This is a genomic window from Streptomyces sp. NPDC024687 (assembly GCF_055559055.1).
Map to the genome: position 1 here is coordinate 1 of NZ_JBVHLJ010000003.1, position 57,671 is coordinate 57,671.

Below are 57,671 nucleotides of genomic sequence, written 5' to 3' on the forward strand. Positions count from 1 at the left end.
ATGAAGAGCTGGTCCTCAAGACGCACCGGGCCCTCGGGGAACCGCAGGTCATGGGCGAGCAGGAAGTCACGGCGGAACATCTTGTGCGGGGTCAGGCTCTCCATGAGCGGCGCGTCCTCGACCGTGCAGCGCTCCACGGTGCGTTTGAAGACGTTGCTGGGGCCCGCCATGGTGCCCACGACCTTGCCCAGAACGATGTCCGAGCCGTTGCGGGAACCCAGTCGGTACAGGTGTTCCAGAGCCGCCGGCGTCAGCTCGTCGTCCTGGTCGACGAACTGGACGTACTCACCGCGGGCTTCCCGGACACCGACGTTGCGGGGCTTGCCGGGCCAGCCGGAGTTCTCCTGATGAATCACGCGAACGTGCGCGTGCTGCGCCGCCAGTTGATCGAGACGTTGCGCGGAGTCGTCGGTCGAACCGTCGTCGACGTAGATGACCTCGTACGCGTCCTCCCCCAGAGTCTGACGTAAGAGGGAGGGCGCACACATTTCGATGTAACGGCCCGCGTTGTAGACCGGCACCACGATGCTTACCTTGAGCATGAACGTTCCCCCCAACGCGGACCAGGCGGCTCGTTGTTCTTTGGGCGTTCCCCGAAGTCGCTTCCTTTTCAATACGGAGCCAAGGCCGCGTATCGGGTCGTGATCAATGAGTACCGCAGCTTCCGGGCGGGTGCCTGTTCCACTGGCCCGTCCGGGGTAAGGCTTCGGCGTAGCGGCCGGCCGGGGGCCGCCCACGGCCCGGCGCGCCTCAGGAGGGCCAGGAACAGCGGATCACTGCCACCTGTACGGTTCCGCCTCTCGCTGTTTTACTTGCGGAATGCGCTGGCGATACGGCAGTTCATGGTGTGTCGCCAACATCGTTTTCGGGTTGGTCCTCGTGGGTCTGGGCGCCTGGCGCATCGGGCCGGCGCACCACCGCGAGCACCAGCAACGGGTCGCGGCGGCGTGTATCGCCGAGCGTGGTGTCGAGCAGTGCCTGCCGGTGCGGACCGCCGCCATCACCAGAACAGTCAGGCTGAAGCAGACGTTCGGCGGGGTCATGCTGGACGTGTATCTCGACGGGGCTTCCAAGTCGGCGTTCGAGATCTCGCCGCACTGGAGCGAGCGGGACAGCTCGACAGTGGTCGTCGCCGACTTGCAGGGCGAGGTGTGGGCCTGGCAGGAGAGTGAGCACCATCGGTGGGAAGAACTGTACGAACCATGGCCGTGGTGGACACTCATCTATCTCTCAGTGATCCTGATCGGCGGCTGGTTCGTACTGAACTTCGCGAGCGAGCTGCTCATCGAGGGGCACAGCCGGTACAGAGAACTGGCCGAGAGGTTGGTCGCCCTGTATGGGGGAGTGAGCTTTGCGGGGACGGTGATCCTCGCCGGGTTCTCCTTCTCCTGGATCTTCGGGCTGGGCTCCATCGCCGTCGTGGCGCTGGCCGTCGGAGTCAACGGCGCGGACCTCTGGCACCATTGGCGAAGCGCCTGGCTCCGTGCCCGCCGCGTGCCGCGTTGACCGTACCCACACCCGCGTCCGTGCAGGACGGCAGCCACGTCAGCTTGGCGGCGTCACAGGCGCTCGAAGATCGTCCCAAGGACTCGGCCCGTGAAGCTGATCGGGCGCTCCAGCCCATTGAACCTTCGCGGTCGGAGCACTAGAAGCCCCGCAGCACCGCGGCCTTCGTCATCGCGAACTCCTCGTCCGTGAGCACCCCGTCGCGGTGCAGCTCACCCAACTCACGCAGTCTGCGCAGCAGTACGTCGTGATGGTCGGCCTGGGCGGCGGCCGCGGTGAGCCGGTGGCGGTGGGCGCCCGCGTCGCCGTACGCGAGGTCCCAGCGGGTGGACGGGTGCGGCAGCCGGGCGATGACCGCCGTCGCGACGAGAGCCGTGAGCAGGTCGCGGCGGGTGCTGCCCCACAGGTCGAGGGCGTACGGGTCCTTGTCCGGCGGCAGTTTCGAGAACGACGTCCCGCGGGTCACGAACCGCAGGAAACCGTCCTCGAAACCGGAGTTGGGCAGCCACTCGACCTGGACGACGTCACCCACATCGATGATCCGCGGTCCGGTCGCCCGCTTCACCCGGTCGGAGGTGTCGGACCAGTCGATACGGATCTGGGTGCCGTCGAAGGACACCGTGCCGTCGGAGGAGCGCACCGAGACCGGGACCGGCGGGCCGGACAGCAGATACGCCTTCGTCGGCTCGTTCGGGACCTCGTCGAGGAGGAGGGCGCGGCGGATCTCCTCGGCCACGTACTCGGCGACCCCGGCACGGTCGACGTCCACGGTCAGGCGGTACGGATCGGCCGGATCCGGCAGGCGGCCGCCGGTCGCGTGCAGCAGCGGATCCGCGCCCTCGCGCAGCCGCATCCGCAGCCGGCCGCGCTTGCGCTCCGGCTCGAACGCCACGCCCGCGATGGCCTCCAGGGGCACGGCGACCTCGCCGTACGTCTGCCGGAACAGCGGCACGGAACGGTGGAGTCCCGGTGTGATCCTGACCGTTGTGCCGTCGAAGACCCAGGTCCCGTCACGCTGGATGATCTCGGCCATGGGGAAATTCTCGCAGCCGGGTCAACACGGCGGGCCCCGCTTCACCCGCGCTGACCAGACCTGCCAAGCGGGGGCGGTGTGCTGTAGGGCACAATTCGCTGTCATCACGGGGGAGTTGTCCGGGGTTCTCCGTGGGGTGCGGGGCGCGAGGGTTTGCGGGTTGTGCGGTCGGTCGGCCATGGGGTCATCCGGGGCCGGAGAGCAAGCGTTGTGGGAAGGCAGGCGTCGGTCGTGGCGGTGCAGGAAGCGAGACAAGGCGCGACCGGGGGTGTGCCCGCGGGGGCGCACGAGGGCGGGTGCGCCTGTGGGGACTGTCCGCACGGGGCGCGGGCCGGGCATCGGCGGGCGGTGGCGGCATTCCTCCTGAAGCGCGACGAGTTCGCCGCCGGGCAGGGTCTGCCGGCGGCCGTGGCGCACTCCGCGTCGGCCTCCCGCCAGTGGGTCTCGGAGGAACTGACCCAGTCCGCGGAGGCCGTGGCCGAGCGGGGGCGGGCGGAGGGTGTCGTCTGGCTCGCGCGGCTGTGGCGTCGTACCGCGTACGCGGTGTGGGCCGCTGTCGTGGTGCTCCTCCTCGTCCAGGCGCTGACGGCCATCGGCGCGGGGTGGACCACGGCGCGTACGGCCGGGCTGGTGGCGGCGCTGGTGGTCGCGGGTTCGCTGACCGCGGCGTCCTGGTTCCACCGGTCCCGGGGCGGGGTGCTCGCACCGGTCATCGGTGAGGACAACCGGCTGTCCACCTCTCGGGCCGTCGCGGTCGCGTGGGTGCTGTTCGTCGCCTACGCGGTGCTCGTGCTGGTGGGCCGGCTGGCCGCGGCCTCCGACGCCCGTGAGCGGGACAGACTGATCTCCGGGCTCGAACTGGCCCGGGGCGCGGGGGTCGTCACCGTGCTGGCCGTGGTGTGCGGGATCGCCGTGCTGGTGCGGCGGGTGGTCGGGTTGCGGGTGCTCGGGCAGCGGCTGCAGAAGGTGCGGGCGGACCGGCCGCGCGCCGCCGACCTGCTGACCGACGACTCCGGGCGGGGCGCCTTCGCCGACATCCAGTACGTCGTGATCGGCGGGGTCGCCCTGCTGTTCGCGGCGGTACGGCTGGCCCGGCGGCCGGACCAGTTGCCGGACCTGCCATGGGGGCTGGCGGTGGTGGTGCTGGTGTCCGCGGCGACGTATGTCGCCGGGAAGTACGCGGAGGGCGGGCGGCCGGTGATCCTTTCCGTGGTGCGGTCGCGGGAGGCGGGTGACCTGGACGGGCCCGTCCGTACCGGGGACGACATCGAGATCCGGGGTGCGGGATTCGTGCCGCCGGGGGCGCAGGGGGCTGATCGGCTGTCCCGGATGGTGGTGCGGATCGGCCCGGTGAACGTGCATGTGCCGTTGGTGCCGGTGGCCGGGGGATTCAGCAACCCCACGGACGAGGTACTGACCGTGCCGGTGCCGGCCGATGTGGAGCCGGGCCGGGTCGAGGTGCAGGTGGTGACGGCGGCGGGCGTGGAGACCAATCGGTACGCGATCGATGTGACCGACTGAGGGGAGTCGTGTCGGCAGGGGCGTGGGAAAACCCGCCATCCATTGAGTGGCGCCGCCCCTTCGTGCGTATGGTCTGGTGAGGGTCTCGGCACGCTGGTGAGAGGCGGCTCGAAGCGATGACTCACAGTTTCCGTACGGACACGCACGCCCCCTACTACGACGATCAACGGTCCTGGCGGGACAGCATCGGCCAGTACGCCCTGCTGCCGTTGCGGCTCTTCCTCGGTGTCACGTTCATCTACGCCGGCCTGGACAAACTGACCGACAGTGCCTTCATGAAGGGCTCCGGCTCGGGTTCCGTCGGCGACATGATGCGCAGCGTCCGGGACTCCTCGGCCATCCCCGCACTGGTCGACCTGTCCCTGAAGAACCCCGTCGGTTTCGGCTACGCCATCGCCTTCGGTGAACTCGCCGTCGGTATCGGCACCCTGCTCGGCATCCTCGCCCGCCTCGCCGCACTCGGCGGTGCGCTGATCTCGCTCAGCCTGTGGCTGACCGTGAGCTGGGCCTCCGACCCCTACTACTACGGCAACGACCTCGCCTACCTGATGGCCTGGCTGCCTCTCGTCCTCGCCGGCGCCTCCGTGTTCTCCGTGGACGCAGCCTGGCAGGGCCGACGGCGGCGGCGATTGGGTGGTTATCGGTAGCTCCGGCCGGTGGAGCTGATCAGTGATCGGTGGTCAGTGGGTGACGGGCGGCTGGGGTGTCTGGTCGGCCTCCGGTGCGGTGGTCGTACGGCGGTTGTCGCGGCGGTTGGTGTGGTGGTTGCGCACGGCCCGGGTCAGCAGGCCCACCACGCCCGCGAGGCAGAGGCCGCCGACGACCATGGGGATCACCGCGAACCACGGGGTGTCCCACGCGCCGCCCGCGTCACCGGCGTAGGTGATGCCCGCGACGGTCAGGAAGAGGCCGGCGACCAGTTTTCCCGGCTGGAACTCATGACGCAGCACGGCTCACCTCCGCCTGGCCGATGCCCACCCGTAGGTCCATGTCGAGGGTGGCGGTGTTCTTCGCGCCCGAAACCGGTTTCAGGGTGATCTCCTTGCGCTTGCCCGGTGCCACGTCCACGTCCGCCTGGTCGTCGCCCGGCAACTGGATGTCGCCCACTCCCACGTCGATGACCGCTTTCACCGTCACGTCCGGCGGCACGATCACCACCAGTCGCCCGACTCCGACGTCGGCCTGGGTCGTCACCGTCCGGCCCTTGGTGAAATCGACGCGGGACAGGTCCAAGGTGCCTACTCCGGTGCCGAGTTCGTACTGCGCGCGGATGTTCTGTGTCGTTGCCGGTGTCCAGTTCGTGCGGACCCAGTGCGTGGTGATGTCCTTCGGCAGCACGGCCGAGGTGGCGAGCAGGCCCGCTGTGACGATCGCCAGGAAGACCGAGCCCGCTCCGGTGCGGCCCAGGAAGGAGCTGGTCGCCATGCCCAGGCCCAGGACGATCAGCGCGCAGGACAGGCCGGTCTGCAGGCTGGTGCCCAGCGCGTGGTCCTCCCAGGTCGCCCCGGTGCCGAGGCCACCCGCCAGCAGGGCGAGCAGGAAGACCCAGCCGCCGATCCAACGGGGACCGCGGGGCTTCGGCGGGCGGATCCGGGCCGCGTCGATGTCCTCGCGCCGGCTCCAGGAGACGCCCCGGCCGATGTTGACGGCCGCCGCGATGTCACGGTCGCGGGAGTCGCTCGGGCCCCACAGATAGCCCGTGCCACCGTCGTGGGTGCCGTCCTTGACTATGGGGTCGCGCCACCAGGACGGGTAACCGGCCGGCACCGGTGGGGCCTGGGCCTCCGGCGGGGCGTCGGCGACGGCCTGGGCGGCGAGCGGGTCGGGGTCCGGGGTGCCGCGGTTGCGCGACCAGTACCCCGCACCCGCGAGGAGCAGGGAGAGCACCACGGCGAAGGCCAGCACGCTGGTGTTGCTCAGCATGGTGAGGAACACCCCGCAGCCGACCAGGGCGAAGAGCACGCCGGTCAGGGCCTGACCGTCCACCCGGCCGGTGAGCAGCTTGCGCACCTCGTTCTCCTCCTCGTCCTCGTACGGGACGAAGAGCCAGGCGAAGCCGTAGAAGATGAGACCTATGCCGCCGGTCGCCGACAGCACGGCGAGCGTGATCCGGAAGATCACCGGGTCCATGTCGTACTGCCGGCCCAGTCCTGCGCACACGCCGGCGAGCAGCTTGTGCCGTCGGTCCCGCCGGAAGCGCGGGGGCGCCGGGGGCGCGTCCTCGACGGGGGCCGTGTCCTGGGGGGTGACGGTGGGCGGGGCCGGTGTGCCTCCTTCTCTTCGCGTGCCCGCCCGCCCGTGCGCGCCCGAAGCCCGGCCGGTGTCGGCGGCCGTGCCCGCGCCGGGACCGGTGCCCGGGTCCGGGCCTCCGCCGGATCCGGCGCCCGCGGCGTGCTGGTGATCTGTCATGTGTCCATGGTGACGGGCGCCGGGGCGGGGCGGGAGTCGGAACGACCCTGGCCGGACCCTGATATCGGCCCTGAGAGGGGGGAGGGAGGTGTTCGGAAGACGCGCCGTTCGAAGATCAGGGGAGTCTCGGGGGACAACCCTGATGCCCCCGCACTGCGGCCGTGTGACCATCGATGGCATGCCGGAAGCCGCAGCAGCGCCCCTCGTCGAACCGCGGCCGCCGCGCAAGCTCTACCGCAGCAGTGACGGACGCTGGCTGGGTGGTGTGGCGCGGGGGCTCGCCGGGCACCTCGGGCTGCCCGTGATCTGGGTGCGGCTCGTCTTCGTCGGCCTGTTCATGGCGGACGGGCTCGGCGCGTTGCTGTATGCCGCGTTCTGGTTCTTCGTGCCGCTCGGCATCGGCGGGGTCGGCGGCCAGAAGCCCCCGTCCCTGGTCACCACCGAGACCTCGCCGGACGGCCGCCGCAGACTGGTCGCCCGCCGCCCGGACAAGGGCCAGATCGTGGCCCTGCTGCTCATGGTCGTCGTGGCCATGGTCTTCGTCGGCAATGTCAAGGTGGGCAATGGCGCCAAGGCCTACCTCTGGCCGGCCGTTCTGGTCGGCGCGGGCGTCGCCCTCGTCTGGCGCCAGGCGGACAACGCCCGCCGGGCCCGTTGGATGGAGGTGGGCCGCCGCCGGCGCACCCTGACGCTGCTGCGTGCCGCGGGCGGAGTCCTCCTCGTCACCGCGGGCGTCTCCGGGGTCTTCGTCCTCCAGGGCTCCACCGCCCACCTCGGCTCCGTCCTCCAGGCGGCCCTCGCTGTCCTCGTCGGGATAACGCTCCTCGCGGGGCCGTATCTCGTCCGCATGACCCAGGACCTCTCCGAGGAGCGCCTGATGCGCATCCGTGCCCAGGAGCGCGCGGAGGTCGCGGCCCACGTCCACGACTCGGTGCTGCACACCCTGACCCTGATCCAGCGCAACGCGGAGAACGCGAGCGAGGTGCGCCGCCTGGCCCGCGCCCAGGAGCGCGACCTGCGCACCTGGCTCTACAAACCCGAGGGCACCGGCAAGGACGAGGCCGACGAACCCACGGATCTCGGCGACGCTGTGCGGCGCAACGCGGCCGAGGTCGAGGACAAGCACGGCGTCCCCATAGAGGTCGTGGTCGTCGGCGACTGCCCGCTCGACGAGAGAACCGGCGCACAGATGCAGGCCGCGCGTGAGGCGATGGTCAACGCCGCCAAGTACGGTGGCGAGGGTGGCGCCGTACAGGTCTACGCCGAAGTCGAGGGCAGGACGGTCTTCGTGTCCGTCCGGGACCGCGGCCCCGGCTTCGACCTCGACTCGATACCCGCCGACCGGATGGGTGTCAGAGAATCGATCATCGGCCGCATGGAGCGCCATGGCGGCACGGCCCGGCTGCGCGCGGTGCCGGGCGGCGGCACGGAGGTCGAGCTGGAGATGGAGAGGGCGGAGAAGACGTCATGAGCGACGAGGCGAATGGCACGACTGAGGTCACCGGGGGCGCGGCCGAGCGCCGGGTGCGCGTGGTCCTCGTCGACGACCACCGCATGTTCCGTACGGGCGTCCAGGCCGAGATCGGCCGGACCGAGGAGACCGGCGTCGAGGTCGTCGGGGAGGCCGCCGACGTCGACCAGGCCGTCACCGTCATCACCGCGACCCGGCCCGAGGTCGTTCTCCTCGACGTCCATCTCCCGGGCGGCGGAGGAGTCGAAGTGCTGCGCCGGTGCGCCCCGTTGATGGCCGACGCCGAGCAGCCCGTCCGCTTCCTCGCCCTGTCCGTCTCGGACGCGGCCGAGGACGTGATCGGAGTGATCCGGGGCGGTGCGCGCGGCTATGTGACGAAGACGATCACCGGCACGGACCTCGTCAACTCCGTCTTCCGCGTCCAGGAGGGCGACGCCGTCTTCTCGCCGCGCCTGGCCGGCTTCGTCCTGGACGCCTTCGCCTCCACCGACGCCCCGCCGGTCGACGAGGACCTCGACCGCCTCACCCAGCGCGAGCGGGAGGTGCTGAGGCTCATCGCGCGCGGCTACGCCTATAAGGAGATCGCCAAGCAGCTGTTCATCTCGGTGAAGACGGTCGAGTCCCATGTCTCCGCGGTCCTGCGCAAGCTCCAGCTCTCCAACCGCCACGAGCTGACCCGGTGGGCCACGGCGCGGCGGCTGGTCTGACGCTCACACCACGCGCGTGGCGCCCGCGAACGGCATCTGGTCGATGGGCGCCACCCGCACCGGTGCCGACGGGTTCGGAGCGTGGATCATCTGCCCGTTGCCGACGTACATGCCGACGTGGCTGATGCCCGAGTAGAAGAACACCAGGTCTCCGGGGAGGAGTTCGGAGCGGGAGACGCGCCGGCCGGCGTCGATCTGGGCGTAGGTCGTGCGGGGCAGGGAGATGCCCGCCGAGCGGTAGGCGGCCTGGATGAGCCCCGAGCAGTCGAAGGCGTCCGGTCCGGTGGCACCCCAGACATAGGGGCTGCCGAGCCTGGCGTAGGCGTAGGAAACGGCCGCTGCGGCGCGGGAGTTGGGGGCCGCCGTAGTGGCCGCGCCGGGGGACGCCAGTTCCTCGCGTGCCCCCGTGGTGGCCCGGGAGGCGCGATCCCCGTCGGCGCCGAGCACCGCCCGTTCCTCGGCCGGCAGCTGGGACATCAGGCGGCGGGCCGCCCCCAGTTTGCCGGTGATCGTCTTCTTGTGGCGCTTCAGCTCCGCCTGGCGCGACTTCAGCGAGGCCAGCTCGATGTGCGCGGCCCCGCGCAGCTGCTCGATCTCCCGCAGCTGCCGTCGTACGTTCGCCACGGAGGCGGCTTGGCGGTTACCGGCTCGTTCCGCGAACTCGGCGCTGTCCAGGTACCGGTCGGGGTCGTCGGTGAGCGCGAGCTGCATCGCGGGGTCGAGGCCGCCGCCGCGGTACTGCGCCGCGGCCATCGAACCCAGCGCGTCCCGCTCCTCGTTGAGCTGTTCCGTCCTGCGGGCCGCCTGGTCCCGCAGGCTGTCCAGCCGGGTCTCGGCCGCCTTGGCCTTCTCCTTCGCGCCGTTGTACTTCTCGGTGGCCGACTCGGCCTCCTGGTACAGCTGGTCCACCTTCGCCTGGACCTGCGCCGGTGTGAGCTGCGGCTCGGCGTGTCCGATCCCGTCGAAGCCCGTCGCGGTCGCCGCCCCCGCGAGGGCGATGGTCGCTGCCGTACGGACCGTATGGCCGCCGGCCGAGCGGCTGCGGGGCTTGCGGTGCGCTGCCACGTGGACTGCACGTCCTTTCCTGCGATCGCCCGCCCCGGGGCTCCGGGACGTACGAACGCCAGGGATGAGCGGCCGTACGACCCGCCCGGGGCGGTGTGCGCGTCCGGCGACGGCCCGCACAGGGGGAGCAGGCCGCCGCCGGACCTTCTCGGCGGTGGTGGCCGACTGCCGCCCCTGGCCCGGGCGGCGGTGGGGAGTCGGTCACCTGAGGGAGGACGTTAAACCTGAGCGTGTCCGGGAGGTAACGCGTTGTGCGGAACTGCCGCCAGGGGACCGCCGGGTGACCGAAGGTGACCGTGATGCCGGGGTGGCGCCGTCCACTTCGCGCGGTGCGCTGACCGAACCAGGGATTCCGGGGCGCACGGAAGGCGTGGAGTGCTAAGGGCCGCATATATGCGAGATCCGCTCACAGGGCCCGGTGCGCGTGCCCCTCGGGCCCCGGAATAGGCTCCGGCCTCATGGACGTACTCATCCATCTCTTCGTCGGCCTGCACATCATCGGCATCGCCGCGCTGCTCGGCGGCTTCCTCACCCAGATGAAGGCGATGGGCCAGGGCGCCGCCCGGTTCGTCCCCGCGATGCTGCACGGCGCCGCGACGATGCTGGTCACCGGGATGATCCTGGTCGGCCTCAACCAGGCCGACGACCAGCACGTCAACAACATCAAGATCGGCGTGAAGCTGGCCCTGCTGATCGTGATCCTCGGCCTCGTCTATGTGAAACGGGACGACGAGAAGGTGGGCAAGTGCCTGTTCGGCCTGGTCGGCGCGCTGACCATGGCCAACATCTTCATCGCGGTGCTGTGGACCTGACCGCGGTACGGGCGGAGCCGACCGCCCCGCCGCGACGGCCTCAGGCGGGGCGCACCACGCTGTGGATCCCCGACTCGCCGTCGTAGTAGATCGACTCCTCGCGGACGTACGCGCCCGGCTTGGGGGCGTGGATCATCATGCCGTTGCCGATGTAGAGGCCGACGTGGCTGATGTCGCCGTAGAAGAAGACCAGGTCACCGGGTTGGGCGTCGGCCAGGGAGACCGTGGTGCCGGCGCCGACCTGGTCGTAGGTGACGCGGGGGAGGTCGACGCCGGCGGCCTTCCAGGCGGCCTGGGTGAGCCCTGAGCAGTCGTAGGAGTCGGGGCCGGTGGCGCCCCAGACGTACGGCTTGCCGATCTGCGCGCGGGCGAAGGCGAGGGCCTTGGCGGCCCTGGTGGCGTACGAGGAGTCGGCCGCCGTCGACGTGTTCTCCTGCGGGCCGGTGGCCTTCTGCGCGGTCTCCTGGGCGGCCTTCTCCGCCGCCTGCTGCCGCGCCAGCTCCGCCGCCTTGCGGGCCGCCTCCTGCTGCTCGCGCTTCTCGATCGCCGCGAGACGCGCCTTCTCCTGGGCGGTCAGCTCCGACAGCAGCTCGCGCGCGTCGGCAAGCTTCTTCTGGACGGTCGCCTTGGCGGTCCGCAGGTTGCTCTGCGTGTCGGTGAGCGCTTGAAGGCTCTGGGAGGCCTCCTGGCGCTTCTTCATCGTCGCGGACTGTTCGGAGACGTAGTCGTCGACCGCGCCCTTCTGGCGACTCGTCAGGCGGCCCATCAGCTGCGTCTGGTCGAAGTAGTCCTGCGGGGTGTCGGCGAGCAGGAACGTCGCCGTGTCGGGCGCGGCGGCACCGGTGCGGTACTGGGCCGCGGCGAAGGAACCGAGTTCCTCCCGTGCCTCGTTGAGCTTCTGGGTGCGCTGGGCGACGTCGTCCAGGAGCGTCTCGACCTGCTTGCGCTGCTTGGCCGTCTTCTCCTTGGCCGCGTTGTAGGTGTCGGTCGCCGACTCGGCCTGGCGGTAGAGGTCGTCGACCTTCTTCTCGACCTCTTCGAGACTCGGCTTGTCATCGGCCGGCGCGGCGTTCGCCGACTGGGACAGCAGGGCCACGGAGGTGAGGGCGGCCGTAGCGAAGGCCGGGGTCCGTATGCCTGCTGCGCGCGTACCGACGGGACGCGACTTGCGGTGCGACGCCAAGGGAGGCGACTCCTTCCGTGCTCCGCCTACCGGGTTGGCGATGGGGGTCCCCCCAGGCCGTTCAGGCACTGGGGGAGGGTTCGGGCGGGAAGGGTTGCCCTACGGCGCTCCCGTGGGCGGGAGTCGGCCGATTCACCCCGGGTTCGGTGGGTCCCCGGCTTCGGGCGCGCGGCGGCGCCTGCGGACTCGGCGGAGGCCGTGCGGCCCGGCGACGTTCGCCGGAGGGGGTCGTACGGCCTGCCCGGAACGGTAGCCAACGGGTGTGGCCCATGTGAAGGTTGCTGGCCGATATGCCCGATACATTTTCGTGACCTTCGTCGCGGGCGTCGCTCCATGGCGGGGATTCGGGACGATCTGTCGTGGTGAGGGTGTGTTCGCCGTGTGTCCGCCGTCCTGGCGCTCTGGGCGCGGCACGTCGGTCCGGGCCCCGTCACGGACCGTGACGGCAGGGTGGATGTTCTCAGGGCGGCGGCGGGCTGTCAGTGGGGCACCCTAGACTCGGAGAGCGATGAGCAGCCTCTTTGACGACAGCTTCCTGGCGGACCTCCAGGCCCCTCGCGGGCATGCGGAGGAGCCCCCGCCGCCGCCCGAGGACGACCACGTGCCGGAACCCGTTCCGGACGACCTGTTCGGTGGGAAGTTCGACGTGCCCCCGGACCGGGACGCCTACTACCGCGACGGCGCCTCGCGCCCGGTGGTGGACCCGGCCGCGCTCCTGGAGGGGCTGAACGAGAACCAGCGCGCGGCCGTCGTGCACTCCGGCACCCCGCTGCTCATCGTGGCCGGCGCCGGTTCCGGAAAGACCCGGGTGCTCACCCACCGCATCGCCCACCTCCTCGGTGAGCGCAATGTCCACCCGGGTCAGATCCTCGCGATCACCTTCACCAACAAGGCCGCGGGCGAGATGAAGGAGCGCGTCGAGCAGCTCGTGGGCCCGCGCGCGAACGCGATGTGGGTGATGACCTTCCACAGCGCGTGCGTACGGATCCTGCGGAGGGAGTCGAAGAAGCTCGGGTTCACCTCGTCCTTCTCGATCTACGACGCCGCCGACTCCAAGCGGCTGATGGCTCTGGTCTGCCGCGATCTGGACCTCGACCCCAAGCGCTACCCCCCGAAGTCCTTCAGCGCCAAGATCAGCAACCTGAAGAACGAGCTGATCGACGAGGAGGACTTCGCCGCCCAGGCCACCGACGGCTTCGAGAAGACCCTCGCCCAGGCCTACGCCATGTACCAGTCGCGCCTCCGCGAGGCGAACGCCCTCGACTTCGACGACCTGATCATGACGACGGTCAACCTGCTCCGGGCGTTCCCCGACGTCTCCGAGCACTACCGCCGCCGCTTCCGGCATGTCCTCGTCGACGAGTACCAGGACACCAACCACGCGCAGTACGCGCTGGTCAGGGAGCTGGTCGGGACCTCCGAGCACCCGGTGGACGTGCCGCCGAGCGAGCACGACCTGCCGCCCGCCGAGCTCTGTGTCGTCGGTGACGCCGACCAGTCGATCTACGCCTTCCGCGGCGCGACCATCCGCAACATCCTCCAGTTCGAGGAGGACTACCCGGAGGCGACGACGATCCTCCTGGAGCAGAACTACCGCTCCACGCAGACGATCCTCACCGCCGCCAACGCCGTCATCGAGCGCAACGAGTCCCGCCGCCCCAAGAACCTGTGGACCAACGCGGGCGCGGGCGCGCGCATCACCGGCTATGTCGCCGACACCGAGCACGACGAGGCGCAGTTCGTCGCCGACGAGATAGACCGCCTCACGGACGCGGGTGACGCGAAGGCCGGCGATGTCGCCGTCTTCTACCGCACCAACGCGCAGTCCCGTGTCTTCGAAGAGGTCTTCATCCGCGTCGGCCTGCCGTACAAGGTCGTCGGCGGCGTCCGCTTCTACGAGCGCAAGGAGGTCCGGGACGTCCTGGCCTACCTGCGCGTCCTCGCCAACCCGGAGGACTCCGTGCCGCTGCGCCGGATTCTCAACGTCCCCAAGCGCGGCATCGGCGACCGGGCCGAGGCGATGATCGACGCCCTGTCCCAGCGCGAGAAGATCAGCTTCCCGCAGGCGCTCAAGCGCGTCGACGAGGCGTACGGCATGGCCGCGCGCTCCACCAACGCCGTGAAGCGGTTCAACGTGCTGATGGAGGAGCTCCGCACGATCGTCGAGTCCGGCGCGGGACCGGCGACCGTCCTGGAAGCCGTCCTCGAACGCACCGGCTATCTCGCCGAGTTGCAGGCCTCCACCGACCCGCAGGACGAGACCCGCATCGAGAACCTCCAGGAACTCGCCGCCGTGGCCCTGGAGTTCGAGCAGGAGTCCGGCGAGGGCGAGGAGACCGGCTCGCTCTCCAACTTCCTGGAGCGGGTCGCGCTCGTCGCCGACTCCGACCAGATCCCCGACGAGGACGAGGACGGCTCCGGCGTCATCACCCTGATGACCCTGCACACCGCCAAGGGCCTGGAGTTCCCGGTCGTCTTCCTCACCGGCATGGAGGACGGCGTCTTCCCGCACATGCGCGCCCTCGGGCAGACGAAGGAGCTGGAGGAGGAGCGGCGCCTGGCCTACGTCGGCATCACGCGTGCGCGTGAGCGGCTGTATCTGACCCGGTCCTCCCTGCGCAGCGCGTGGGGGCAGCCGTCGTACAACCCGCCCTCCCGCTTCCTGGAGGAGATCCCGGCGCAGCACGTGGACTGGAAGCGCACGGGGGCGGCCGGCGCTCCCGCGGGGCCGGTCTCGGGGGTCGCCGCCTCGCTGTCGTCGTCCCGTTCCCGCTCCTCGGCGTCGGGCGCGTCCGGCTTCGCGACGCGCAGGACCTCGGAGAAGCCGGTGGTGTCCCTGGCCGTCGGCGACCGTGTCACCCACGACCAGTTCGGTCTGGGCACGGTCGTCGGGGTGAAGGGCACGGGCGCGAACGCCGAGGCCACGGTCGACTTCGGAGAGGCCAAGCCGAAGCGGCTGCTGCTGCGGTACGCGCCGGTGGAGAAGCTGTAGCTCCGGAAAGGGCCGGAAGGCCGGAAGGGGGGCTGGACCCGAGGAATTACGTCGGGTCCAGTCCGTGGCTGCGCAGCCACGGCAGCGGGTCTATGGCCGAACCGGCCGCCGGGTGCACCTCGAAGTGCAGGTGGGGTCCGGTCGAGTTGCCGGAGTTGCCGGAGTAGGCGATCGGGTCGCCGGCCTTGACCGTCGTACCGGAGGCGACGCGGTAGCTGGAGAGGTGGCAGTACCACGTCTCGGTGCCGTCCTTCGCCGTCACGACCATCATGTTGCCGTACGCGCTGTTCCACTGTGTGCGGACGGTGCCGTCGGTCGCGGCCATCACCGTCGTGCCGTACGACACCGGGAAGTCGATGCCGGTGTGGACGGACATCCAGTTGACGCCGGACTGGCCGAAGTAGGCGCTCAGACCCCGCTGCGCGACCGGAAGCGCGAACTTCGGGCGCAGCCGCTCCTTGCGGGCCGCCTCCTCCGCCGCCTTCCTCTTCTCGGCCAACTGCTGAGTCTTGAGGTCGATGCGTTCCTGTGTGCGGCTGGCCCGGTCGGCGAAGTCGTCGGCACCGGCCCTGAGGCTCTCGAGCTGGGTGTCCAGCTTGTTGTTCGCGATGGCCGGCTTGACGGCGCTCGTGTCCGCGAGGGTCGTCGAGGTGTCCTTGTCGTCGCCGGTCAGTGTGCCGACCGAGGCGGCGGCGATCCCGGCGACCCCCATGACACACGCCGAGGGGACGGCGATCGTCAGCAGCGCGGAGCGCCTGGCGGGCATACGGCGGCGGGAGCGGCCCGCGTTGCGCGCGGCGACGCGGGAGCCGGGCGCGGGCGCCGCGGCTCGGGGGGCCTCTTCCTGGTCGTCCAGGAGCGGGGCGTCGGCGTCGAGGACGGCGGGCATCTCGCCGGTGTCGGTGGCGGCCGAGGTCTCTGTGGCGGCGTTCGACTCGCCGTCGTGCGAGGTGTGTTCGGCGTAGGCGTCGCCGTAAGGATTCGCCTCGCCGTACGCGTGGGTCTCGTCGTACCCGGCCTGCTCGAAGGTGGCCGTCGGCTGCGGGTCGGCCGCCGTGCCCTCGGAGTTCCACTGCGTGGCGTCGTACGCCCCGGTGTCGAAGGTCTGCGTGCCCCATTCCCAGTGCTGGGTCTGGTCGGCCTGGCTCGCGGACCCGTCGGGCTGGTGCCAGGAACTGGCGTCCCACTGTCCGCTGTGATCGACGCTGCCGGCCTGCGGCGGGATCGCGGCGAGCTGCTGCTGGTCGGCGCCCCACTGCGTGGCGTCGTACGCGCCGGTGTCGTAGGCGGCGTGGTGCTGGGCCGCGTACATGTCGTAGTTCAGGGTCTGGTGACCGCCGGTGTTCCACGTCGAGGAGTCGTACGAACCGGTGGTGTCCTCCGGCATGTTGCCGAAGAGCGGGTCGGTCTCGAAGGTGCCGGTGGCGTGGACGCCGGTCGTGCCCGGGGCGTCGAAACCAGTGGCGTCATAGCCGCCGTACGTGGTGAGGTCGCCGTACTGGGCCTCCTGGGTGCCGTACGACGAGTCGGCGTCGGAGGCCGGAGCCGGGGTGGTCATGGTCCCCGACGGGTGACGGTCGTTCACCAACTTCTCTTTCGCCTCGACAACAGGGGCTGCCAGAGCAGTGCGGTGACTGTACCCGGCGGTATGCGGGCGCGACAATCTTCAACTGGTTTTGGACGCGCAGGAAACGGGCATTCGGACGTGTTTCGGGGGACCGCGGGCGGGAGTTTGGCTCTGTGTTCGAAGAATGTTCGATGCTGGTCCGCGGTCAGGCGGCTGTCGGAGCGCTGTCGGAGGCCTGTGGGACGCGCTGTCGACGGTCTGGACGGGGAGCTGTCGGCGGCGTGGGTGAAGAGCGGTGGGCGGCTTGTGCCCGGTGGTCGATACGACCGTTACGCCACGGTCAGTCCGCCCGTGCGGCCCGCCGTCTCCTCCCCGGCTCGCGCGGTGTCGAGCACCTGCCGTATGCCGTTCGCGACGGCGGGGTGCACGGGCAGGGCGAGATGTCCGATCCCGCTCACCCGGACGTTCTCCACCATCAGGTCCTCGTGGTCGATGCAGGCGGTCTCCAGCGGATCCATCAGGTGGTCGAGGTCGCTCCAGAAGCTGACGAAGTGCGTACGGCAGCCCGGGGCCGGCTCAGTGAGCTCCTCGAGCAACTCCGAGCCGGGGCGCATCTGGCGCACGATGGGGTGCGCGTTCGCCAGTGGCACCACCCGGGTGCCGGAGTGCGGGGTGCCGAGCGTCACCAGCGTGCGGACCCGGGTGTCGCCGCCGAGACGCTGCACGTAGTACCGCGCGATCAGGCCGCCGAGGCTGTGTCCGACGACGTCGACCCGCTCGCTGCCCGTGCGCTCGCAGATCCCCTCTATGTGCCGGCCGAGGAGCTCCGCCGCGGCGCGGATGTCGCAGGTCAGCGGGGAGTAGTTGAGCGACTCGATCTGCTGCCTGCCGTGCTGGGCGAGGCTGCGGCGCAGGAGCACGAAGACCGAACGGTTGTCGATGAAGCCGTGCAGCAGGACGACCGGGGGCTTGGCCTCCGTCGGGAGCTGTGCGGCGCCGTCCTCCGGGAGCCGGGGCAGGGGGGAACGGCGCTCCTGGACGATGCCGGACGGATAGAGGAGGAGATGTCCCGCGAGGATCGCGATCTCGAGCGTGGTCGCCTTCAGGAGGGCCAGGGAGAGTCCCGCCAGCCTGCCGGGAAGCAGACGCTGGCAGAGCGGGAGAAAGGGCAGCAGCGCCTTGGTGACCTTCATGGCCGACCTCCTGTCGGCACACGGGAGGACAGCTCCGCCCCCCGTGTGCGCTCGTGGGGAGTCGCGGCGAAGGTTGCCCACGCCGACGTGGCGCGAAGGGGTCGCGGAGGGTGGGTACGGCGGTCGGCGCTCGGTTCCGGGGCCACCGGGCGGGCCGGCGGAGCTGACAGAACCGGTGGTGCGGGCGACGCCGACGATGCCGGTGCGTTTTCCGGTCGTATCGGTGGTGCCGGTGCTGCTGGTGGTGCGCCGGTGACGTGACGAGCCGCCCTGTCGGTGTGGCGACGAGGCTCCCCGCTGTCGTGCCTTACCTGTCCTACGTGCCCTTCGTGCCGTCGCCGGCGCGCCGCGCCCCCGTGGCGCGCGGCCTGCGGCGCGGCGGTGCGGCGACCTCGTTGCGGCTCCCGAACGTGTCCCACCATATGATTTCCCCCTCGGTGCCCACTGGAAACAGCATGGTGCGAGATGGCGGCGATAACGTTCGTTCACATTCCCGGTCTCTGCGGTACTAGTCGGTAGGAATGGACGCAGTCGCTTCATGGAGGCAGTGATGGGTGTGACAGCCGGTCCGATCCGCGTAGTGGTGGCCAAGCCGGGCCTCGACGGCCATGATCGCGGAGCCAAGGTGATCGCGAGGGCGCTGCGCGACGCGGGCATGGAGGTCATCTACACCGGCCTCCATCAGACTCCCGAGCAGATCGTCGACACCGCCATCCAGGAGGACGCCGACGCGATCGGTCTCTCCATCCTCTCCGGCGCCCACAACACGTTGTTCGCCGCGGTGATCGACCTGCTCAGGGAGCGGGATGCCGAGGACATCCTGGTGTTCGGCGGCGGGATCATCCCGGACGGGGACATCCCTGAGCTGAAGGAGAAGGGGGTCGCGGAGATCTTCACGCCAGGGGCGACGACCCAGTCGATCGTGGACTGGGTGCGGGCGAATGTGCGGCAGCCGACGGGGGCGTAGGCGGGCGCGGCCGGTTGGACGTGGGTTGCGGGCCGGTGGGGGCGGGTCGCGCAGTTCCCCGCGCCCCTGAGCGGGTGCCGTCACGCGTGCCCGGCCATACCCCGTCTGGGCGCGGGGGTGTGACGGCGGCGGCTCTGCGGCGGGGCGTGGCCGGCTGCGAGAATCTGCAGCCGCGACGAACCCCCCGCCGCGACGAACCTGCAGCCGGGACGAACCTGCAGCCCCGACGAACCCGCAGCCGGGACGAACCCGCAGCCGCGACAAACCTGCAGCCCCGACGAACCCCCCGCCGCGACCAACCCGCAGCCGCCCGGAGGGCAGGACGTGGCGGCCGGCACCGGTTACGACGAACTTGCACCGCCGGACGGCATGACCTGGCCCCGGCCCCCGTTGCCCGCCTGCGCACCTACGCGCCCCCCCAACTCCTCCGTCATCGCCGCCCGCAACCGCAAGGTCGTCACCAGCCGCTGGAATGCTTCCGCCCAGTAGCCCCCCGCCCCGGGACTCGCGTCCTCCCCCTCGTCCGGCACCGCCATCAGTCCCTCCAGGCGCCCCGCCTCGGCCGGATCGAGACACCGCTCCGCCAGCCCCATCACCCCGCTGAAACTCCACGGGTAACTCCCCGCGTCCCGAGCGATGTTGAGCGCGTCGACCACCGCTCGCCCGAGCGGCCCGGCCCACGGCACCCCGCACACTCCCAGCAGCTGAAACGCCTCGGACAACCCGTGCGTCGCGATGAACCCGGCGACCCACTCGGCCCGTTCGGTGGAGTCCAACGTCGCCAGCAGCTTGGCCCGCTCCGCCAGTGACACCGCCCCCGGCCCCCCGGCCTCCGGCGCCGCGGGGGCTCCGAGCAGCGCCCGCGCCCACCCGGCGTCCCGCTGCCGTACGGCGGCCCGGCACCACGCCGCGTGCAGTTCGTTCCGCCAGTCGTCCGCCACCGGCAGCGCCACGATCTCCTCGGGCGTCCGCCCACCGAGCCGCCCCGGCCACACCCCCAGCGGTGCCGCTTCCACCAACTGCCCGAACCACCACGACCGTTCCCCCCGCCCCGAGGGCGCCTTCGCCACGACGCCGTCGCGCTCCATGCCCGGGTCGCACTCGTGCGGCGCCTCGACGACGATCACCGGCGTGTCCTGGGTGTGGTCGACGGCCACGCACGCCCCGGCCCGGATTGCCATCCGCGCCGCCAGCGCCGAACCCGGCAGCGCGGACAGCAACTCCGCGGCCGTGGCCCGTACGTTGCGGCTCCGGTCGGCCAGCGCCTGCTCCAGGAACGGCTCGTCGTCCGGCCCCAGGCCCGTCCGCAGCGAGTCGAGGAACATCAGCCGGTCCTCGGCCCGCTCGGTCGCCCAGGTCGCCGCGAGCAGCTCGCGCGCGGCGGCGGGCTCCCGGGTTCGTATCGCCCCGAGAAGGGCCACCCGCTCGGCGAACAGGGCTTCCTCCCAGAGCCGTTGGATCCCGGTGGTGTCCTGCGGCGGTGGCAGCGCCGCACCGCCGCCGGGTGTCGCCCGCAGCGCGAATCGCCAGTCCGGGTTCAGCCGGGCGAGCCAGGTGGCCCGCGAACCCGCGAACGCCAGCGCAGCCGGCCGCAGGTCCGTACGCCCCCGGGCCGCGTCCAACAACGCGGGCAGCAGCTCCGCAGGCGCCGCGTAGCCGCGGGCGTTCGCCGCCGAGAGCCACTGCGGGAGCAGCTCCATCAGATCCGGTGCGGTACCCCTGCGACCGCCGCCGCCCGTGCCCGGCCGGTCGGCGAGCAGCATCGCGAGCCGACGGGCCGCCGCCGCGGGCAGCGGAGGGCGCGGATCCGTGGGCGCAGGCTGCGGCCGCTGTGCCGCGCGTGCGGGCCTGAGCCCGGCCCGCCGCCGTACGGTCTCCACGGCCGCCGCGTCCAGCAAGGCCACCGGCGCCTCGGGACCGGGCGGGATGCCGGGCGGTGTGCGGCGCGCGGTGCCGAGCAGGGCCGAGGTGACGAGCTCCTCCCAGGCATCCGACGCGGAGGGCTTGGCCGTCGCCGAGGTCCTGTCCATGCGGTTCCTTTCCGTCCGGTCGGCTGCTGGGTCGGTTCCGTTCAGCACAGTCGCACCGCCTCGCCCGCGCCCTCGGGCCACGCCGTCAGCGGGGTGAAGCCGCAGTGGCCGCATTCACCGAAGACCTTCACCGGGGCCCCGCCCGAGAGCGCGACCAGGCGCCACAGGCCCGGACGGGAACGGGCGGAGGCGGTGAGCGGCAGAGCCGAGTCGGCCTCGGCGTCGGCCAGTTGCCAGGAGTCCCCGTCCGGGGCCGGTATCACCCGGTCCAGGGTCACGGGGACGGAGTCGAGCCACGGGTCGTCCCGCAGCGCCGCGCCGTAGTGGGCGGCCGCCTGCTCGGTCGTCACTCCGGGTGGGCGGGTCGCCGAGGGTGCGGGCGGCGCGAACTGCTCGCCGAGCGCCGCCCGCAGCTGGCCGGTACCGGGGTAGGCGGACACCTCCGCCTCCAGCTCCAGCCCCACCGGCAGCGCCAGTTCGGGAGCGCGGCCGGCCGCGCCGTAGGAAAGGAGCAGGGCCGTGCGGCCCGAGTCCGTGCCGTGCAGCCAGATCCGGCGGGTCGTCAGACGGGCGTCCGCCGTGTCGTACTGGGCGAGCACCAGCCAGCGGTCCCGGATCCCGGGGCCGTCCGCCGAGGCGGGCAGGCCGATCCGGGAACGGACCGTCGACGCCAGACCGTCCGGCAGCCGCTCACGGCGCAGCCAGCCCTGGTCGAGAAGGTGGATGAGAGCGCACTCCTCCAGCAGCCGCACCGGCCACCCCGGACCGGACGACGGGATCGACCCCAACTCCCGCACCCGGCCGGCGAGTCCCGGCGCCTGGGCGTCGACCATGCGCGCGGCCGTCTCCTCCCACATGCCGTATCCCGCCTGCTCCGACCCCGCCAGACCACCCCGCAGCAGGTCCGCCAGCCGCTGCTCCAGCTCCGTCGCCCCCGCCGTGATCCGCACGGCCCGGCGCTCCGCCCTGCGCCGCGCCGCCTCCGGATCACCGGCCCTGGCGTCCGGACCGGCGGCGTCCGCCGTCCGCTTCTCCTGCGCCCGCTGCCTTCTCCCCGCTATCCACTGCTCCGCCCAGTCCGGCGCCCGGCCCGGCGGCACCGCTCCCTCCCCGCCCGCCCAGAGCAGCAGCAGCCCGAGCGCGTGTTTGCACGGGAATTTGCGGCTCGGGCAGCTGCACTTGTACGCCGGACCGGCGGCGTCCGCGATGTCGATGACCGTCTGATACGGCTTGCTGCCACTGCCTTTGCACAGCCCCCACACCGTCCCCTCGTCGGAACTCCCCGCCTCGGACCATGGCCCGGCCGCGCCGAGTTTGCTTCCCGCTTTGCGTGAGGCGGCGTCAGGAGCCAGTGCCAGCACCTGATCCGCCGTCCAGCGCACCCCCTGCTGAGTCATGTCATCGAAGGTAGATCCCCCCACTGACAATCGGCCCCGGGCCGACGGCCGCTCCGACCCCCGTGAGTGCGTTTCCGCAGGTCGGATCGCATTGTCAGTGGCGTGGTGCACGGTTGGTGACAGATCCGAACCGGCCGAGCTGGAGGGGGCCTCAGCCATGTCTGTGTCTGTTGAACCGACGAACGTGGAACCGAAGCAGGGATCACCGGCCGAGGCGTTGCGGCCGCATGCCGAGGATGCCTTCGCCGGTGAACTCGCCGCGCTGGCCGCGCAGGACGACCGCCCGCGCCCGGTCCGCTGGAAGCTGTCGCCGTGGGCGGTGGCGACGTACCTGCTCGGCGGCACCCTGCCGGACGGCACGGTGATCACTCCGAAGTACGTGGGTCCGCGGCGCCTGGTCGAGGTCGCCGTCACCACCCTCGCCACCGACCGCGCCCTGCTCCTGCTCGGCGTGCCCGGCACCGCCAAGACCTGGGTCTCCGAACATCTCGCCGCTGCGGTCAGCGGTGACTCGACCCTGCTCGTGCAGGGCACGGCGGGCACCCCGGAGGAGGCGATCCGCTACGGCTGGAACTACGCACAGCTGCTCGCCAACGGCCCGAGCCGTGCCGCGCTCGTGCCCAGTCCCGTGATGCGGGCCATGGCGGAGGGGATGACGGCCCGGGTCGAGGAGCTGACCCGTATCCCTGCCGACGTGCAGGACTCGCTGATCACGATCCTGTCGGAGAAGACGCTGCCGATACCGGAGCTGGGCTCGGAGGTGCAGGCGGTCCGCGGCTTCAACCTCATCGCCACGGCCAACGACCGCGACCGCGGGGTCAACGACCTCTCCAGCGCCCTGCGCCGCCGCTTCAACACCGTGGTGCTGCCGCTGCCGGAGAGCGTCGAGGCCGAGGTCGACATCGTCTCGCGCCGCGTCGACCAGATCGGCCGCTCCCTGGACCTGCCGGCCGCGCCGGACGGCATCGCCGAGATCCGCCGGGTCGTGACGGTCTTCCGCGAGCTGCGCGACGGGATGACGTCCGACGGCCGTACGAAGCTCAAGTCACCCAGCGGCACGCTGTCGACCGCCGAGGCCATCTCGGTCGTCACCAACGGCCTCGCCCTCGCCGCCCACTTCGGCGACGGCGTCCTGCGGGCCGGAGACGTCGCCGCGGGCATCCTCGGCGCCGTCGTCCGCGATCCGGCTGCCGACCGGGTCATCTGGCAGGAGTACCTGGAGGCGGTCGTCCGCGAGCGGGACGGCTGGAAGGACTTCTACCGGGCGTGCCGGGAGGTCAGTGCGTGAGCGATGGTCCGGGGTTCGTGCGGACGGGCACCGGGGTGGCGGAGACAGGGGACGGTCGTGACGGGCGGTCGTGACGGGTGTGGAGCGGGGCGGCGGCAACGGGACCGGGCGGGGCGGAGAGGACGACTCCGAGTGGCCATGGAGGGGAGGGGTTCGGTGTGACGGGTGTGGGTGAGGGCGAGAGCGGGGCGGCGAGCGGCTCCGCAGGGGCTGGGGACGGGGGTCCGGTCGACGTGGGCGTTCATGACGGTGAGGGGGTGGCCGACATCGGCGTTCGGGGGAGCCGGAGGTCCGGCGCCGGGCCGTTGCTGCTCGGGGTGCGGCATCACGGGCCCGGGTCGGCGCGGGCGGTGCGGGCGGCGCTGGACGCGGCCCTGCCCCGGATCGTGCTGATCGAGGGGCCGCCCGAGGCCGACGCGTTGATTCCGCTGGCCGCCGAGGAGGACATGCGACCGCCGGTGGCACTGCTCGCCCATGCCGTGGACGAGCCCGGCCGTTCGGCGTTCTGGCCGCTGGCCGAGTTCTCCCCGGAGTGGGTGGCGATCCGCTGGGCGCTGGAGCACGAGGTCCCGGCCCGTTTCATCGACCTGCCGGCCACGCACACCTTGGCGTGGGGGCGGGACGTGGCGAACGAAGGACCGACGGACCGACCGGACGAGCCCGCCGCCGAGGGACCGGACCCGAGTGGGCCCGCGACGCGGCCCGCTCCGGCCGACGAGAACGCCGCCCCGGGGGAAGCGGAGCCCTCTTCCACCGGTGGAAACCCACCTTCGGACGACCAGCCCGACGTTCACGACGCCGTCCGTGTCGACCCGCTCGGGGTGCTCGCCGAGGCCGCCGGATACGACGATCCCGAGCGGTGGTGGGAGGACGTCGTCGAGCACCGGGGAGTGGGGCAGGGTGACGTGTTCGAGCCGTTCACCGTGCTGGAAGAGGCGATGGAGGTGCTGCGGGAGACGTACGGGACCGGTGGATACGACCGGGACCTCGTGCGGGAGGCGTACATGCGGCTCCAGCTGCGGGCCGCCCAGCGGGAGTTCGGGGACGACGTGGCCGTGGTGTGCGGGGCCTGGCATGTGCCGGCGTTGCGGCGGAAGAGCACGGTCGCCGGCGACAAGGCGCTGCTGAAGGGGCTCCCCAAGGTCAAGGCGGACATGACATGGGTGCCGTGGACACACCGCAGGCTCTCGCGGCGCAGCGGCTACGGCGCCGGGATCGACTCGCCCGGCTGGTACGGGCACCTGTTCGGCGCACCGGACCGGCCCGTCGAGCGGTGGCTGACCAAGGTGGCGGGGCTGCTGCGCGACGAGGACCGGGTCGTGTCCTCGGCGCACGTCATCGAGGCCGTACGGCTGGCCGAGACGCTCGCGGCGATGCGCGGCCGGCCCCTGCCCGGCCTGAGCGAGACGACCGACGCGGTGCGGGCGGTGATGTGCGAGGGCTCGGACGTTCCGTTGGCGCTGGTGCACGACCGGCTGGTGGTCGGGGATGTCCTGGGGGAGGTGCCGCAGGCGGCGCCCGCGGTGCCGTTGCAGCGGGATCTCGACCGGATCCAGCGGCGGCTGCGGCTCAAACCGGAGGCGCTGGAGCGGGAGTTGGAGCTGGACCTGCGCAAGGAGAACGACGCCGGGCGCAGCACGCTGCTGCACCGGCTGCGGCTTCTGGGCGTGGCGTGGGGTGAGCCGGCGGCCTCGCGGGGGAGCACGGGCACGTTCCGCGAGACATGGCGACTGCGGTGGGAGCCGGAGCTGTCGGTGCGGGTCGCCGAGGCGGGGGTGTGGGGCACGACCGTGCTCTCCGCCGCAACGGCGAAGGCGGAGGCGGACGCCGTCTCCGCGCCGGGACTCGCCGACGTCACCGCCCTCGCCGAGCACTGTCTGCTGGCCGAACTCCCCGACGCCCTGCCCACGGTGATGCAGATCCTCGCCGACCGCGCCGCGCTGGACGCGGACGTCGGCCACCTCGCCCAGGCCCTGCCGGCCCTCGTCCGTTCCCTGCGCTACGGCGATGTGCGCGGCACCGACACCGGCGCCCTGACGGAGGTCGCCGCAGGCCTTGCCGAGCGGGTCTTCGTCGGCCTGCCCCCGGCCTGTGCCGCGCTCGACGCGGAGGCGGCGGAGGAGATGCGGCGTCATGTGGACGCGGTGCACGGAGCGGTGGGGCTACTGGGTGAGGTGGCGGCTCCCGAGGACGCGACCTCGGGTTCGGAACCGGGCGGCAGGGGGGACGCGCCGGTTCCGGCTCGCCACGGTCTCCGTGGCCGTTGGCAGGCCGTGCTCAAGGTGTTGTCCCTGCGGGACACCGTGCCCGGTGTCATACGCGGGCGGGCGGTCCGACTGCTGCTGGACGACGGGGAGTTGGCGCAGGACGAGGCGGCTCGGCTCATGGGGCTCGTGCTCTCGCCGGGGACGGAGCCGGGGGACGCGGCCGCGTGGATCGAGGGTTTCGTCGGGGGCGGGTCCGGCGGCGGGATGCTTCTCGTGCACGACGAGCGGCTCCTCGGACTCGTCGACGCATGGCTGACCGGGGTGTCGGCGGAGGCGTTCACCGATGTGCTGCCGCTGCTGCGGCGCACGTTCTCGGCGTACGAGCCGGGAGTGCGGCGGACCTTGGGCGAACTGGTCCGGCGGGGCCCGGGACAGCGGGGCAGTGCGGCCGGAGCCGGTTCCGGGATACCGGGTTTCGGGGCCGACCTCGACAGCGACCGGGCCGACGCCGTGCTGCCGGTGGTGCGGCTGCTGCTCGGCCTGGACGACGACCGCGACGGCGACCACGACGACGGCTTGGCGCACAACGACGACAACGACCTTGCGGGGGTGGCGGGATGATGACCGAGGTATTGCGGACACCGAGGGGCGGGGCAGGCAGGGCAGGCAGGGCAGCAGCCGCCGCCGCTGTCGGGGACGGGCGCGAAGTACCACCCGGCTACAGGACCGGGTCCCGGGCGAAGCACGGCTCGGTGACCAGCGTGGCCGTGGTCCCGCTCTGGGACCGGTTCCGGACGGGAGAGCGGGCATGACGACCGATCCGAACGACATGACGGCAGCGGCGACGCCGACGACACCGGCGGCACAGGTGGCACCGGCGACACAGGCGGCACGGTCATCGGCCGGCACGGCAGTCCTCTCTGCCTCCTCCGCCAACCCCGCCGACGAGCGGCTTCGGCGTTGGCGGCTTGTGCTGGGTGGGGAGGCGGCCGACGGCACCGGGTGCGCGCTCAGCGGGCAGGATGCCGCGATGGACGGAGCGTTGGCCGCGCTCTACGGCCGGGGAGACGGGAAGGGACAGGCGGGGAGGGAGCGTTCGGCGGGGCTCGGGGCCTCGGCACCGTCTGTGGCGCGATGGCTGGGGGACATCCGGACGTACTTCCCGTCCTCCGTCGTCCAGGTCATGCAGCGGGACGCCATCGACCGGCTCGGGCTGTCCACCCTGCTTCTCGAACCGGAGATGCTGGAGGCGGTCGAGGCCGACGTACACCTGGTCGGCACGCTGCTCTCGCTCAACAAGGCGATGCCGGAGACGACGAAGGAGACGGCCCGGGCCGTCGTGCGGAAGGTCGTCGAGGATCTGGAGAAGCGGCTCGCCACCCGCACCCGCGCCACGCTCACCGGCGCCCTCGACCGCAGCGCCCGGATCAACCGGCCGCGCCACCACGACATCGACTGGAACCGCACGATCTCGGCCAACCTCAAGCACTACCTCCCGGAGTACCGGACGATCGTGCCCGAGCGGCTCATCGGCTACGGCCGGGCCTCCCGGTCGGTGAAGAAGGAGGTCGTCCTCTGCATCGACCAGTCGGGCTCGATGGCGGCGTCCGTCGTCTACGCGTCCGTGTTCGGGGCGGTGCTGGCGTCCATGCGGTCGATCGACACACGGCTCGTCGTCTTCGACACGGCGGTCGTCGACCTCACCGACCAGCTCGACGACCCGGTGGACGTACTCTTCGGCACGCAGCTCGGTGGCGGCACGGACATCAACCGGGCGCTGGCGTACTGCCAGTCGCAGATCACCCGGCCCGCGGAGACGGTGATGGTGCTGATCAGCGACCTCTACGAGGGGGGCATACGCAACGAGATGCTCAAGCGGGTCGCGGCGATGAAGGCGTCCGGGGTCCAGTTCGTGACGCTGCTCGCGCTGTCGGACGAGGGGGCGCCGGCCTACGACCGGGAGCACGCTGCCGCGCTTGCCGCGCTGGGCGCACCGGCCTTCGCCTGCACGCCCGACCTGTTCCCCGAGGTGATGGCGGCGGCCATCGAGAAGCGGCCGCTTCCGATACCGGACCCGGTGTGAACCCGGGCTCCCCGTTGGCGATTTGTCGACCCGGTGACCTGCGGCTTCGCCCAGCAAAACGGACATGACTACGCATCGGTAACAGGGGGCTTGCGCGACCTCGGGCACCCCGTGCAAGGATCGCTTTCTCCAGAGTCTTCACCCTTCCCCTCCGTTTCCCTTTCGCCTCCGTTCCTGTTTGCCGCCGTTCTATTTCACTTCATTCCTTTTCGCTTCGCTTCGTTCCGCCGCACGGAAGGACCTGCCCCCTCGTGACCTGGTCAGCAGCCTTTCCCGGTGCCACCATGCGCGTGCTGCGCGCGGTGGTGGGACGGCGAGCGCTGCAAGTGGGGCTGCTGGTGGGCGGGTTGTTCGTGCTCGGCTTCCTCTGCGGGGAGCAGGCGCAGGCGGCGGACGGCATCGGGGCGTTGCCGGGCAGGACGGTCGGTCAGCTGGTGAAGCCCCCGGCGGAGCCGAAGTCCACGCACACGGCCATGCTCACGACCACCTCCACGACCACGGATACGGCAAAAGGTGGCGCCCCCCAGCCGGTTGCCGCCAAGCCCGGCGCTGATGTCCTCACCCACCCGGCCGACGACAAGGTGCTCCGCCCGGTGACCGAGGGCGTCGTCGGGGCCGTGGTCAACGGTGTCGTCCAGCCGGTCGGGGATCTGGTCGGGACGGTGACCACGGGGCTGACCGAGACGGTCGGGATACCGGCGCAGCCCACGCTGCCGGGGTGGCCGACGATGCCGTCGCCTCCGGAGTCCCCGTCGTGGCCGACCCTGCCAACTGCGCCGACCGTGCCGGGTGTTCCCGCGGTGCCGGGCCTGCCCGCAGTCCCGGGCCAGACCTTGCCCGCGCCCGCGCCGGTCACCTCGGCGCCGCAGCCCCCGTCGGGCGATCACGCGGCGGGGGAGCCGGCCGGTGACGAGGAATCGGCGGACGCCGGTGCCGTGTACGGGCCGCGGTTCGCCGGTCACGGCACCGTGACCGAGTCCGTCGCGCACCCCTCCGCCCACCGCACCACCTCCACCCCTACCTCCGCCTCCGCCGCCCACGCGCCCGCGCACCAGGCGCCCTCCGACAACCGGGGCGGATTCCTGGGCGGCAAGTCGGCGGTGGACAGCGGCTCGTCGCGACACGCCGACGCGCATGCCGTCACCCCCGACCACCGGGCGCCGCTGCGGCTCGTGGCCGGTGCCGCCGCGAGCGTCGACGCGGCCGGGACCCGGGACAGGCACCGGGACATCCCCGTCTTCCCCGGCTAGGACAGACCTTCCCCCGCCGACCTGCCGCGCGGGGGAGGAACAGGTCTGCCCCAGCCGTTCGGACACCCCCAGATCTCCTCAGATCTCCGGACGGATCCCCCTGGAGCCCTATGGCTCCGGATGTCCCCATGCCTCTCCATGCCTCCCAAGATCCAGGGATCTGACGCACTCATGAACAAGAACATCCGACGTTCCCTCGTCATAGCCGCCGGTGTCACCGGTACCTGGGCACTCGGTTCCGCCGTGGCCAGTGCGGACGAGCTCCCGGCCACCGCCCTCTCCGCGACGGACACCGCGTCCGACACGATCACCACGGTCACCGACACGCTCGACGGCACGGTCACCGACGCCACCACCACTGCGCGAAAGACGGCAACCGGCACCACCGACCAGGCCGGCCGTCCCGCAGACACGACGGCCACCGTGGCCCCGAAGGTGTCCCAGGCCGCCAGCGCGAAGGTGTCCAAGGTGAAGGGCGCCGCGGCCATCCAGGGCGCGAAGGCGGCCCGGGCCGCGCAGGCCGAGGCGAAGGCGAACGCCGCGCAGGCAGCAGCCGCCAAGGCCGCCAAGGCCGCCAACGTCCCCGACGCAGCCGTATCCGCCGCGCGCCGCACACCCACCACCCCCCAGCACGGCATCGACTACCTCTTCGGCCCCCTCTCCGCATTCGCCCCCGAGACCCGGATCGCCGACGTCTCCGCCGTCCCCGGCACGGTCACGCCCGTCGTCGCGCCCGCGGTCGATCAGACGGGCGCCGCGATCGTGCCGCCCGTCGGCACTGCCGCCGTGGAGGGTGTCCTGCCGGTCGCCCAAGAGGTCGTGCCCGTCGTCGGGCGGACCGTGGACGGGGTGCCCCCGGCCGTCACCGGTGCGGTGGCCGGCGTGACGCCGGTCGCCGGAGGCGCCGTGAACGCCGCGACCACGCTGGCGTACGACGTCGTCGGGGACGTCTCCCCGGTCGTGGGCGGCACGGTCGCCGGAGTCGGGGGGATCCAGGACGGCGTGTCCGGGTACGCCGCCGGCACGGTCACCGGCGTACGCCCGGTCGCCGACGCCGTCGTCGCCGACGTGCCGCCGTACGCCACCGGTCTCGTCGGGCAGGTCGCCCAGGACACCACCGACGCCGTGCTGCCGCCGGTCGTGAACACCGCCGTGCACGGCGTCGTGCCGGTCGCCGGGCAGGCCGTCGCGGACGCGGGCACCCTGGCGTACGGCGTCACGCAGGACGTCCGGCCCTTCGCGACCGACGTCACCGGCGACGTCCCGTCGCTCGCGTACGGCGTGGCGGGCCACTCCACCGACCTGGCATACGGCGTCGCGGGCGAGGTCCCGGTCTTCGCGCACGGTGTCGCGGGGGCCGTTCAGCCTGTCGTCGGCACGGTCACCCGGACGGTCGAGCCGGTGGTCGGCAGTGCGACGGCGTTGGCGTACGGCGTCGCGGGTCAGGTCCCGGTCTTCGCGCACGGTGTCTCGGGGGCCGTTCAGCCTGTCGTCGGCACGGTCACCCGGACGGCCGAACCCGTCGCCGACAGCGCCACGACGTTGGCGTACGGCGTCACGGGCGAGGTCCCGGTCTTCGCGCACGGTGTCTCGGGGGCCGTTCAGCCCGTCGTTGGCACCGTCACCCGGACGGTCGAGCCGGTCGCCGGCAGTGCCACGGTGCTGGCCCACGGCGTGACGGGGGACCTCACTCCGTTCGCGTACGGCGTCGTCGGCGAGGTCGCCCCCGTGGCCGGGCAGGTCGGTCCCTTTGCCGCCGATCTGAACGGGACCGTCCAGGACACCGCGGGACCGCTCGCCGGGCACGCCGTCACCGGTGTTCAGGGCGTGGCCGAGTCCCTCACCCCGGGTTACGCGCAGGACCTCCGTCACCGCGCCTGACCACCCCCCACCGACTCCGTGAGGCGACGGGCCCCGGACGGCCGAAAGCCGTCGGTCTGTCCTGCCGGAACCTCACGGACCGGGCGGAGAGGTCCCCATTGGGGTGGGGATCCACCGCCCACGCTCCTTGAAAGGTTGAAAAGGGGCTGCACAGAGGGCCTCACCGGGACAACCCCATCCCGGTGAGGCCCTTCCCATGCCCAGCCGGAAGGCTCCCCCCGACCTCACGCACGGCACGCCGTGCCAGTGAGCGCGGCATCATGTGACAGGTATCACCGCTCAGGTGTGACCCTCGATTTAGGGGCCTCCCGCAAGCAGCGATAACCTGCGAGACGGACATGCCGCGCGCTCGGACACCGTGTGCGCCTCCCTTGTGACAGACACGGTCGGACGTCACGTTGCCCTCGCGGCACGCCCACGCAGACAACGAACCGCGAGATCACTGATAGGGACGGAAGCGCGTGGACCTGTTCGAGTACCAGGCGAGGGACCTCTTCGCCAAGCACGATGTACCGGTGCTGGCCGGTGAAGTCATCGACACGCCTGAGGCGGCCCGCGCAGCCACCGAGCGCCTCGGTGGCAAGTCCGTCGTCAAGGCCCAGGTGAAGGTCGGCGGCCGTGGAAAGGCCGGCGGCGTGAAGCTGGCCGCGACCGCAGACGAGGCGGTCGAGCACGCGACCAACATCCTCGGCATGGACATCAAGGGCCACACGGTCCACAAGGTGATGATCGCCGAGACGGCCCCGGAGATCGTGGAGGAGTACTACGTCTCCTTCCTCCTGGACCGCGCCAACCGCACCTTCCTCTCCATCGCGTCCGTCGAGGGCGGCATGGAGATCGAGGAGGTGGCGGAGACCCGCCCCGAGGCCGTCGCCAAGACGCCGATCGACGCCAACGTGGGTGTGACCCCCGAGGTCGCCCGCCAGATCGTCGAGGCCGCGAAGTTCCCGGCCGAGGTCGCCGACAAGGTCGCGAACGTCCTGGTCACCCTGTGGAAGACCTTCATCGAGGAGGACGCTCTCCTCGTCGAGGTCAACCCGCTGGCCAAGGTCGCCTCCGGTGACGTCATCGCCCTGGACGGCAAGGTCTCCCTCGACGAGAACGCCGAGTTCCGTCAGCCGGGACACGAGGCCCTCCAGGACAAGGACGCGGCCAACCCGCTCGAGGCCGCCGCCAAGGAGAAGAACCTCAACTACGTCAAGCTCGACGGCGAGGTCGGCATCATCGGCAACGGCGCGGGTCTCGTCATGAGCACCCTGGACGTCGTCGCGTACGCCGGTGAGGCCCACGGCGGCGTCAAGCCCGCCAACTTCCTCGACATCGGCGGTGGCGCCTCCGCGGCCGTCATGGCGAACGGCCTGGAGATCATCCTGGGCGACCCCGACGTCAAGTCGGTCTTCGTCAACGTCTTCGGCGGCATCACCGCGTGCGACGAGGTCGCCAACGGCATCGTGCAGGCGCTGCAGCTGCTCGCGGACAAGGGCGAGGACGTCACCAAGCCCCTCGTCGTCCGCCTCGACGGCAACAACGCCGAGCTGGGTCGCAAGATCCTCTCCGACGCCAACCACCCGCTGGTGCAGCGCGTGGACACCATGGACGGCGCGGCCGACAAGGCCGCCGAGCTCGCGGCTGCGAAGTAAGGAAGAGGGACAGATACAGCCATGGCTATCTTCCTCAACAAGGACAGCAAGGTCATCGTCCAGGGCATGACCGGTGCCACGGGCATGAAGCACACCAAGCTCATGCTGGCCGACGGCACGAACATCGTCGGTGGCGTGAACCCCCGTAAGGCGGGCACGTCCGTCGACATCGACGGCAACGAGATCCCGGTCTTCGGCACGGTCGCCGAGGCGATCGAGAAGACGGGCGCGAACGTGTCCGTCCTCTTCGTACCGCCGGCCTTCGCGAAGGCCGCCGTCGTCGAGGCCATCGACGCCGAGATCCCGCTCGCGGTCGTCATCACCGAGGGCATCGCGGTCCACGACTCCGCCGCGTTCTACGCGTACGCGGTCTCGCAGGGCAACAAGACCCGGATCATCGGCCCGAACTGCCCCGGTCTCATCACCCCGGGCCAGTCGAACGCCGGCATCATCCCGGGCGACATCACCAAGCCGGGCCGCATCGGCCTGGTCTCGAAGTCCGGCACGCTGACGTACCAGATGATGTACGAGCTGCGTGACATCGGCTTCTCCTCCGCCGTCGGCATCGGTGGCGACCCGATCATCGGTACGACGCACATCGACGCGCTCGCCGCGTTCGAGGCCGACCCCGACACCGACCTGATCGTGATGATCGGTGAGATCGGTGGCGACGCCGAGGAGCGGGCCGCGGCCTTCATCAAGGAGAACGTGACCAAGCCGGTCGTCGGCTACGTCGCGGGCTTCACCGCGCCCGAGGGCAAGACCATGGGCCACGCCGGCGCCATCGTCTCCGGTTCCTCCGGCACGGCCGCCGCGAAGAAGGAGGCCCTCGAGGCCGCCGGCGTCAAGGTCGGCAAGACGCCGACCGAGACGGCGAAGCTGGCGCGGGAGATCCTCGCCGGCTGAACGGTGACCAGCTGACCGTCGATGGGCTCGCTCCGTGGGTTGGGGCGGGCCCATCGACGCGTTACGGGGTGCCGCGCCGGGTCGTCGGGCGGGTGCAGGTGCGTTGTGGCTGGTCGCGCCCCGCGGCGGAGCCGCTGATGTCACAGCCCCGCGCCCCTTGAGCGCGTCCCGCTGGACGCCCCTTCAGGGGCGCGGGGAACTGCGCGACCAGCCCCCACCGGCCGCAGTCAACGACTGACCGGTACCAGCCTCTCCGGACCGCTCGCCGTCTCCTCCCGCAGCTTCTTCCGGAGTTCCACCTCCTCCTCCGACAACGCGCCCTGCCCCACTCTCCCCGGCACCCCCTGAACCTCCGCCCCCGGCGGCACCGGTGGCTCGTAGTGCGTCGGAGCCGTCCGCAGCGTGAGTGCCGTCGTGCCGATCAGGGCCACCGTGAACGCGATCGCCGCCCGGGTCCACAAGCGCGCCCGGCGCTCACTCCCGGCCCGCACCGCGGGCGGCTGCGCGGCACGCAACCCCTGCGTGGAGGCCAGGGAGACCAGGCGCTCGTGCAGATCGGACGGGTCGGCCAGGTCGGGCAGGTGTGCGGCGATCGCCGACCGCGCGTTCATCAGCCGGTACGCGGTCGCCGGGGTGCTCGCCTCCGTCTCCGCCGCCGTCTCCGGAAGGTCGAGGCCCACGCCGTCGTACAACAGGAGCGTGCGCCGCTGCGACGGCGGGAGCTTCAGGAGTACGGCCATCAGCGCGCGGTCGGCCGGGTCGGGGACGGGGTCTTCGGGGCCGCGGTGGCGGGGGCGGAAACGGTGCCAGGGAGAGAGGGCGTACTCGTACGCCATGACCCGTGCCCAGCCCGCCGGATCCCGGTCCACCGCCACCTCGGGCCAGCGCTGCCAGACGAGTTGGAAGGCCCCTTCGACCGACTCGCGGGCGAGTTCGCGGCGGCCGGTGAGCAGATAGGTCTGCCGGACGAGCGCGGGCGCGCAGAACCCGTAGAGCGCGTCGAAGGCCTGAGCCGGTGTCAGGGGAGTGGCGGCGAGCTCCTCGCTCTGCTTCACGGGGCACCCCTTCGTACGAAAAAGTACATAGTCGTATATTGAGCGACACATCGGAGGTTCGGCTGTTACGACGAGAAAGCGCGTGTCGTTGGGACCATGGCGGGCGTGATCCAGATGACCGTTCGCCGCAGCTCGTTGTCGCCCCTGCTCATCCGGTTGCGCGACCGGACGCCCGGCCTGGCCGCCAGCCTGCTGGGCGGTGCGGTGGCCGCCGGGCTGGGGCTCGGCACGTTCGCCGTGCTCGTGATCGCGCTGTGGATCAGCTCGCCGTACCCCGACAGCGGGCCCGGGGGCGCGCTGCACGTGGCCGCGGCCCTGTGGCTGCTCGCGCACGGGACCGAGCTGATCCGGACGGACACGCTCTCCGGTGTTCCGGCGCCCGTCGGGGTGACCCCGATGCTGCTGCCGGCGCTGCCGTTGTGGCTGGTGCACCGGGCGGCGCGGGACCTGGCCACCGGGGACGAGGCGCCGCCGCAGGCGTCCGCGCGGACGGCGTGGGCGGGGGTCGTGCTCGGGTACCTCGCCGTCGGCGCGGCCGTCGCCCTGTACGCGTCCGGCGGGGCGCTGCGGCCCTCCTGGACGTGGACCTGCGTGTGCCTGCCGGCCGTCGCCATGGGCGCGGCCGGGTCAGGGGTGTGGACGGCGTACGGCCGTCCCGCCGAGGCGCTGGACGGGGTACTGGTGCTGCTGCCCGCGGGGGTGCGGCGGCTCGTCCTCGGGGCGGAGGCGCGGGCCCGGCTCTTCGCGGCGGCACGAGCCGCGGGGGCCGGGGTCTGCGTGCTCGCCGGGGGCGGGACGGTGTTGCTGGCGGTGTCGCTGGTGGCGCACGGCGGCGCGATGCGGGGGTCGTTCCTCCAGGTGACGGAGGGCTGGTCGGGACGGTTCGCCGTAGTGCTGCTGTGTCTGGCGCTGGTGCCGAACGCGGCGGTGTGGGCGGTGAGTTACGCCGCCGGACCCGGGTTCGTGCTGGGCGCGGGGCATGCCGTGGGCCCGCTGTCCTCGGACCCCGCGCCGATGCTGCCGCCGTTTCCGTTGCTGGCGGCGGTACCGGAGGCGGGGGCCGGGGGGCCGGCGCACTGGGCGGCGGGGGCGGTGCCGGTGGTGGCCGGGGTCGTGGTGGGGTGGTTCGTGGGGCGGGCCGCGGACGCGGGATGGTCGCGCGGGCGGACGGCGGGCGCGGTGGTGTGGGCCGCGGTGCTGTGCGCGGGGGCGGTCGCCGCGCTGACCGCGCCGGCCGGCGGACCGCTCGGGGTGGGGGTGCTGGCCCGGTTCGGGCCGGTGTGGTGGCAGGTCGGCGCGGCGGTGACGGGGTGGATCACGGTGGCGGGGCTGCCGGTGGCGCTGGCGGTACGGGCTTGGCGGGGCTTCTCGGCGGGCGGGCCGCGCCCATGGGTGCCGTCGGTGCGGGTCCCGCTCTCGCGAGGCAAGGCGACGGACGGGGCCGGAGCCACTTCCGGGACCGTTCCGGGGGCCGTTTCCGGGACCGCTGCCGGGACCCGCACCGACGGCACCACTTCCGGCACCACTTCCGGCACCGCTCCCAAGACCGCTCCCGTGACCGGCCCGGCGGAGGAAAGCGGCCCGCAGGACGCCCCCGGCGACCAGGACGACACCTACGTCCCCCACGACCGGGACCGGGACGACTCCTACGAGCCCTACGACTTCCTGCCCGCCGAACCCCGGACGGAGTCGGTGCCGTCGTCGACGCCCTGGTACGACGAGGCTTCACGGGAGTCCCGCTGGGCGCTCCTGAAGGAGGCGGCCACGCCGCCGGAGGGCTCCCCCGAGAAGTCCCCGCCCACCGACTGACCGACCTCAGCCGTTCGTGCTGAGCACGCCCCGCAGTTGCTTCGGGAGCAGATCCGAGCAGGACTGCTGGGCCTGGTTGGTCAGGGAGTCGTTCATGCAGGTGTAGTAGTCGTCGTAGACCAGCCTCGCGGTGAAGCTCGCCGCCACGAAAACCAGGGCCAGGGAGGCCGTGACCAGGCCGCTGATCGCCGCGGAGGTCTGGGGGCGGGCGGACCGGGGCGGGGCGGGGGTGTCGGGGTCCGGGGTGCGGGGCTTGGCGCGCACCGCGCTGATGCCCCAGTACAGGGCCAGCGCGCCCAGCAGCAGGCTCACGTACGGCCAGCCGAAGAGGACGAAGAAGACGGCCCACATGCCGCACAGCAGGGAGTAGCGGGCGCGGCGCTGGGAGGGGTCCGTCGGGTCCCAGCGCGGCCCCGGACCCGCGCTGCCCTGTCCTCCCGGACCGCCACCGGGACCCGCGCCCGGGCGGTCACCGAAGCCGCCGTCGGAGCGGCCCGGCTGGCGGTCGCTCCACTGGCTGCCCCACGGGGTGCGGCCGCCGTCCTCACCCTCGCCACCGTCCGAGTCCTCGGGGCGGCGGCGCGGCTGCCACGGGCGGTCCGGAGTGCCCTCCGGCGGCGCGGCGAAGGGGTTGTCGTCCTCGGCCGTACCGCCCCGCCCCTCGCCGTTCTCCTTGCCGGAGGAAGGGGCGTCCGGCGGCGAGGCGGGCTGCTCCCGCAGCAGCAGGCCGCTGCGCGCCCCTCCCTGCAACGACTGCTGGGGGAGCGTGAGGAGTCGCAGGCTGCGGTCCGACATCAAGTGAGCGTCTTCCCCTTGAAGGATGTGACTTGCCATGGATTGCGTGGACGGATGGTTCGGCGGGCCCGTCGGCGCGGGCCTCACCCCGTGAACGCACCGCACACCACCCGCGTTCCCGGACCGTCCCTCCCAGACGCTACCTTCCGGCCACGCCCCCGTCCCGTGGGGGCCTTCCGATGTGCCGGTATCGTTGCTGGCGTTCGGCCGCTTCCTAGACTTCCCCGTATCCCGGGGCTCGAAGCATTCGTACGACCGTACAAACGCTCCCCCGAGAAAGGGCCCCGCCGTGGCCGCCAAGCCCGTGGCCGAGCAGGCCAGGCCGGTCCAGCGCCTGGTCGTGCTGGTCTCCGGATCCGGTACGAACCTCCAAGCGCTGCTGGACGCCATCGCGACGAGCGGGGCGGCGGCCTACGGTGCCGAGATCGTGGCCGTCGGGGCGGACCGCGAGAACATCGAGGGGCTCGCGCGGGCCGAGCGGGCCGGGATTCCCACCTTCGTCCGCAAGGTCAAGGACTTCGGGACCCGTGAGGAGTGGGACGCCGCCCTCGCCGAGGCCGTCTCCGCGTACGAACCCGACCTCGTGGTGTCCGCCGGGTTCATGAAGATCGTGGGGAAGGAGTTCCTCGCGCGCTTCGGCGGCCGGTTCGTGAACACCCACCCCGCGCTGCTGCCCAGTTTTCCGGGGGCCCACGGAGTGCGCGACGCGCTCGCGTACGGAGCCAGGGTCACCGGCTGCACCGTCCACTTCGTCGACGACGGCGTCGACACCGGACCGATCATCGCCCAGGGCGTGGTGGAGATCCGGGACGAGGACGACGAGAGCGCTCTGCACGAGCGCATCAAGGAAGTCGAGCGAAGGCTGCTCGTCGAGGTCGTGGGGCGGCTCGCCCGCAACGGCTATCGCATTGAGGGACGAAAGGTAGTTATCCAGTGACCGCCGAGAGCATCGAGAGCGGCAAGCGGGCCATCCGTCGCGCGCTCGTCAGCGTCTACGACAAGACCGGCCTCGAAGAGCTGGCCCGCGGACTGCACGAGGCCGGTGTCGAGCTCGTCTCCACCGGGTCCACCGCGGGCCGTATCGCCGCCGCCGGCGTCCCCGTCACCAAGGTCGAGGAGCTCACCGGCTTCCCCGAGTGCCTGGACGGCCGGGTCAAGACCCTGCACCCGCGCGTGCACGCCGGCATCCTCGCCGACCTGCGGCTGGACAGCCACCGCGAGCAGCTCGCGGAGCTGGGCGTCGAGCCGTTCGACCTCGTCGTCGTGAACCTCTACCCGTTCCGCGAGACCGTCGCCTCCGGTGCCACCCCCGACGAGTGCGTCGAGCAGATCGACATCGGCGGCCCGTCCATGGTGCGCGCCGCCGCGAAGAACCACCCGTCGGTCGCCGTCGTCACCAGCCCCGAGCGGTACGCGGACATCCTGACCGCGGTCAAGGACGGCGGCTTCGACCTCACCACCCGCAAGCGCCTCGCCGCCGAGGCCTTCCGGCACACCGCCGAGTACGACATCGCGGTGGCGAGCTGGTTCGCCAGTTCCTACGCCCCCGCCGACGAGTCGCTCTTCCCCGACTTCCTCGGCGCCACCCTGGAGCGCCGCAGCACCCTGCGCTACGGCGAGAACCCGCACCAGCCCGCCGCGCTCTACGTCGACGGCACGGGTGTCGGTCTCGCCGAGGCCGAGCAGCTGCACGGCAAGGAGATGTCGTACAACAACTACACGGACACGGACGCCGCCCGCCGTGCCGCGTACGACCACACCGAGCCGGCCGTCGCGATCATCAAGCACGCCAACCCCTGCGGCATCGCGGTCGGCGCGGACGTCGCCGAGGCGCACCGCAAGGCACACGCGTGTGACCCGCTGTCGGCCTTCGGCGGGGTCATCGCCGTCAACCGGCCGGTGAGCAAGGAGATGGCGGAGCAGGTCGCCGAGATCTTCACCGAGGTCATCGTCGCGCCCGACTACGAGGACGGCGCCCTCGAAGCCCTCGCCAAGAAGAAGAACATCCGGGTCCTGAAGGCCCCGGCCGCGCCCGCTCACCCCGCCGAGGTCAAGCCCATCGACGGCGGCGCGCTCCTCCAGGTCACCGACCGCCTCCAGGCCGAGGGCGACGACCCGGCGAACTGGACGCTGGCGACCGGCGAGGCCCTGAGCGCGGACGAGCTCGGCGAGCTCGCCTTCGCCTGGCGGGCCTGCCGCGCCGTCAAGTCCAACGCCATCCTGCTCGCCAAGGACGGCGCCTCGGTGGGCGTCGGCATGGGACAGGTCAACCGGGTCGACTCCGCGAAGCTCGCCGTCGAGCGGGCCGGAGCCGAGCGCGCGCAGGGCTCGTACGCGGCCTCGGACGCGTTCTTCCCCTTCCCGGACGGCCTGGAGGTCCTCCTGGAGGCCGGTGTGAAGGCGGTCGTCCAGCCGGGCGGCTCGGTCCGTGACGAACTCGTCGTCGAGGCCGCCAAGAAGGCCGGCGTCACGATGTACTTCACGGGGACACGGCACTTCTTCCACTGACGGAACACCGCACAGGGCGGCGCCGCGGTCGACATCTATGTCGAACTGCGCAGCGCCGCCCACGTGTTGGGTCCCACCTGCCCGTCCACCTCGAGCCCCTTCGCGCTCTGGAACTGCTTGACCGCGGACCGGGTGTCCTTGCCGAACTCGCCGTCCACGCCCGAACCGCCCACGCTGTAGCCGCGCTTGGTGAGCATGCACTGCACCTGCACGACCCGCTGGCCCTTGTCGCCGTAGTCGGTGAGTTCGGTGCCGGAGTAGTAGGTGCAGCCGGAGATCCAGGCGGGGGTGGCCGGGGGTGCGGCGGTCCTGGTCACCGTGGCGGTGGGGGTGGGAGCGGTGCTGGTCCCATCGCCCGTGCCGCCGCTGTTCCGGGTGGCCGTCGCGGACGGAGTGCTGTCCGGTGCGCTGCTGCTCTCCTCGGGGGCGGCCGTCTGCGGCTCGCTCTTGTCCTTCTTCTTCCCGTCGTCCTTGCCGGAGGGTGAGGCGGAGGCGCTGGACGGGGGAGGGGCCGAGGCGACCGCGGCGGTGCTGCTTCGGGCGGCCGTCGGGGCGGCGGCGGCCGGGGAGTCGAGCCCCGGGCGGGTCAGCAGGAAGGCGCTGACGGCCACCGCCCCCACGGCGACGCCCGCGACGCCGACCAGATAGGACCTCCTGCGCTTCGGCCCGGCGGGGCCCGGAGCCGGAACCGGCGAGACAACGGGCTCCAGGGGCGTACGGAAGTGGGGGGACTGCCGGACGGGCATGCCCTCCAGCACCGCGCACCCCTGCTGCCGTTCGCGGAGCCGGGCGGCCAGGGGGTCGTGCCAGTCGGACGCGCGGCCGTGTCCGGCGGCTGTGGCCGCGTCGATCAGCTGCCGCGGGGCGGGGCGCCCGGCGGGGTCCTTGGCCAGGCAGGCGGACAGCAGCGCCGCCAACGACGGGTCCGTCTGCGCCAGTTCGGCCATGATCTCGGTGTCGGGTGCCTCGAAGGCGACCCGGTGCATGACGTCCACGCCGGTTCCGTCGCCGAAGGGGGCGTGCCCGGTGGCGGCGTAGACCAGGGTGCAGCCGAGGGAGAAGACGTCGGAGGCGGCGTCGCAGCGGCCCTCGCGCAGATACTCGGGCGCCATGTACGCGGGCGTGCCGACCCGGTTGCCGGTCGTGGTGATCGCGCTGCTGTCGGCCGCGCGGGAGATGCCGAAGTCGATGACGTGCGCGCCCCGGGGGGACAGGATCACGTTGGACGGCTTCAGGTCCCGGTGCACGATCCCCGCGGCGGTCAGCGCCGACAGGGCCTCCCCGAGTTCCGCCACCAGCCGCCACACCACGGCCGGCGCCGGCAGCCCGCACTCGCGGACGGCCTCGGCGAGACTGAGGCCGGGCAGGTACTCGGTGGCCATCCACAGCAGCGCGTCGTCGAACCCGGTGCCGAGCAGGTGCGGCGCACGCGGGGTACGCACCCGCCCGTGCACGGCGGCCTCCCGCTCGAACCGCCGCCGGAAGTCCGGGCCTTCGGCGTACTCGGGCCGGATCACCTTCACGGCGGCGAGCCCCGGGGCGTCGTCGGCACGCCGGGCCAGATAGACCCGGCCCATGCCGCCGCTGCCGAGCAGCCCGAGCGGGACGTAGGGTCCGATACGTCCGGGATCGGCGGGCAGCAGCGGGACCGCGCCCGCCTGCCGCAACGCGGTGTCACCGGCCGCCGGTATGTCTGTCACGGGCTCCCGACCTGCCTCTTCTTGCACAACGTGCTCACATGGCACGCCAGTTGACGGGGAGAGGCTATCGTCCGGCGCCGGGGAGCGTCCGGCATACGGAGGGAACGCCCCGGGGCCGTGTCACGACGTGACACGGCCCCGGGGAGAAGTATGGGGAGAACGGGGGAGAGCTCAGTTCGTGCGGATGACGATGGACGAGCAGATTTTGTCGGCGAAGGTCTGACGCTTGGCGTCCCAGGCCGGCCACAGCCAGCCGAGGTAGCACGCGAGGCTGTCCACGAAGTGCGCGAGGCGGCGGACGAAGGCCATGCCGACACCGAGGGGCTGGCCGTCGCTCTCCCGCACCAGACGGATGCCGAGCGCCTTCTTGCCGAGCGTCTGGCCGGTACGGCCCTCCATGATCAGCATCCAGATGGCGAGGCCGATGACGATGAGGTAACCGATGATCGCCAGGGCCGGGATCTTGTTGGCCGCGCCGACCCCGGCGAGGATGTACGGAACCGCGAAGACCAGCATGTCGACGAGGGTGCCCAGGAAGCGCTGGCCCCAGTTGGCGTACGGGGGCTGCGCGCCGTACCCCGGCTGCTGCGGGTAGCCGTAGGCGGAGGCGGGGACCTGCGGTGCCTGCGGGTAGCCGTAGCCGGGCTGCTGCGGATAGCCCTGCTGCTGCGGGTATCCCTGCTGCGGCGGCACACCCTGGGGGGCCTGCTGCGGGTAGCCGTAGCCCGGCTGCTGCGGGGGCTGCTGCTGGGGGTAGCCGTAACCGGGCTGCTGCGGCGGCTGCTGCTGGGGGTTCTGCGGGTCCTGCGGCTTTTCATAAGGGTTGCTGGGCGAGCCGAAACTCATGGTGATCCTCCGTTGGCCTGCTGGGGACGATGCGGACTGCGCGGAGGAACGTCACGGTCTGAGCGGTTTGCCCCCCGAACATCAACCGCGATACTGCGCCAGACATCGTTCTAGGCAGGTGTGTTGTTGTCCACCCTCATTCGATATGTGTTGTGCAAGTGCAACCTCGTCGATCTTGGGAGGGGCCGTGGCGGAACCCGGATTGGAACCGGGGCCGGGTCATCCGGGAGGATGGGGTCATGACCGCCCAGATTCTCGATGGCAAGGCCACCGCAGCCGCGATCAAGTCCGATCTGACCGCCCGCGTGGCGGCGCTGAAGGAGAAGGGCGTCACGCCCGGCCTCGGCACGATCCTCGTCGGGAGCGACCCCGGCAGCCAGAAGTACGTCGCGGGCAAGCACCGCGACTGCGCGCAGGTCGGTATCGCCTCCATCCAGCGTGAACTGCCCGAGACGGCCACGCAGGAGGAGATCGAGGCAGTCGTCCGCGAGCTCAACGACGACCCGGCGTGCACCGGTTACATCGTCCAGCTGCCGCTGCCCAAGGGCATCGACGAGAACCGCATCCTGGAGCTCATGGACCCGGACAAGGACGCGGACGGGCTGCACCCGATGAACCTCGGCCGCCTCGTCCTCAACGAGCCGGCGCCGCTGCCCTGCACCCCGAACGGCGTGCTGACGTTGCTGCGTCAGTACGGCGTCGAGATCAAGGGTGCGGAGGTGGTGGTCGTCGGCCGTGGCGTGACGATCGGCCGCTCGATGCCGCTGCTGCTCACCCGGCGCAGCGAGAACGCCACGGTGACCCAGTGCCACACCGGCACCCGTGACCTGTCCTCGCACCTCAAGCGCGCGGACATCATCGTCGCCGCCGCCGGTTCCGCCCACCTGATCCGTCCCGAGGACGTGAAGCCGGGCGTCGCCGTCCTCGACGTCGGTGTCTCCCGCAACGCCGAGGGCAGGATCGTCGGCGACGTCCACCCCGGCGTCGCCGAGGTCGCCGGCTTCATCTCCCCGAACCCCGGCGGAGTCGGCCCGATGACCCGCGCCCAGCTGCTCGTCAACGTGGTCGAGGCGGCGGAGCGCAGTGTCGCCTGAGGCACCCGGCCCCGAGAAGCGGGGAGCGACGACGGGGGCGACCGCGGCGCGAGGCTCTCAGGAGGTGGGCGTGGGATCGGCCGCGTCGGGCGAGTCGCGCGGGGCGGACGCCGGGAAGGCCGCGTCGGGAGAGATCCGTAGGTCGGTCGCTTCCTCGGGCGGGGCCGGCGCTGCTCGAAAGTCCGACGGTGTCGACGTCGCGTCGGACACGGTGCCGGATTCCGAAGCGCAGGACGAGATCGTCGTACGGGATCCGATCAGTGCGCCCGACGCCGACGGGCGGCCGCGGCGGGTGACGCGGCGGTTTCCGCTGTTCACCAGGGACACCGCGACGCCCGAGGGCGGTGGCCGCGCCGCGCCACGGGACGCTCCGGCGCCCGCCCGGCAGTGGCCGGTGCTCGCCGTGCTGGCCGTGGTGGGGCTCGGGCTGCTGCTGACCGCCCTCGACCGGTTCCGCTTGGGCACCCTGCTCGTCGGTGTCGCCCTGCTGGCCGGCGCCGTGCTGCGCTGGCTGCTGCCGGACGTCGGCATGCTCGCCGTCCGCTCCCGCTTCACCGACATCGCCACCTACGGCGTGCTCGGCGCGGCGATCGTCCTGCTGGCCATGATGGTGCAGCCGAACCCGTGGCTGGAGATCCCCTTCCTCAAGGACACCCTGCACTTCACGGTCAGCAGCAGCTGATCCGGCGCGGACACGGGACGGCGGTCCGCCCCCACCCCCGATGAGGGACGGGCCGTCGTCACGGTCAAGACTCCCGCGCCCCGAACACCCTGTTCAAGCGCTGTCGGTTCGCTGTGGCACAGCGGTGACGGTTCCGGCACGGTGCGCGTGACATGCCACAGCCGCCCCCCGGCAAGGAACCGATCAGCCCCCTGACGTCGTCAATTGCCTGGAAGCAGGTGAGAACGCCGCGGAGGTGGGCGATGAGTGGCTGGCAGGCGCTGCCCGACGATCTGCCGCCGGAGGTGCGGCACTTCGTGGAGCAGCTCAGGCAGCTCAAGGACGGCACGGGGCTCAGCCTCGTCGCGCTCGGCGCCCGCACCGCGTACAGCAAGTCCTCCTGGCACCGCTATCTCAACGCCACCCAGCCCCCGCCCCGCCAGGCCGTCGCCGCCCTGTGCCGGATCGCGGGCCTCGACACCACCGACGCCGAGCGCTTCGGTGTGCGCTGGGAACTCGCGGTCCAGGTCTGGCCCCGCCCGGCGGCGACGCCCGCGCGGACCGCCGAGGGGGAGCAGGGCGCGACGGGGGAGCGGTACGAGGACGATCCCACGTTGCCGTGGTGGGACGAGCCGCCGGGCGAGCGCGCGAGCAGCATGAACCGCCTGCTGCTGGCCGCCGCGCTGCTGCTCGTCCTCGTCCTGCTGCTCGGGGTGGCCGGTGCCGTTGCTTCTGGGTGATCCGGAGACCTCCGTGGCGGCCGTTATTTCCGGTGTGTTCCACCTGTGACGATGTATTGACAAGTTTGCGCATTTGATATGGAGCTGTTCGACAGCACGGCTAACGTGTCGAACTTGCGGATGCTCCCGTGCGCCCCCACCCGAGGAGCTGAGATCCTTGGGGCGGGGGAAGAGCGGGGAACAACCAGCACCGACCGGGGGGAAGAGGGGGAGCAATGCCTCGTTGGAGGGCCTTGCCGGATGAACTGGATCCGCAGGTCAGGGAGTTCGCGAGCCAGCTGCGGCGGCTCGTGGACCGCAGCGGCCTGAGTATCGCGGCCGTCGCCGACCGCACGGGTTACAGCAAGACGTCCTGGGACCGATATCTCAACGGCCGGCTGCTCGCGCCGAAGGGCGCGATCGTCGCCCTGGCCGAGGTCACCGGCACCAATCCCGTTCACCTGACCACGATGTGGGAGCTGGCCGAACGCGCCTGGAGCCGTTCGGAGATGCGCCACGACATGACCATGGAGGCCATCCGGATCTCCCAGGCGCGGGCCGCGCTCGGCGAGTTCGGGGCACCGCCCGCGAACGCCAAGAGCGCCAAGGGTGCCAAGACGGCCCGTAGGAGCGGCAGCGCGACGGCGACGCCGGGGGTCGCGGGACCGGCCGGGGTCGCTCCCACGGTGCCGCCCCAGCCGATGTCCTCGCAGAACGACAGCGCCGAGGCGCGGCGCGCCGGGTCCTCGGGGAGCAACTCCTGGGGCATGGCCGGCTACCAGGGGCCGTCGCAGGCGACGGGGCGTACGGCCCCGGTCGCACCGGCCTCCCCGGAGGGTCCGGGACGGACACCTGGGGCTGTGGGAACTGCGGGGACTGCGGGGACACCGGGGCCGTACGACGAGCCGCAGGACGCGCGTCCCGGGGGCCGGCCCGCCGGCGGCTCCGGAGTCCCCGGTGGCGCCGGTGGTTCCGGCGGGGGCAAGCGGCGGCTGACGATGTTCCTCGCAGGGGTCGTGGGGGTGCTGGTCGTGGTCGCCGCCGTGTTCTTCCTGACCGACCCGGGCGGGGACAAGAAGAACCAGGGCGGGAAGTCGCCGTCGCCGTCCGCCAGCGCGAGCGTCTCGCTGCCCGCCGGGGTGAAGTGCAGTGGGCAGGGGTGCACCGGGAAGGACGCCGAGGCCATGGGGTGCAGCGGGGACCTGGTGACCACCGCCCAGACCGCGACGGTGGGGGCCACCGTGGTCGAAGTGCGCTACAGCAAGATCTGCGGGGCCGCCTGGGGGCGGGTCACCCAGGCCGGGCAGGGCGACAAGGTCGAGGTGAGCGCGGGCAAGGTGACCGAGCGGAGCGGGAGCATCACGGAGGCCGGGGACACGATCGCCTACACGCCGATGGTCGCCGTGAAGGACGCGGGCGAGGCGAAGGCGTGTGTGACGCTGGCTTCCGGACAGCAGGGATGCACCGGCTGAGAGGGCGCCCGGGGACCCACCCCGCGCCCCCGGGAACCCACCCCGCGCCCACGGAGTCGGTAAAACCTCGCCGAGTGCGCATGGGCTCCGGAATCGGGGGCACGTGAGAACTACCCCCACGGGAGTCCGGAAACGGTACCCCCCATACGGCGGCCGCCTCCGTCCCTCTCTCCCGGACGGGCGGCCGCCGCTTCTGTTCGGGGCAGCGGTTTGTGGGGTGGGCCACACGGGGCCGGACGTCCGGCATCCCGGATGCGCGATAGCCTGACCGCTGGAGATCTCTTGACGCCGAGAGATCGATCAAACGTCCGGGGCAGGGACGCCCCACCGCCAGCTGTCATACGGAGAACGCCATGACCCGCACTCCCGTGAACGTCACCGTCACCGGCGCGGCCGGCCAGATCGGTTACGCCCTGCTCTTCCGCATCGCCTCCGGCCAGCTGCTCGGCGCGGACGTGCCGGTCAAGCTCCGCCTCCTGGAGATCACCCCGGCGCTCAAGGCCGCCGAGGGCACCGCGATGGAGCTCGACGACTGCGCCTTCCCGCTGCTCCAGGGCATCGACATCACGGACGACCCGAACGTCGCCTTCGACGGCACCAACGTCGGTCTGCTCGTCGGCGCCCGCCCCCGCACCAAGGGCATGGAGCGCGGTGACCTCCTGGAGGCCAACGGCGGCATCTTCAAGCCGCAGGGCAAGGCCATCAACGACCACGCCGCGGACGACGTGAAGATCCTGGTCGTCGGCAACCCGGCCAACACCAACGCGCTGATCGCCCAGGCCGCCGCCCCGGACGTACCGGCCGAGCGCTTCACCGCGATGACCCGCCTGGACCACAACCGCGCGCTGACCCAGCTCGCGAAGAAGACGGGCACCACGGTCGCCGACATCAAGCGTCTGACCATCTGGGGCAACCACTCCGCGACCCAGTACCCGGACATCTTCCACGCCACGGTCGCCGGCAAGAACGCCGCCGAGACCGTGAACGACGAGAAGTGGCTGGCCGAGGACTTCATCCCGACCGTCGCCAAGCGCGGCGCCGCGATCATCGAGGCCCGTGGCGCGTCCTCCGCCGCGTCGGCCGCCAACGCCGCCATCGACCACGTGTACACCTGGGTCAACGGCACCGCGGACGGCGACTGGACCTCCATGGGTATCCCGTCGGACGGCTCCTACGGCGTCCCGCAGGGCCTGATCTCCTCCTTCCCGGTCACCACCAAGGACGGGCAGTACGAGATCGTCCAGGGCCTGGACATCAACGAGTTCTCCCGCGCCCGCATCGACGCGTCGGTGAAGGAGCTGGAGGAGGAGCGCGAGGCGGTCCGCGCGCTCGGCCTCATCTGAGTTCGCTCGGCGTTCCTCGGCGGCCGGGTCTTCTCGACGACTCTGTCACGAGCCTGCACGGGCCCTGTTCCGGTTCCCTCCGGAACGGGGCCCGTGGCCGTTTTTCGCCCTACGGTCGAACCCTTACCCGGTGGGGTGATGCGGGGGGTTCGCGATGAACGGCTGGAACGGCTACAGCTCCGGTTCCGGAGCGGGACACGAGCCGAGCGAGGAGAGCGGCCGGTCGGCCTGGCACTCGGCGGAGACGGGGTCGGCCGTTCCGCCGTGGGCCTCCGCCGAGACGCAGACCTCGCTTGCGCCGCCCTGGTCGGCGGCCGGGACACAGGCATCGCCGGTGCCGCCCTGGACCCCGGTGGCACCGGCTCCCGCGGGTCCCGCGCACGCGCCCCATCGGGTCCGGCGGGTGCTCGCCGCCCTCACGGTGGCCGTCCTGGTCGGGGTCGCGGTCGGCGCCGGTGTCTGGCTGTTCCTGCGGGACACCTCCCTCGGCTCCGGCACCCGCCCGGGCGCCGGCCCCGCGCCGAGCGTCAGGGCCCCCTCTTCCCCGTCCCCCTCGCCGTCCGCGTCCGCGTCGCCGTCCGCCTCCACGGCCCCGGGATACCGCCGTCTCCAGGACCCCGTCGGCTACACCGTCGACGTACCCCGGGGTTGGACCCGCACCGAGAAGCAGGGCCGCTCCGCTCCTGTCGTCGTCTACGACGCCCCCGCCGACGGCCGCCGCCTCCAGCTCTTCCGGATCGCGGAGGACACCCCGGCCCAGTCCCTCGACCTGGCCGAGAACGACCCCAGCTACGGCTTCGTCCGCCGGCCCGGCTACCAGGTCCTCGACCGCGCATCCGGCACCACCTGGGCCGAACTCGTCTACCGCTACGACGACACCGACCTCGGCGCCCGCCAGGTCGTCGACCACCGCTTCCAGGCCGCCGACGGGACGCTGTACGCGATCCGCGCGACCGGCCCCGCCGCCCTCACACCCACCCTGGTGCGCGAGCCGCTCACCAGGGCACTGGCCTCCTTCTGCCCGGCGGACACGGAGTGCGGCTGAGCGGCCCTGGCAGGATCCGTCCCGCTCACCGCAGCAGACAGGGCGGGCGGTGCCGGGTGCGGCGTGACCGAACCCTCGGATCCGCCGAGCCGCACCTGCCGGCCCACCGCGCCCCCGCGCGCCGATCCCGCTCCCGGCCCGGCGTCACCCCGGACGCACAACTCGCCCGCACCGCACGGCTCGTGGCCCGGCACCGCGCGTACGTACGGAGCGCGGGACCTGGCCCAGCCAGGACGCGGACCTGCTCTCCGGGACGCACCTCGGGGCCGACGAGGCCGGGGCCCTCGACGCGCGCGCGGAGCATCAGCAGGCCGACGACCGGGTTCAGGAGGGAGGGCACGGCGGCTCCTCGGGGTCAACTGGTGCGCGGGCTGGGGTGGTTGGACCGCCGGTTCAGTGGCGGGCCGAACGCGACAGTACTCGTTCCCGACCGGACGCGATAGTGCGTGATTCTCCGGGTCGGCCGCGGTGTCCGACGGCCAGACCGCCGTGGCCGCCAGGACCAGCACGGCGACCATGCGCAGGGCCGGGCCCATGCCGTGCGCAAGGTCGGAGTGGGAAGCCGGCACCGTGCCGGTGACGGCGACGCCGAGGGCCGCTCCGATCTCGCGGGCCGAGGTGCCGAGATCCGAGGCGAGACCCGCCCGGTGCGGCGGGAGCGCGGTGGCGACGCCCAGGGTGAGCGCGGGTATGGACAGTCCGGTCCCGGCCGAGATGACCAGCAGCCAGCAGGCGTACAGCGGATAGGGCGTGCCGGCGTCCACGGTGGACACACCGAGCAGGCCGAGGCCGATCAGCGCGAGACCGCTGGTGATGACGGGCAGCGGGTGCCCGGCCCAGCGGGACGCCAGCCTCGGCAGTACGGCCATGCCGGCGACGACCGGCAGGATCGCCACGCCGGTGAGAGCGGGGCCGTAGCCCTTCACGCCTTGCAGGTGATCCGGGACACCGATCTGGTCGGCCCGACCAACTCCTGGGCGCTGCCGCTCGCGGCCGCCCTCGGCCTGGTCACCTTCGAGGTGCCGCTGCGACTGCCGCCGCTGAAACTGGGGCTGGCCTGGCATCCGCGGCACGACGCCGACCCGGCGCACGCGTGGCTGCGGCGGACGGTGCGGGAACTGCTCGCGCAGTGGTCGGGCGGTCAGCTCACCGGGCCGGACAGCCGCTTCTCGAACCAGTGGTCGCCGTAGACGTGCTCGGCGTAGGGGGGGATCTCCGTGTAGCCGCACGACCGGTACATCGCCTGCGCCTCGGTGAGCGACGCGTGGGTGTCGAGCCGCAGGACGGTGAGGCCGCGGGCGGTGGCCTCCCTCTCCAGGGCGGTGAGGATCCGTCGGGCCAGGCCCAGGCGGCGAGCGTCCGGGTGCACCCACACATGGCGGAGCTCGCCGATGCGCGGTTCCAGCCGTCGCAGTGCACCGCAGCCCACGGGGCGGCCCTCCTCGTACGCCACGAAGAACGCACCCGCGGCCCCGGAGACCTCCTCGGGGCCGACCAGGTCGGACGGGTCGAAGCCCTCCGGGAAGCGGGCGTCGATGTCCGCGGCGTAGGCGTCCAGACAGGCGCGGGCGTCGGGGGCGGCGCCGTCGACCGGGGCCACGGTGATCGCGGCCAGCCGCAGCAGCCGCTGGGCGGTGCTCATCGCCTCGGTGAGCCGGTCGCGCTGGGCCCGGGTGAGCCCGTCGAGCAGTCCGGCGGCGAGGGCGTCGGCCCGGCGGTTCTGCTCCTTGAGCTCGGTCCGTCCGGCGCGGGTCAGCTCGATCATGCGCAGTCGGCTGTCGTGCGGGTGGACGCTGATCCGGACCAGCCCCTGCGCCTGGAGGGTCTTCGCCATCCGGCTCAGATATCCGGCGTCGAGGCCGAGCCGGGTCCTGAGCTCGCGCAGCGAGACGCCCTCGCCGATCTCGAACAGCAGCCGCGCCTCGCCGAGCGGGCGGTCCCGGCCGAGGTAGTGGTCGTCCAGGGCGCCGATACGGCGGGTGAAGTAGCGGTTGAACCGGCGGAACTCCGCCACGTGCCGTGTCGAGACCGGGTCCATAACCTTTGACTTTAGTCAAAGGGTCATAGTGGCGTCCACTGTCCTGGCATTCCGGTTTCCCGGCCCCACCCGCACCCCTATGCTGATGGTTTGTCAACAAGTGACGTGAGAAACGGCTTTGCACGCATCGGGGGAGTCGCGTGACCACTACATCTGTGCCTCGGCAACCGCAGTCGGCCCCGCCGGGCCCCGCCACCCCGCCGCACGCCAGTGAGGCGACCCGGCTGCTGTGCGCGGGCACCTACCTGGATTCCGGATACCGGGACCAGGTCATCGAGCAGCTCCACCTCAACGAACAGCGGATCGTGGCGCCCTCGCTCGGCCTCGACGCGGCCCGGGTGCTCGCGCACGCGCTGCGGGCCCGGCGCCAGGAGCTCTTGTGGGCCGGGCTGATCCTGGGCCTGTGGGTGGTCGGGGTGCCGCTGACCGGCGGGCTGCTGTTCGGGTTCCTCGTCCCCAGCCTGCTCCTCGCGGCAGCCTCGTGGGTGCGGGGCAAGGGCGCGAACCCGCCGCTGTACCGGTGGCTGACGGCCTTCGTCATGCGCTGGTGGGGGCGCCTGTTCTTCGCGACCTTCCTGATCGTGGCCCTCGTCGTCGCGTTCGGCGGAGGCGAGGACGACTCGTCGTCCTACGGCGGCTCGGGATCCTTCGGCGACTCGTACGGCTACGGCGACTCCTACGGCTCCTACGGCGACTCGTCCGACCTGTCCGACCTGCTGTTCCCCGACGTCGACGGGGTCAGCGGGCTGATCGGTCCGCTGCAGGCCTGGCTGTTGATCGTCGTCTTCGCGCTGATCGCGGTGTGCGTGGCCGCGCAGCGCGGCCAGTTCGCCAGGGCGCTCGGCGCCGAGCTGTCCCCGCAGCGCTTCCCGGACGCGGCCGGCGACCCCGCCGAGCGCGCCGAGGGCCAGCGGTTCCAGCGGCTGAAGCAGCGCATCCGGATCGAACAGCACGCGCCGCTGGTCATGTACCACGAGAAGCGTCCCTTCTGCGGCGCCGGGTTCGCCTACGAGACCTGGGTGCTCGCCGTCGAACTGCGGCCCGACGAGACGAAGAAGGAACAGCTGCCGCTGAACAACCGCGCGATCCTGGAGAAGATCCGCCCGCTGATCGAACAGCTGCGGCTGCCCTCCGAGTTCGCCGGGCACACGGTCCGCGACCGGCTGCGCTGGCTGGAGATCGACGAGTGCGTGTTCCTGCCCGCCGAGGGGCTGCGCCGGCGCGAGGAGGCGCCGTACTACCCGCAGGCCTTCGAGGACCACCGGGCACGCGCGGTCGAGGAGGGCGCCGAGAAACGGCGGCACTTCCTGCGGATCCGGGTCGGCGGCTGGGAGGAGGAACTGGTCGTCACGGTCTTCGTGCGCGTCCACACCCAGGGCCGGATGCTCATGCTGGAGATCGCCCCGCATGTGCTGCTGCCGGTGCGCGAGGACTTCAAGGACGCCGACCGCACGGCCCACACCTACCGGCACAACAACGCCCTCGGCAAGGCGGCCTGGGCGGTGGCCCGGGTGCCCGGCTCCGCGGCCCGCTCCCTGGTCACCCTCGGCCGGGGCGTGGCCTACGCCTGGAAGCTGCTGACCGGCGGCTACGCGGGCGCGCTGCCCGACGGCCCGGCGCTGTCGGTGCGCGAACTGGGCTCGATGGACGCGGGGTCCCGGTTCCAGGAGATGGACGCCTACCGCTACCTCAGGAGCGTGCAGGACCGGGTCGCGCACGGTGTGCTGACCGCGCTGGCCGAATCCGGTTACCAGACCGGCGAGTTCGTCCAGAAGATCGTGAACATCAACAACGGCGTGCACGTCGAGGGCGGAGTACACGGCAGCACCTTCGCGGCGGGCACACACGCCACCGCGTTCTCCACCACCGGCGGCGCGGGGACGGCAGCACAGAAGGGAAGCAGCGGCAATGGCAACGGATGAGCCGGGCGTCAGCATCAACGGCGGCGTCCACGGCAGTACCTTCGCGATCGGCAGCCACGCGCACGCCGAGAGCCACCACGGTACGGCGCCCCAGCGGGACGAGACCGCCGAGGCGCTCCTGACCGCCGTACGGGAACTGCGCGAGGACCTCACGCGCCTCAGGACCACCGACGAGACGGCCGCGCTGGACACCGCGCTGGCCGAGACGGAGGAGGAGATCGTCACGACCGGGCAGGCCGGACCGACCCGCCGGGAGCGCCTGCGGGCGCTGCTGGACGACTCGCAGGCGCTGGTCGGCCTGGTCGCGTCGGCGGGTGCGGTGGCCGGGCTGCTGGGGTTGTGAGCGCAGGCGTACGGTGCCCTCTGTGCGGGGCACGGTGAGCCGGCCCGCACGGCACGGGCGTGAACGGGGGACGCGGTGAGTGGGAAGGGGACGCCATGAGCGGGGGCGTGCGGTACTGGAACGAGGAGACGCAGCGGTGGGAGGACGGCGACGGGAGCGGGGCCGCGACCGGCCCGGTCACTCCGCCGCCGGTCCGGCCGGACGCGGTGCCGTCGGCCGGCGGCACCGCCCCGCCTTCCGCCGCGCCGGCCGCGCCCGTGTGGCCGCCGGCCGCCGGGGCGGAGACGGTCCCTGACACGGCCGCGTCGTCAGGTTCCGCGGGATCTCCGGCGTCCACCGTCCCCTCCCCGCCCCAGGGCTGGCCCGCCGGCGGCGACGGCAGCACCTGGCACGGGCCCGGCGCTCCCACCACCCCCGGCGGCGGCTGGTCCTCCGTCGAGCAGATCGGTGGCGGGTCCGGCCCGTCGCCCGAGTGGTCGGGGTCCGCCTGGTCGACCGCCGGTCAGCCGGCTGTCCCCGAGCCGCCCGCCGCGAACCGGGGGACGAACCGCAGGCTCCTGTGGTCCGCGCTCGCCGGTGTCGCGGCCGTCGGGGTCGCCGTGACCCTGGTACTGACGCAGGTCGTCGGCGGCGGCGACCAGGACGACAAGGCCGGTGACGCGAGCACCACGCCCACGGGGGTCGTCTCGCAGCAGAGCGATCCCTACGAGTCGCCGACCCCCACGCCGACCGAGGACACGGCGTCCCCGCTCGCCTCGGCGCCCGAACTCCCCGCCGGGTACGAGCTGTACCAGGACGAGGAGAACTTCCGTATCGCACGGCCCACGGGCTGGTCGCGCACCACCGTGGCCTCCCAGTACGGCATCGACGTGGTCAACTACCGCAGCACGGACGGCAAACGCCGGCTGCAGGTGTACCAGGTGGCGGAGGAGTCCCCGGAGGCGTCCTTCAAGCTGTACCTCTCCGCCGACACCCCCAAGCCGGACGGCTTCGAGAAGCTGGACCTGCAGCCCGTCGAGGAGGGCGGGTTCACCGGCGAACGCCTGGAGTACCGGGCCGACACCCTCAGCGGCGAGCCGGACATCGGCCCCTGGCACGTCTACGACGAGCGGTTCGTCGCCCAGGACGGCTTCATCTACGCGATCGCCGTGTACGGCCCGGAGAGCGACGGCGGCCAGGACGAACTCGAACTTCTGACCACCGCGCTCTCCGGATTCTGCGCGCCGTACGCCTGCGACGCGGCGTCGATCGACTGACCCGCGCCGCCCCCACCTGCCGCCGTACCTTTCGCCCTGTTCTGTCCGCATTTTCAGTGAGCCAGCCCACTTTCGGCCAGCGATTGCGCATGCAATCGAGGCGCGGGGGAATGCGACGACGGTCCCCGTGAGTGACACCCATGTGACACAGGGGAACCGAACAGGAACGGAAGGCAACACCGATCATGGCCGGACAGCACGTGCGGCAGGAGCCGCAGACCATCCACGCGGGCGGCGAGTGGCGCGCAGCCGTCTCCGGAGCCACCCGCGAGATCCTCGATCCCGCCGACGCGCGGCCCTTCGCCGTGGTCGCCGAGGGCGACGAGAAGGACACCGACCTGGCGGTCGCCGCCGCCCGCCGGGCCTTCGACTCAGGACAGGGCCCCTGGCCGCTCACCCCCGTCGCCGAACGTGCCGCACTGCTGCGCCGCGTCGCCGATCTTCTCGTACGCGACCGCGAAGAGCTCGGCCTCCTGGAGAGCCGGGACGCGGGCAAGACGGTGGAGGAGGGCCGGGTCGACATCGACTGTGTCGCCGACGCCTTCCGCTACTTCGCCGACCTGGCCGCCGGTGAGGCGTCCGGCCGGGTCGTCGACGCCGGTTCGGCCGACATCCACAGTGTCGTCGTCCACGAACCCGTCGGCGTGTGCGCGCTGATCACTCCCTGGAACTACCCGCTCCTCCAGGCCAGTTGGAAGATAGCCCCGGCGCTCGCGGCCGGCAACACCTTCGTGGTCAAGCCGAGCGAGATCACCCCGATGACGACCATCGCGCTCATCGAGCTGCTCGTCGAGGCCGGTCTGCCCGAAGGCGTGGCCAACATCGTGACCGGCCCCGGCCACACCGTCGGCGCCCGGCTCGCCGAGCACCCCGACGTCGACCTGGTCTCCTTCACCGGCGGCCTGGTCAGCGGCACCAAGGTCGCGCAGGCGGCCGCCGTCTCGGTGAAGAAGGTCGCCCTCGAACTCGGCGGCAAGAACCCCAACGTGGTCTTCGCCGACGCCTGTGCCACCCCCGAGGGCTTCGACACCGCCGTCGACCAGGCCCTCAACGCCGGCTTCATCCACAGCGGCCAGGTCTGTTCCGCGGGCGGCCGCCTCATCGTCGAGGAGTCCGTCCGGGACCGCTTCGTCGCCGAACTCGCCCGCCGCGCCTCGAAGATCCGCCTCGGCCGCGGCACCGAGGACGGCGTCGAGTGCGGGCCGCTGGTCTCCGAGCAGCAGCGCGCCAAGGTCGAGTCCTACGTCGCCTCCGCGCTCGCCGAGGGCGCGGTGCTGCGCTCCGGCGGACAGCGCCCCGAGCCGTCGCCCGAGCGCCCCGCCGACGGCTACTTCTACGAGCCGACCGTCCTGGACCGCTGCCACCGCGAGATGCGGGTCGTGCGGGAGGAGGTCTTCGGACCGGTCCTCACCGTCGAGACCTTCCGCACCGAGGACGAGGCGATCGCCCTCGCCAACGACACCGAGTACGGTCTCGCCGGCGCTGTCTGGACCGCCGACGCCGGACGCGCCCGCCGGGTCGCCGGCCGGCTGCGCCACGGCACCGTCTGGATCAACGACTTCCACCCCTACCTCCCGCAGGCGGAGTGGGGCGGCTTCGGAAAGAGCGGAGTGGGTCGCGAGCTCGGCCCCGCCGGACTCGCCGAGTACCGCGAGAGCAAGCACGTCTACCAGAACCTGGCGCCGAAGCCGGTCCGCTGGTTCGCAGGCTGAGCGCACTCGCCCTCCTCTCCTCTCTCTCAAGACTTCCCTGGAGTACCCCCATGTCCGAGATCAAACAGGAGTACGACTACGTCGTCGTCGGAGGTGGAACGGCAGGCTCCGTCATAGCCGCCCGCCTCACCGAGAACCCCGACGTCACCGTCGCCGTCATCGAGGGCGGCCCCAGTGACGTCGGCCGGGACGACGTCCTGACCCTGCGCCGCTGGATGGGCCTGCTCGGCGGCGAACTCGACTACGACTACCCCACCACCGAGCAGCCGCGCGGCAACTCCCACATCCGGCACAGCCGCGCCCGGGTCCTCGGCGGCTGCTCCTCCCACAACACCCTGATCGCCTTCAAGCCGCTGCCGTCCGACTGGGACGAGTGGGAGGAGGCCGGCGCCAAGGGCTGGGGCGCGGTCCCCATGGAGGCGTACTACGCCCGGCTGAAGAACAACATCGTCCCGGTCGACGAGAAGGACCGGAACGCCATCGCCCGTGACTTCGTCGACGCGGCCCAGAAGGCGCTCCAGGTCCCCCGCGTGGAGGGCTTCAACAAGAAGCCCTTCGACGACGGCGTCGGCTTCTTCGACCTCGCCTACCACCCGGAGAACAACAAGCGCTCCTCGGCGTCGGTGGCGTATCTGCACCCGGTGATGGACGAGCGGCCCAACCTGACGATCCTGCTGGAGACCTGGGCGTACAAGCTGGAACTGGACGGCACGCGTGCCGAAGGCGTGCACGTGCGGGCGAAGGACGGCGAGGAGAGCCTGATCCGGGCCCGCCGCGAGGTCCTGCTGTGCGCGGGCGCCGTCGACTCGCCCCGACTGCTGCTCCACTCCGGCATCGGCCCCCGCGAGGACCTCGAAGCCCTCGGCATACCGGTCGTCCACGACCTGCCGGGCGTCGGTGAGAACCTCCTCGACCACCCCGAGTCGGTGATCGTGTGGGAGACCAACGGCCCGATCCCCGAGAACTCCGCGATGGACTCCGACGCGGGCCTGTTCGTGCGCCGCGACCCCGACCACGCGGGCCCGGACCTGATGTTCCACTTCTACCAGGTCCCCTTCACCGACAACCCCGAACGTCTGGGGTACGAACGCCCGGCGTACGGCGTCTCGATGACTCCGAACATCCCCAAGCCCAAGAGCCGCGGCCGCCTCTACCTCACGAGCGCGGACCCGGAGGTGAAGCCCGCCCTCGACTTCCGGTACTTCACCGACGAGGACGACTACGACGGCCGCACCCTCGTCGACGGCATCAAAATCGCCCGCGAGATCGCGCGCACCGAACCGCTCGCCGGCTGGCTGAAGCGGGAGGTGTGCCCCGGCCCCGACATCACCGGTGACGAGGAGCTGAGCGAGTACGCGCGCAAGGTCGCGCACACCGTGTACCACCCGGCCGGCACCTGCCGCATGGGTGCCGCCGAAGACGAACTGGCCGTCGTGGACCCCGAGTTGAGGATCCGCGGCCTGGACGGCATCCGCATCGCGGACGCGTCCGTGTTCCCGACCATGACCGCCGTGAACCCCATGATCGGGGTGCTCATGGTCGGTGAGAAAGCCGTAGACCTGCTGGGAGGTGGTGCGTGATGAGTACGACCGCGACCATGGAGAAGCCGCCGACGACTGACCAGGCCGTGTTCTCCGTCGACGGACTGTGGAAGGTGTTCGGCCCCAAGGCGGACCGCGTTCCCGAGGACGCCGAGCTGTCCGCCCTCGACCCCGCCGACCTGCGCGCGCAGACGGGCTGCACGGCGGCCGTCCGCAACGTGAGCTTCGACGTCCGCAAGGGCGAGGTCTTCGTCGTCATGGGCCTGTCCGGTTCCGGCAAGTCCACGCTGGTGCGCTGTCTGACCCGGCTGATCGAACCGACCGCCGGCACGATCTGCATCGACGGCGAGGACGTCCGCGCGATGGACAAGTCCCGGCTGCGCGAACTGCGCCGCCACCGCGCCGCGATGGTCTTCCAGCACTTCGGCCTCCTCCCGCACCGCACGGTCCTCGACAACGTGGCGTACGGCCTGGAGATCCAGGGCATGGGCAAGGCCGAGCGCCGGGCCCGGGCCGCCGAGGTCGTCGCCAAGGTGGGCCTGGAGGGCATGGAACAGCGCAAGCCCTCCCAGCTGTCCGGCGGCCAGCAGCAGCGCGTCGGCCTCGCCCGGGCGCTCGCGGTGGACCCGCAGGTCCTCCTCTTCGACGAGCCGTTCAGCGCCCTCGACCCGCTGATCCGGCGGGACATGCAGGAGGAGGTCGTC

45 protein-coding genes and 1 pseudogene (1 of these 46 running past the window's edge) are annotated in these 57,671 nt (G+C 72.0%); 31 read left to right on the forward strand and 15 right to left on the reverse strand.

Features of this window, described 5'->3' with window-relative positions:
- A partial coding sequence (locus ACZ39I_RS11835; protein ID WP_467244386.1) for a glycosyltransferase family 2 protein occupies positions 1-542 on the reverse strand: 542 nt, incomplete at its 3' end.
- A 277-nt stretch (positions 543-819) separates the two neighbouring features.
- Here ACZ39I_RS11835 and ACZ39I_RS11840 point away from each other — a divergent pair.
- Positions 820-1,506, forward strand: coding sequence for a hypothetical protein (locus ACZ39I_RS11840; RefSeq protein WP_467244387.1), 687 nt, complete (start codon positions 820-822; stop codon positions 1,504-1,506).
- 139 nt (positions 1,507-1,645) lie between these two features.
- On the opposite strand, the gene ACZ39I_RS11845 is transcribed toward ACZ39I_RS11840, so the two are convergent.
- Positions 1,646-2,539: a DUF4429 domain-containing protein gene (locus ACZ39I_RS11845; RefSeq protein WP_467244388.1), complete on the reverse strand. Its 894-nt coding sequence runs from the start codon at positions 2,537-2,539 to the stop codon at positions 1,646-1,648.
- Positions 2,540-2,770: 231 nt separating this feature from the next.
- Between ACZ39I_RS11845 and ACZ39I_RS11850 the strand changes: the two genes are divergently transcribed.
- Complete coding sequence (locus tag ACZ39I_RS11850; RefSeq protein ID WP_467244389.1) at positions 2,771-4,060, forward strand: hypothetical protein; 1,290 nt, start codon at positions 2,771-2,773, stop codon at positions 4,058-4,060.
- A 116-nt stretch (positions 4,061-4,176) separates the two neighbouring features.
- A complete protein-coding gene (locus ACZ39I_RS11855; RefSeq protein WP_352389160.1) occupies positions 4,177-4,707 on the forward strand; it encodes a DoxX family protein in 531 nt (176 codons plus the stop codon).
- Between the two features lie 33 nt (positions 4,708-4,740).
- Here ACZ39I_RS11855 and ACZ39I_RS11860 read toward each other — a convergent pair whose 3' ends face one another.
- Together ACZ39I_RS11860 and ACZ39I_RS11865 are read right to left on the reverse strand one after the other, a co-directional pair.
- Entirely contained in the window at positions 4,741-5,010 is a 270-nt protein-coding gene (locus ACZ39I_RS11860; RefSeq protein ID WP_467244390.1) for a hypothetical protein, read from the reverse strand.
- On the reverse strand, positions 4,997-6,469 hold the full coding sequence (locus ACZ39I_RS11865) for a PspC domain-containing protein (RefSeq protein WP_467244391.1): 1,473 nt from the start codon (positions 6,467-6,469) through the stop codon (positions 4,997-4,999). The genes ACZ39I_RS11860 and ACZ39I_RS11865 overlap by 14 nt, the downstream gene beginning before the upstream one ends.
- A gap of 142 nt (positions 6,470-6,611) precedes the next feature.
- On the opposite strand from ACZ39I_RS11865, the gene ACZ39I_RS11870 reads away from it, so the two are divergent.
- Together ACZ39I_RS11870 and ACZ39I_RS11875 are read left to right on the forward strand one after the other, a co-directional pair.
- Entirely contained in the window at positions 6,612-7,940 is a 1,329-nt protein-coding gene (locus ACZ39I_RS11870; RefSeq protein ID WP_403655388.1) for an ATP-binding protein, read from the forward strand.
- The gene (locus ACZ39I_RS11875; protein ID WP_352389156.1) at positions 7,937-8,647 is read left to right on the forward strand and encodes a response regulator transcription factor; all 711 of its coding nucleotides are present in this window, start codon (positions 7,937-7,939) and stop codon (positions 8,645-8,647) included. Before ACZ39I_RS11870 ends, ACZ39I_RS11875 begins: the two co-directional genes overlap by 4 nt.
- A 3-nt stretch (positions 8,648-8,650) precedes the next feature.
- Here the strand turns inward: ACZ39I_RS11875 and ACZ39I_RS11880 are convergent, their stop codons facing one another.
- The gene (locus ACZ39I_RS11880) at positions 8,651-9,712 is read right to left on the reverse strand and encodes a C40 family peptidase (protein ID WP_467244392.1); all 1,062 of its coding nucleotides are present in this window, start codon (positions 9,710-9,712) and stop codon (positions 8,651-8,653) included.
- Between the two features lie 458 nt (positions 9,713-10,170).
- Here ACZ39I_RS11880 and ACZ39I_RS11885 point away from each other — a divergent pair, with 458 nt between their 5' ends.
- The gene (locus ACZ39I_RS11885; RefSeq protein ID WP_467244393.1) at positions 10,171-10,524 is read left to right on the forward strand and encodes a hypothetical protein; all 354 of its coding nucleotides are present in this window, start codon (positions 10,171-10,173) and stop codon (positions 10,522-10,524) included.
- Between the two features lie 40 nt (positions 10,525-10,564).
- On the opposite strand, the gene ACZ39I_RS11890 is transcribed toward ACZ39I_RS11885, so the two are convergent.
- Complete coding sequence (locus tag ACZ39I_RS11890) at positions 10,565-11,707, reverse strand: C40 family peptidase (protein ID WP_467244394.1); 1,143 nt, start codon at positions 11,705-11,707, stop codon at positions 10,565-10,567.
- Between the two features lie 508 nt (positions 11,708-12,215).
- Here ACZ39I_RS11890 and pcrA point away from each other — a divergent pair.
- Positions 12,216-14,699 (forward strand): DNA helicase PcrA, encoded by a 2,484-nt coding sequence (pcrA, locus tag ACZ39I_RS11895; protein WP_467244395.1) that lies wholly within the window; start codon positions 12,216-12,218, stop codon positions 14,697-14,699.
- Between the two features lie 46 nt (positions 14,700-14,745).
- On the opposite strand, the gene ACZ39I_RS11900 is transcribed toward pcrA, so the two are convergent.
- On the reverse strand, positions 14,746-16,257 hold the full coding sequence (locus ACZ39I_RS11900) for a M23 family metallopeptidase (protein ID WP_467245091.1): 1,512 nt from the start codon (positions 16,255-16,257) through the stop codon (positions 14,746-14,748).
- A 338-nt stretch (positions 16,258-16,595) separates the two neighbouring features.
- Entirely contained in the window at positions 16,596-17,459 is an 864-nt protein-coding gene (locus ACZ39I_RS11905) for a lipase family alpha/beta hydrolase (protein WP_467244396.1), read from the reverse strand.
- A gap of 550 nt (positions 17,460-18,009) precedes the next feature.
- On the opposite strand from ACZ39I_RS11905, the gene ACZ39I_RS11910 reads away from it, so the two are divergent.
- Positions 18,010-18,426: a cobalamin B12-binding domain-containing protein gene (locus tag ACZ39I_RS11910; protein WP_451473309.1), complete on the forward strand. Its 417-nt coding sequence runs from the start codon at positions 18,010-18,012 to the stop codon at positions 18,424-18,426.
- Between the two features lie 341 nt (positions 18,427-18,767).
- Here the strand turns inward: ACZ39I_RS11910 and ACZ39I_RS11915 are convergent, their stop codons facing one another.
- Both ACZ39I_RS11915 and ACZ39I_RS11920 read right to left on the reverse strand, forming a co-directional pair.
- Entirely contained in the window at positions 18,768-20,456 is a 1,689-nt protein-coding gene (locus tag ACZ39I_RS11915) for a DUF5691 domain-containing protein (RefSeq protein WP_467244397.1), read from the reverse strand.
- 41 nt (positions 20,457-20,497) lie between these two features.
- On the reverse strand, positions 20,498-21,853 hold the full coding sequence (locus tag ACZ39I_RS11920; RefSeq protein WP_467244398.1) for an SWIM zinc finger family protein: 1,356 nt from the start codon (positions 21,851-21,853) through the stop codon (positions 20,498-20,500).
- A 157-nt stretch (positions 21,854-22,010) separates the two neighbouring features.
- Between ACZ39I_RS11920 and ACZ39I_RS11925 the strand changes: the two genes are divergently transcribed.
- From ACZ39I_RS11925 to sucD, 7 genes are all read left to right on the forward strand, one after another.
- Positions 22,011-23,141 (forward strand): ATP-binding protein, encoded by a 1,131-nt coding sequence (locus tag ACZ39I_RS11925; RefSeq protein WP_467244399.1) that lies wholly within the window; start codon positions 22,011-22,013, stop codon positions 23,139-23,141.
- 257 nt (positions 23,142-23,398) lie between these two features.
- Positions 23,399-25,969, forward strand: a complete 2,571-nt coding sequence (locus tag ACZ39I_RS11930) for a DUF5682 family protein (protein ID WP_467244400.1) — start codon at positions 23,399-23,401, stop codon at positions 25,967-25,969.
- Positions 25,970-26,156: 187 nt separating this feature from the next.
- Positions 26,157-27,431, forward strand: coding sequence for a VWA domain-containing protein (locus ACZ39I_RS11935; RefSeq protein ID WP_467244401.1), 1,275 nt, complete (start codon positions 26,157-26,159; stop codon positions 27,429-27,431).
- 251 nt (positions 27,432-27,682) lie between these two features.
- Entirely contained in the window at positions 27,683-28,681 is a 999-nt protein-coding gene (locus ACZ39I_RS11940) for a hypothetical protein (protein ID WP_467244402.1), read from the forward strand.
- A 171-nt stretch (positions 28,682-28,852) separates the two neighbouring features.
- A complete protein-coding gene (locus ACZ39I_RS11945; protein WP_467244403.1) occupies positions 28,853-30,562 on the forward strand; it encodes a hypothetical protein in 1,710 nt (569 codons plus the stop codon).
- Positions 30,563-31,023: 461 nt separating this feature from the next.
- Positions 31,024-32,202, forward strand: coding sequence for an ADP-forming succinate--CoA ligase subunit beta (sucC, locus tag ACZ39I_RS11950; protein WP_352389143.1), 1,179 nt, complete (start codon positions 31,024-31,026; stop codon positions 32,200-32,202).
- Positions 32,203-32,223: 21 nt separating this feature from the next.
- Positions 32,224-33,108 carry a succinate--CoA ligase subunit alpha gene (gene sucD / locus ACZ39I_RS11955; protein ID WP_352389142.1) on the forward strand — a complete coding sequence of 295 codons (885 nt, stop codon included), beginning with the start codon at positions 32,224-32,226 and terminating at the stop codon, positions 33,106-33,108.
- A gap of 227 nt (positions 33,109-33,335) precedes the next feature.
- On the opposite strand, the pseudogene ACZ39I_RS11960 reads toward sucD, so the two are convergent.
- A pseudogene (locus ACZ39I_RS11960) lies at positions 33,336-34,133 on the reverse strand (sigma factor-like helix-turn-helix DNA-binding protein); the annotation flags it as partial.
- Between the two features lie 126 nt (positions 34,134-34,259).
- Here ACZ39I_RS11960 and ACZ39I_RS11965 point away from each other — a divergent pair.
- A complete protein-coding gene (locus tag ACZ39I_RS11965; protein ID WP_467244404.1) occupies positions 34,260-35,972 on the forward strand; it encodes a cell division protein PerM in 1,713 nt (570 codons plus the stop codon).
- 6 nt (positions 35,973-35,978) lie between these two features.
- Here the strand turns inward: ACZ39I_RS11965 and ACZ39I_RS11970 are convergent, their stop codons facing one another.
- Positions 35,979-36,767 (reverse strand): hypothetical protein, encoded by a 789-nt coding sequence (locus tag ACZ39I_RS11970; RefSeq protein ID WP_467244405.1) that lies wholly within the window; start codon positions 36,765-36,767, stop codon positions 35,979-35,981.
- 289 nt (positions 36,768-37,056) lie between these two features.
- Here ACZ39I_RS11970 and purN point away from each other — a divergent pair, with 289 nt between their 5' ends.
- Both purN and purH read left to right on the forward strand, forming a co-directional pair.
- A complete protein-coding gene (purN, locus tag ACZ39I_RS11975; protein WP_393600397.1) occupies positions 37,057-37,704 on the forward strand; it encodes a phosphoribosylglycinamide formyltransferase in 648 nt (215 codons plus the stop codon).
- Positions 37,701-39,275 carry a bifunctional phosphoribosylaminoimidazolecarboxamide formyltransferase/IMP cyclohydrolase gene (gene purH, locus ACZ39I_RS11980; RefSeq protein ID WP_467244406.1) on the forward strand — a complete coding sequence of 525 codons (1,575 nt, stop codon included), beginning with the start codon at positions 37,701-37,703 and terminating at the stop codon, positions 39,273-39,275. Before purN ends, purH begins: the two co-directional genes overlap by 4 nt.
- Positions 39,276-39,310: 35 nt before the next feature.
- Here purH and ACZ39I_RS11985 read toward each other — a convergent pair whose 3' ends face one another.
- A complete protein-coding gene (locus tag ACZ39I_RS11985; protein ID WP_467244407.1) occupies positions 39,311-40,975 on the reverse strand; it encodes a protein kinase domain-containing protein in 1,665 nt (554 codons plus the stop codon).
- A gap of 171 nt (positions 40,976-41,146) precedes the next feature.
- Positions 41,147-41,821 carry an RDD family protein gene (locus ACZ39I_RS11990; protein ID WP_352389136.1) on the reverse strand — a complete coding sequence of 225 codons (675 nt, stop codon included), beginning with the start codon at positions 41,819-41,821 and terminating at the stop codon, positions 41,147-41,149.
- Positions 41,822-42,060: 239 nt separating this feature from the next.
- On the opposite strand from ACZ39I_RS11990, the gene ACZ39I_RS11995 reads away from it, so the two are divergent.
- The 7 genes from ACZ39I_RS11995 to ACZ39I_RS12025 all read left to right on the forward strand — a co-directional run bounded on the left by ACZ39I_RS11995 (position 42,061) and on the right by ACZ39I_RS12025 (position 49,345).
- Entirely contained in the window at positions 42,061-42,915 is an 855-nt protein-coding gene (locus ACZ39I_RS11995) for a bifunctional methylenetetrahydrofolate dehydrogenase/methenyltetrahydrofolate cyclohydrolase (protein ID WP_467244408.1), read from the forward strand.
- 211 nt (positions 42,916-43,126) lie between these two features.
- Positions 43,127-43,597: a DUF3017 domain-containing protein gene (locus ACZ39I_RS12000; protein ID WP_467245092.1), complete on the forward strand. Its 471-nt coding sequence runs from the start codon at positions 43,127-43,129 to the stop codon at positions 43,595-43,597.
- Positions 43,598-43,839: 242 nt separating this feature from the next.
- Positions 43,840-44,316, forward strand: coding sequence for a helix-turn-helix domain-containing protein (locus ACZ39I_RS12005; RefSeq protein ID WP_467244409.1), 477 nt, complete (start codon positions 43,840-43,842; stop codon positions 44,314-44,316).
- Positions 44,317-44,531: 215 nt separating this feature from the next.
- Positions 44,532-45,767, forward strand: coding sequence for a helix-turn-helix domain-containing protein (locus ACZ39I_RS12010; RefSeq protein ID WP_467244410.1), 1,236 nt, complete (start codon positions 44,532-44,534; stop codon positions 45,765-45,767).
- 353 nt (positions 45,768-46,120) lie between these two features.
- Entirely contained in the window at positions 46,121-47,110 is a 990-nt protein-coding gene (locus tag ACZ39I_RS12015; RefSeq protein WP_352389132.1) for a malate dehydrogenase, read from the forward strand.
- 154 nt (positions 47,111-47,264) lie between these two features.
- Complete coding sequence (locus ACZ39I_RS12020; RefSeq protein ID WP_467244411.1) at positions 47,265-48,155, forward strand: hypothetical protein; 891 nt, start codon at positions 47,265-47,267, stop codon at positions 48,153-48,155.
- A 935-nt stretch (positions 48,156-49,090) separates the two neighbouring features.
- Entirely contained in the window at positions 49,091-49,345 is a 255-nt protein-coding gene (locus tag ACZ39I_RS12025) for a hypothetical protein (protein ID WP_467244412.1), read from the forward strand.
- Here the strand turns inward: ACZ39I_RS12025 and ACZ39I_RS12030 are convergent.
- Positions 49,297-50,193: a bifunctional helix-turn-helix transcriptional regulator/GNAT family N-acetyltransferase gene (locus tag ACZ39I_RS12030; RefSeq protein WP_467244413.1), complete on the reverse strand. Its 897-nt coding sequence runs from the start codon at positions 50,191-50,193 to the stop codon at positions 49,297-49,299. The two genes, ACZ39I_RS12025 and ACZ39I_RS12030, sit on opposite strands and share 49 nt — an antisense overlap.
- Before the next feature lie 140 nt (positions 50,194-50,333).
- Here ACZ39I_RS12030 and ACZ39I_RS12035 point away from each other — a divergent pair, with 140 nt between their 5' ends.
- From ACZ39I_RS12035 to ACZ39I_RS12060, 6 genes are all read left to right on the forward strand, one after another.
- Positions 50,334-52,115 carry a hypothetical protein gene (locus ACZ39I_RS12035; protein WP_467244414.1) on the forward strand — a complete coding sequence of 594 codons (1,782 nt, stop codon included), beginning with the start codon at positions 50,334-50,336 and terminating at the stop codon, positions 52,113-52,115.
- Positions 52,102-52,458, forward strand: a complete 357-nt coding sequence (locus ACZ39I_RS12040; protein WP_467244415.1) for a hypothetical protein — start codon at positions 52,102-52,104, stop codon at positions 52,456-52,458. Before ACZ39I_RS12035 ends, ACZ39I_RS12040 begins: the two co-directional genes overlap by 14 nt.
- A gap of 95 nt (positions 52,459-52,553) precedes the next feature.
- Positions 52,554-53,714: a hypothetical protein gene (locus ACZ39I_RS12045; protein WP_467244416.1), complete on the forward strand. Its 1,161-nt coding sequence runs from the start codon at positions 52,554-52,556 to the stop codon at positions 53,712-53,714.
- 185 nt (positions 53,715-53,899) lie between these two features.
- Entirely contained in the window at positions 53,900-55,426 is a 1,527-nt protein-coding gene (locus ACZ39I_RS12050) for an aldehyde dehydrogenase family protein (RefSeq protein WP_467244417.1), read from the forward strand.
- A gap of 50 nt (positions 55,427-55,476) precedes the next feature.
- Positions 55,477-57,006 (forward strand): GMC family oxidoreductase, encoded by a 1,530-nt coding sequence (locus ACZ39I_RS12055; protein WP_467244418.1) that lies wholly within the window; start codon positions 55,477-55,479, stop codon positions 57,004-57,006.
- Positions 57,006-57,671, forward strand: the 5' portion of a protein-coding gene (locus tag ACZ39I_RS12060) for a quaternary amine ABC transporter ATP-binding protein (RefSeq protein WP_393600406.1). 414 nt of this gene lie beyond the right edge of the window; only the first 666 of its 1,080 coding nucleotides appear in the window; the start codon lies at positions 57,006-57,008; the stop codon falls past the right edge of the window. Before ACZ39I_RS12055 ends, ACZ39I_RS12060 begins: the two co-directional genes overlap by 1 nt.

Coding starts and splice junctions, on each gene's coding strand:
- ACZ39I_RS11840 (WP_467244387.1), top strand. CDS start 820: ATGCGCTGGCGATACGGCAGTTCATGGTGTGTCGCCAACATCGTTTTC.
- ACZ39I_RS11845 (WP_467244388.1), bottom strand. CDS start 2,539: ATGGCCGAGATCATCCAGCGTGACGGGACCTGGGTCTTCGACGGCACA.
- ACZ39I_RS11855 (WP_352389160.1), top strand. CDS start 4,177: ATGACTCACAGTTTCCGTACGGACACGCACGCCCCCTACTACGACGAT.
- ACZ39I_RS11865 (WP_467244391.1), bottom strand. CDS start 6,469: ATGACAGATCACCAGCACGCCGCGGGCGCCGGATCCGGCGGAGGCCCG.
- ACZ39I_RS11870 (WP_403655388.1), top strand. CDS start 6,612: ATGCCCCCGCACTGCGGCCGTGTGACCATCGATGGCATGCCGGAAGCC.
- ACZ39I_RS11875 (WP_352389156.1), top strand. CDS start 7,937: ATGAGCGACGAGGCGAATGGCACGACTGAGGTCACCGGGGGCGCGGCC.
- ACZ39I_RS11885 (WP_467244393.1), top strand. CDS start 10,171: ATGGACGTACTCATCCATCTCTTCGTCGGCCTGCACATCATCGGCATC.
- pcrA (WP_467244395.1), top strand. CDS start 12,216: ATGAGCAGCCTCTTTGACGACAGCTTCCTGGCGGACCTCCAGGCCCCT.
- ACZ39I_RS11900 (WP_467245091.1), bottom strand. CDS start 16,257: ATGACCACCCCGGCTCCGGCCTCCGACGCCGACTCGTCGTACGGCACC.
- ACZ39I_RS11905 (WP_467244396.1), bottom strand. CDS start 17,459: ATGAAGGTCACCAAGGCGCTGCTGCCCTTTCTCCCGCTCTGCCAGCGT.
- ACZ39I_RS11910 (WP_451473309.1), top strand. CDS start 18,010: ATGGGTGTGACAGCCGGTCCGATCCGCGTAGTGGTGGCCAAGCCGGGC.
- ACZ39I_RS11915 (WP_467244397.1), bottom strand. CDS start 20,456: ATGGACAGGACCTCGGCGACGGCCAAGCCCTCCGCGTCGGATGCCTGG.
- ACZ39I_RS11920 (WP_467244398.1), bottom strand. CDS start 21,853: ATGACTCAGCAGGGGGTGCGCTGGACGGCGGATCAGGTGCTGGCACTG.
- ACZ39I_RS11925 (WP_467244399.1), top strand. CDS start 22,011: ATGTCTGTGTCTGTTGAACCGACGAACGTGGAACCGAAGCAGGGATCA.
- ACZ39I_RS11935 (WP_467244401.1), top strand. CDS start 26,157: ATGACGACCGATCCGAACGACATGACGGCAGCGGCGACGCCGACGACA.
- ACZ39I_RS11945 (WP_467244403.1), top strand. CDS start 28,853: ATGAACAAGAACATCCGACGTTCCCTCGTCATAGCCGCCGGTGTCACC.
- sucD (WP_352389142.1), top strand. CDS start 32,224: ATGGCTATCTTCCTCAACAAGGACAGCAAGGTCATCGTCCAGGGCATG.
- ACZ39I_RS11965 (WP_467244404.1), top strand. CDS start 34,260: ATGGCGGGCGTGATCCAGATGACCGTTCGCCGCAGCTCGTTGTCGCCC.
- ACZ39I_RS11970 (WP_467244405.1), bottom strand. CDS start 36,767: ATGTCGGACCGCAGCCTGCGACTCCTCACGCTCCCCCAGCAGTCGTTG.
- ACZ39I_RS11990 (WP_352389136.1), bottom strand. CDS start 41,821: ATGAGTTTCGGCTCGCCCAGCAACCCTTATGAAAAGCCGCAGGACCCG.
- ACZ39I_RS11995 (WP_467244408.1), top strand. CDS start 42,061: ATGACCGCCCAGATTCTCGATGGCAAGGCCACCGCAGCCGCGATCAAG.
- ACZ39I_RS12005 (WP_467244409.1), top strand. CDS start 43,840: ATGAGTGGCTGGCAGGCGCTGCCCGACGATCTGCCGCCGGAGGTGCGG.
- ACZ39I_RS12010 (WP_467244410.1), top strand. CDS start 44,532: ATGCCTCGTTGGAGGGCCTTGCCGGATGAACTGGATCCGCAGGTCAGG.
- ACZ39I_RS12015 (WP_352389132.1), top strand. CDS start 46,121: ATGACCCGCACTCCCGTGAACGTCACCGTCACCGGCGCGGCCGGCCAG.
- ACZ39I_RS12020 (WP_467244411.1), top strand. CDS start 47,265: ATGAACGGCTGGAACGGCTACAGCTCCGGTTCCGGAGCGGGACACGAG.
- ACZ39I_RS12030 (WP_467244413.1), bottom strand. CDS start 50,193: ATGGACCCGGTCTCGACACGGCACGTGGCGGAGTTCCGCCGGTTCAAC.
- ACZ39I_RS12040 (WP_467244415.1), top strand. CDS start 52,102: ATGGCAACGGATGAGCCGGGCGTCAGCATCAACGGCGGCGTCCACGGC.
- ACZ39I_RS12045 (WP_467244416.1), top strand. CDS start 52,554: ATGAGCGGGGGCGTGCGGTACTGGAACGAGGAGACGCAGCGGTGGGAG.
- ACZ39I_RS12050 (WP_467244417.1), top strand. CDS start 53,900: ATGGCCGGACAGCACGTGCGGCAGGAGCCGCAGACCATCCACGCGGGC.
- ACZ39I_RS12055 (WP_467244418.1), top strand. CDS start 55,477: ATGTCCGAGATCAAACAGGAGTACGACTACGTCGTCGTCGGAGGTGGA.